At 44.2% G+C, this 54,688-nt stretch carries 65 protein-coding genes and 1 pseudogene; 35 read left to right on the top strand and 31 right to left on the bottom strand.

The genetic code is table 11. The features are described from left to right. Positions 1-188: 188 nt before the first annotated feature. The 5 genes from ACTRXG_RS12035 to ACTRXG_RS12055 all read right to left on the bottom strand — a co-directional run bounded on the left by ACTRXG_RS12035 (position 189) and on the right by ACTRXG_RS12055 (position 2,256). Complete coding sequence (locus ACTRXG_RS12035) at positions 189-584, bottom strand: hypothetical protein (protein ID WP_474285129.1); 396 nt, start codon at positions 582-584, stop codon at positions 189-191. Continuing rightward, on the bottom strand, positions 559-1,044 hold the full coding sequence (locus ACTRXG_RS12040; protein WP_474285130.1) for a hypothetical protein: 486 nt from the start codon (positions 1,042-1,044) through the stop codon (positions 559-561). Before ACTRXG_RS12040 ends, ACTRXG_RS12035 begins: the two co-directional genes overlap by 26 nt. A 30-nt stretch (positions 1,045-1,074) precedes the next feature. Next, positions 1,075-1,221 (bottom strand): hypothetical protein, encoded by a 147-nt coding sequence (locus ACTRXG_RS12045; RefSeq protein ID WP_474285131.1) that lies wholly within the window; start codon positions 1,219-1,221, stop codon positions 1,075-1,077. Between the two features lie 222 nt (positions 1,222-1,443). Then, positions 1,444-1,575, bottom strand: a complete 132-nt coding sequence (locus ACTRXG_RS12050; RefSeq protein ID WP_474285133.1) for a helix-turn-helix domain-containing protein — start codon at positions 1,573-1,575, stop codon at positions 1,444-1,446. A 405-nt stretch (positions 1,576-1,980) separates the two neighbouring features. Further along, the gene (locus tag ACTRXG_RS12055; protein WP_474285135.1) at positions 1,981-2,256 is read right to left on the bottom strand and encodes a hypothetical protein; all 276 of its coding nucleotides are present in this window, start codon (positions 2,254-2,256) and stop codon (positions 1,981-1,983) included. 306 nt (positions 2,257-2,562) lie between these two features. On the opposite strand from ACTRXG_RS12055, the gene ACTRXG_RS12060 reads away from it, so the two are divergent. Beyond that, complete coding sequence (locus tag ACTRXG_RS12060; protein ID WP_474285257.1) at positions 2,563-2,661, top strand: DUF6007 family protein; 99 nt, start codon at positions 2,563-2,565, stop codon at positions 2,659-2,661. A gap of 126 nt (positions 2,662-2,787) precedes the next feature. Further along, positions 2,788-3,210, top strand: a complete 423-nt coding sequence (gene fosM, locus ACTRXG_RS12065; RefSeq protein ID WP_474285259.1) for a FosM family fosfomycin resistance protein — start codon at positions 2,788-2,790, stop codon at positions 3,208-3,210. A 90-nt stretch (positions 3,211-3,300) separates the two neighbouring features. Here fosM and ACTRXG_RS12070 read toward each other — a convergent pair whose 3' ends face one another. Further along, positions 3,301-3,864 carry a hypothetical protein gene (locus ACTRXG_RS12070; protein ID WP_474285137.1) on the bottom strand — a complete coding sequence of 188 codons (564 nt, stop codon included), beginning with the start codon at positions 3,862-3,864 and terminating at the stop codon, positions 3,301-3,303. A gap of 436 nt (positions 3,865-4,300) precedes the next feature. On the opposite strand from ACTRXG_RS12070, the gene ACTRXG_RS12075 reads away from it, so the two are divergent. Beyond that, positions 4,301-4,495, top strand: coding sequence for a hypothetical protein (locus ACTRXG_RS12075; protein ID WP_474285139.1), 195 nt, complete (start codon positions 4,301-4,303; stop codon positions 4,493-4,495). A 51-nt stretch (positions 4,496-4,546) separates the two neighbouring features. Here ACTRXG_RS12075 and ACTRXG_RS12080 read toward each other — a convergent pair whose 3' ends face one another. Continuing rightward, a complete protein-coding gene (locus ACTRXG_RS12080) occupies positions 4,547-5,371 on the bottom strand; it encodes a DUF6920 family protein (RefSeq protein WP_474285141.1) in 825 nt (274 codons plus the stop codon). A gap of 260 nt (positions 5,372-5,631) precedes the next feature. Here ACTRXG_RS12080 and ACTRXG_RS12085 point away from each other — a divergent pair, with 260 nt between their 5' ends. From ACTRXG_RS12085 to ACTRXG_RS12095, 3 genes are all read left to right on the top strand, one after another. Continuing rightward, positions 5,632-5,883: a hypothetical protein gene (locus ACTRXG_RS12085; protein ID WP_474285142.1), complete on the top strand. Its 252-nt coding sequence runs from the start codon at positions 5,632-5,634 to the stop codon at positions 5,881-5,883. Between the two features lie 71 nt (positions 5,884-5,954). Further along, complete coding sequence (locus ACTRXG_RS12090; RefSeq protein ID WP_474285143.1) at positions 5,955-6,509, top strand: TetR/AcrR family transcriptional regulator; 555 nt, start codon at positions 5,955-5,957, stop codon at positions 6,507-6,509. A gap of 94 nt (positions 6,510-6,603) precedes the next feature. After that, positions 6,604-7,728 (top strand): MFS transporter, encoded by a 1,125-nt coding sequence (locus ACTRXG_RS12095; RefSeq protein WP_474285145.1) that lies wholly within the window; start codon positions 6,604-6,606, stop codon positions 7,726-7,728. 17 nt (positions 7,729-7,745) lie between these two features. Here the strand turns inward: ACTRXG_RS12095 and ACTRXG_RS12100 are convergent, their stop codons facing one another. Then, positions 7,746-8,303: a hypothetical protein gene (locus ACTRXG_RS12100; protein WP_474285147.1), complete on the bottom strand. Its 558-nt coding sequence runs from the start codon at positions 8,301-8,303 to the stop codon at positions 7,746-7,748. Beyond that, positions 8,300-8,893, bottom strand: coding sequence for a TetR/AcrR family transcriptional regulator (locus ACTRXG_RS12105; RefSeq protein WP_474285148.1), 594 nt, complete (start codon positions 8,891-8,893; stop codon positions 8,300-8,302). Before ACTRXG_RS12105 ends, ACTRXG_RS12100 begins: the two co-directional genes overlap by 4 nt. A 182-nt stretch (positions 8,894-9,075) precedes the next feature. Here ACTRXG_RS12105 and ACTRXG_RS12110 point away from each other — a divergent pair, with 182 nt between their 5' ends. The 3 genes from ACTRXG_RS12110 to ACTRXG_RS12120 all read left to right on the top strand — a co-directional run bounded on the left by ACTRXG_RS12110 (position 9,076) and on the right by ACTRXG_RS12120 (position 12,008). Further along, entirely contained in the window at positions 9,076-9,636 is a 561-nt protein-coding gene (locus ACTRXG_RS12110; protein ID WP_474285150.1) for a sugar O-acetyltransferase, read from the top strand. A gap of 43 nt (positions 9,637-9,679) precedes the next feature. Continuing rightward, positions 9,680-10,267 (top strand): type 1 glutamine amidotransferase family protein, encoded by a 588-nt coding sequence (locus tag ACTRXG_RS12115; protein WP_474285152.1) that lies wholly within the window; start codon positions 9,680-9,682, stop codon positions 10,265-10,267. 208 nt (positions 10,268-10,475) lie between these two features. Continuing rightward, complete coding sequence (locus ACTRXG_RS12120) at positions 10,476-12,008, top strand: BCCT family transporter (RefSeq protein WP_474285153.1); 1,533 nt, start codon at positions 10,476-10,478, stop codon at positions 12,006-12,008. A 95-nt stretch (positions 12,009-12,103) separates the two neighbouring features. Here ACTRXG_RS12120 and ACTRXG_RS12125 read toward each other — a convergent pair whose 3' ends face one another. After that, positions 12,104-12,505 (bottom strand): VOC family protein, encoded by a 402-nt coding sequence (locus ACTRXG_RS12125; RefSeq protein WP_474285155.1) that lies wholly within the window; start codon positions 12,503-12,505, stop codon positions 12,104-12,106. Between the two features lie 29 nt (positions 12,506-12,534). Next, the gene (locus ACTRXG_RS12130) at positions 12,535-13,200 is read right to left on the bottom strand and encodes an HAD family hydrolase (protein ID WP_474285157.1); all 666 of its coding nucleotides are present in this window, start codon (positions 13,198-13,200) and stop codon (positions 12,535-12,537) included. Between the two features lie 143 nt (positions 13,201-13,343). Here ACTRXG_RS12130 and ACTRXG_RS12135 point away from each other — a divergent pair, with 143 nt between their 5' ends. After that, complete coding sequence (locus ACTRXG_RS12135) at positions 13,344-13,832, top strand: hypothetical protein (protein ID WP_474285159.1); 489 nt, start codon at positions 13,344-13,346, stop codon at positions 13,830-13,832. A gap of 43 nt (positions 13,833-13,875) precedes the next feature. Here ACTRXG_RS12135 and ACTRXG_RS12140 read toward each other — a convergent pair whose 3' ends face one another. Beyond that, on the bottom strand, positions 13,876-14,397 hold the full coding sequence (locus tag ACTRXG_RS12140) for a DinB family protein (protein ID WP_474285161.1): 522 nt from the start codon (positions 14,395-14,397) through the stop codon (positions 13,876-13,878). 106 nt (positions 14,398-14,503) lie between these two features. On the opposite strand from ACTRXG_RS12140, the gene ACTRXG_RS12145 reads away from it, so the two are divergent. From ACTRXG_RS12145 to ACTRXG_RS12160, 4 genes are all read left to right on the top strand, one after another. Further along, a complete protein-coding gene (locus ACTRXG_RS12145) occupies positions 14,504-15,397 on the top strand; it encodes a PhzF family phenazine biosynthesis protein (protein ID WP_474285163.1) in 894 nt (297 codons plus the stop codon). 147 nt (positions 15,398-15,544) lie between these two features. Beyond that, entirely contained in the window at positions 15,545-16,003 is a 459-nt protein-coding gene (locus ACTRXG_RS12150; RefSeq protein ID WP_474285165.1) for a pyridoxamine 5'-phosphate oxidase family protein, read from the top strand. 17 nt (positions 16,004-16,020) lie between these two features. Further along, the gene (locus tag ACTRXG_RS12155; protein ID WP_474285167.1) at positions 16,021-16,224 is read left to right on the top strand and encodes a hypothetical protein; all 204 of its coding nucleotides are present in this window, start codon (positions 16,021-16,023) and stop codon (positions 16,222-16,224) included. A 329-nt stretch (positions 16,225-16,553) separates the two neighbouring features. Beyond that, positions 16,554-16,769: a DUF6366 family protein gene (locus tag ACTRXG_RS12160; RefSeq protein ID WP_474285169.1), complete on the top strand. Its 216-nt coding sequence runs from the start codon at positions 16,554-16,556 to the stop codon at positions 16,767-16,769. A 110-nt stretch (positions 16,770-16,879) separates the two neighbouring features. On the opposite strand, the gene ACTRXG_RS12165 is transcribed toward ACTRXG_RS12160, so the two are convergent. After that, positions 16,880-17,431, bottom strand: coding sequence for a DUF2812 domain-containing protein (locus ACTRXG_RS12165; protein WP_474285171.1), 552 nt, complete (start codon positions 17,429-17,431; stop codon positions 16,880-16,882). Further along, entirely contained in the window at positions 17,410-17,766 is a 357-nt protein-coding gene (locus ACTRXG_RS12170) for a PadR family transcriptional regulator (RefSeq protein ID WP_474285173.1), read from the bottom strand. Before ACTRXG_RS12170 ends, ACTRXG_RS12165 begins: the two co-directional genes overlap by 22 nt. A gap of 148 nt (positions 17,767-17,914) precedes the next feature. On the opposite strand from ACTRXG_RS12170, the gene ACTRXG_RS12175 reads away from it, so the two are divergent. Beyond that, complete coding sequence (locus tag ACTRXG_RS12175; protein ID WP_474285175.1) at positions 17,915-18,904, top strand: hypothetical protein; 990 nt, start codon at positions 17,915-17,917, stop codon at positions 18,902-18,904. Between the two features lie 369 nt (positions 18,905-19,273). On the opposite strand, the gene ACTRXG_RS12180 is transcribed toward ACTRXG_RS12175, so the two are convergent. Further along, positions 19,274-19,549 carry a hypothetical protein gene (locus tag ACTRXG_RS12180; protein ID WP_474285177.1) on the bottom strand — a complete coding sequence of 92 codons (276 nt, stop codon included), beginning with the start codon at positions 19,547-19,549 and terminating at the stop codon, positions 19,274-19,276. Positions 19,550-19,769: 220 nt separating this feature from the next. On the opposite strand from ACTRXG_RS12180, the gene msrA reads away from it, so the two are divergent. The 3 genes from msrA to ACTRXG_RS12195 all read left to right on the top strand — a co-directional run bounded on the left by msrA (position 19,770) and on the right by ACTRXG_RS12195 (position 23,434). Beyond that, positions 19,770-20,897, top strand: coding sequence for a peptide-methionine (S)-S-oxide reductase MsrA (gene msrA / locus ACTRXG_RS12185; protein WP_474285179.1), 1,128 nt, complete (start codon positions 19,770-19,772; stop codon positions 20,895-20,897). 308 nt (positions 20,898-21,205) lie between these two features. Continuing rightward, entirely contained in the window at positions 21,206-22,168 is a 963-nt protein-coding gene (locus ACTRXG_RS12190; protein WP_474285181.1) for an arsenic resistance protein, read from the top strand. A gap of 108 nt (positions 22,169-22,276) precedes the next feature. Further along, positions 22,277-23,434 carry a hypothetical protein gene (locus ACTRXG_RS12195; protein WP_474285183.1) on the top strand — a complete coding sequence of 386 codons (1,158 nt, stop codon included), beginning with the start codon at positions 22,277-22,279 and terminating at the stop codon, positions 23,432-23,434. Positions 23,435-23,823: 389 nt separating this feature from the next. Here the strand turns inward: ACTRXG_RS12195 and ACTRXG_RS12200 are convergent, their stop codons facing one another. Continuing rightward, complete coding sequence (locus ACTRXG_RS12200) at positions 23,824-24,741, bottom strand: LysR family transcriptional regulator (protein WP_474285184.1); 918 nt, start codon at positions 24,739-24,741, stop codon at positions 23,824-23,826. A 105-nt stretch (positions 24,742-24,846) separates the two neighbouring features. Between ACTRXG_RS12200 and ACTRXG_RS12205 the strand changes: the two genes are divergently transcribed. Then, complete coding sequence (locus ACTRXG_RS12205) at positions 24,847-25,272, top strand: DMT family transporter (RefSeq protein ID WP_474285186.1); 426 nt, start codon at positions 24,847-24,849, stop codon at positions 25,270-25,272. A 1,269-nt stretch (positions 25,273-26,541) separates the two neighbouring features. Here ACTRXG_RS12205 and ACTRXG_RS12210 read toward each other — a convergent pair. From ACTRXG_RS12210 to ACTRXG_RS12225, 4 genes and pseudogenes are all read right to left on the bottom strand, one after another. Beyond that, positions 26,542-26,841, bottom strand: a complete 300-nt coding sequence (locus ACTRXG_RS12210; RefSeq protein WP_474285188.1) for a hypothetical protein — start codon at positions 26,839-26,841, stop codon at positions 26,542-26,544. Positions 26,842-27,389: 548 nt separating this feature from the next. Then, positions 27,390-28,384 (bottom strand): annotated as a pseudogene (locus ACTRXG_RS12215) (zinc-binding alcohol dehydrogenase family protein). A gap of 443 nt (positions 28,385-28,827) precedes the next feature. Further along, the gene (locus tag ACTRXG_RS12220) at positions 28,828-29,799 is read right to left on the bottom strand and encodes an aldo/keto reductase (protein WP_474285190.1); all 972 of its coding nucleotides are present in this window, start codon (positions 29,797-29,799) and stop codon (positions 28,828-28,830) included. Continuing rightward, positions 29,774-30,238: a MerR family transcriptional regulator gene (locus ACTRXG_RS12225; protein ID WP_474285192.1), complete on the bottom strand. Its 465-nt coding sequence runs from the start codon at positions 30,236-30,238 to the stop codon at positions 29,774-29,776. The genes ACTRXG_RS12220 and ACTRXG_RS12225 overlap by 26 nt, the downstream gene beginning before the upstream one ends. Positions 30,239-30,430: 192 nt before the next feature. Between ACTRXG_RS12225 and ACTRXG_RS12230 the strand changes: the two genes are divergently transcribed. The 14 genes from ACTRXG_RS12230 (at position 30,431) to ACTRXG_RS12295 (ending at position 44,955) form a co-directional block, all read left to right on the top strand. Then, a complete protein-coding gene (locus ACTRXG_RS12230) occupies positions 30,431-31,225 on the top strand; it encodes a CPBP family intramembrane glutamic endopeptidase (RefSeq protein WP_474285193.1) in 795 nt (264 codons plus the stop codon). A 544-nt stretch (positions 31,226-31,769) separates the two neighbouring features. After that, on the top strand, positions 31,770-32,990 hold the full coding sequence (locus tag ACTRXG_RS12235; protein ID WP_474285195.1) for an ROK family transcriptional regulator: 1,221 nt from the start codon (positions 31,770-31,772) through the stop codon (positions 32,988-32,990). 4 nt (positions 32,991-32,994) lie between these two features. Beyond that, complete coding sequence (locus ACTRXG_RS12240; RefSeq protein WP_474285197.1) at positions 32,995-34,008, top strand: DUF4432 family protein; 1,014 nt, start codon at positions 32,995-32,997, stop codon at positions 34,006-34,008. Next, positions 34,005-35,525 carry a sulfatase gene (locus ACTRXG_RS12245; RefSeq protein ID WP_474285199.1) on the top strand — a complete coding sequence of 507 codons (1,521 nt, stop codon included), beginning with the start codon at positions 34,005-34,007 and terminating at the stop codon, positions 35,523-35,525. Before ACTRXG_RS12240 ends, ACTRXG_RS12245 begins: the two co-directional genes overlap by 4 nt. Positions 35,526-35,538: 13 nt before the next feature. After that, a complete protein-coding gene (locus ACTRXG_RS12250; RefSeq protein WP_474285200.1) occupies positions 35,539-36,534 on the top strand; it encodes a Bug family tripartite tricarboxylate transporter substrate binding protein in 996 nt (331 codons plus the stop codon). A 66-nt stretch (positions 36,535-36,600) separates the two neighbouring features. Continuing rightward, positions 36,601-37,050, top strand: a complete 450-nt coding sequence (locus ACTRXG_RS12255; RefSeq protein WP_474285202.1) for a tripartite tricarboxylate transporter TctB family protein — start codon at positions 36,601-36,603, stop codon at positions 37,048-37,050. Between the two features lie 33 nt (positions 37,051-37,083). Further along, positions 37,084-38,565: a tripartite tricarboxylate transporter permease gene (locus tag ACTRXG_RS12260; protein WP_474285203.1), complete on the top strand. Its 1,482-nt coding sequence runs from the start codon at positions 37,084-37,086 to the stop codon at positions 38,563-38,565. Between the two features lie 420 nt (positions 38,566-38,985). Next, on the top strand, positions 38,986-40,722 hold the full coding sequence (locus tag ACTRXG_RS12265; protein WP_474285205.1) for a SulP family inorganic anion transporter: 1,737 nt from the start codon (positions 38,986-38,988) through the stop codon (positions 40,720-40,722). A 288-nt stretch (positions 40,723-41,010) separates the two neighbouring features. Beyond that, positions 41,011-41,388, top strand: coding sequence for a YcxB family protein (locus ACTRXG_RS12270; RefSeq protein ID WP_474285206.1), 378 nt, complete (start codon positions 41,011-41,013; stop codon positions 41,386-41,388). 324 nt (positions 41,389-41,712) lie between these two features. Continuing rightward, complete coding sequence (locus ACTRXG_RS12275; RefSeq protein WP_474285207.1) at positions 41,713-42,465, top strand: helix-turn-helix transcriptional regulator; 753 nt, start codon at positions 41,713-41,715, stop codon at positions 42,463-42,465. A 115-nt stretch (positions 42,466-42,580) separates the two neighbouring features. Then, complete coding sequence (locus tag ACTRXG_RS12280) at positions 42,581-42,850, top strand: hypothetical protein (protein ID WP_474285209.1); 270 nt, start codon at positions 42,581-42,583, stop codon at positions 42,848-42,850. Further along, positions 42,831-43,070: a hypothetical protein gene (locus ACTRXG_RS12285; protein ID WP_474285210.1), complete on the top strand. Its 240-nt coding sequence runs from the start codon at positions 42,831-42,833 to the stop codon at positions 43,068-43,070. Before ACTRXG_RS12280 ends, ACTRXG_RS12285 begins: the two co-directional genes overlap by 20 nt. A 343-nt stretch (positions 43,071-43,413) precedes the next feature. Beyond that, entirely contained in the window at positions 43,414-43,914 is a 501-nt protein-coding gene (locus ACTRXG_RS12290) for a hypothetical protein (protein ID WP_474285211.1), read from the top strand. 360 nt (positions 43,915-44,274) lie between these two features. Then, positions 44,275-44,955 carry a Crp/Fnr family transcriptional regulator gene (locus ACTRXG_RS12295; protein WP_474285213.1) on the top strand — a complete coding sequence of 227 codons (681 nt, stop codon included), beginning with the start codon at positions 44,275-44,277 and terminating at the stop codon, positions 44,953-44,955. 171 nt (positions 44,956-45,126) lie between these two features. Here ACTRXG_RS12295 and ACTRXG_RS12300 read toward each other — a convergent pair whose 3' ends face one another. The 11 genes from ACTRXG_RS12300 to ACTRXG_RS12350 all read right to left on the bottom strand — a co-directional run bounded on the left by ACTRXG_RS12300 (position 45,127) and on the right by ACTRXG_RS12350 (position 53,588). Next, positions 45,127-45,342 carry a glutaredoxin domain-containing protein gene (locus tag ACTRXG_RS12300; RefSeq protein WP_474285215.1) on the bottom strand — a complete coding sequence of 72 codons (216 nt, stop codon included), beginning with the start codon at positions 45,340-45,342 and terminating at the stop codon, positions 45,127-45,129. Between the two features lie 115 nt (positions 45,343-45,457). Continuing rightward, entirely contained in the window at positions 45,458-45,862 is a 405-nt protein-coding gene (locus tag ACTRXG_RS12305; protein WP_474285216.1) for a haloacid dehalogenase type II, read from the bottom strand. Between the two features lie 9 nt (positions 45,863-45,871). Beyond that, entirely contained in the window at positions 45,872-46,126 is a 255-nt protein-coding gene (locus ACTRXG_RS12310) for an HAD-IA family hydrolase (protein ID WP_474285217.1), read from the bottom strand. 62 nt (positions 46,127-46,188) lie between these two features. Further along, on the bottom strand, positions 46,189-46,962 hold the full coding sequence (locus tag ACTRXG_RS12315) for an SDR family NAD(P)-dependent oxidoreductase (RefSeq protein WP_474285219.1): 774 nt from the start codon (positions 46,960-46,962) through the stop codon (positions 46,189-46,191). Positions 46,963-47,145: 183 nt separating this feature from the next. After that, positions 47,146-48,258, bottom strand: a complete 1,113-nt coding sequence (locus tag ACTRXG_RS12320; protein WP_474285221.1) for an oxidoreductase — start codon at positions 48,256-48,258, stop codon at positions 47,146-47,148. Positions 48,259-48,464: 206 nt separating this feature from the next. Beyond that, positions 48,465-48,779 (bottom strand): thioredoxin, encoded by a 315-nt coding sequence (trxA, locus tag ACTRXG_RS12325; RefSeq protein WP_474285223.1) that lies wholly within the window; start codon positions 48,777-48,779, stop codon positions 48,465-48,467. Positions 48,780-48,872: 93 nt separating this feature from the next. Then, complete coding sequence (locus ACTRXG_RS12330) at positions 48,873-49,301, bottom strand: OsmC family protein (protein WP_474285225.1); 429 nt, start codon at positions 49,299-49,301, stop codon at positions 48,873-48,875. Between the two features lie 461 nt (positions 49,302-49,762). Then, entirely contained in the window at positions 49,763-50,089 is a 327-nt protein-coding gene (locus ACTRXG_RS12335; protein ID WP_474279082.1) for a DUF3243 family protein, read from the bottom strand. Positions 50,090-50,588: 499 nt separating this feature from the next. Beyond that, complete coding sequence (locus ACTRXG_RS12340) at positions 50,589-51,518, bottom strand: LCP family glycopolymer transferase (RefSeq protein ID WP_474285226.1); 930 nt, start codon at positions 51,516-51,518, stop codon at positions 50,589-50,591. Between the two features lie 22 nt (positions 51,519-51,540). Beyond that, positions 51,541-52,914, bottom strand: a complete 1,374-nt coding sequence (locus tag ACTRXG_RS12345; protein WP_474285227.1) for a glycosyltransferase family 2 protein — start codon at positions 52,912-52,914, stop codon at positions 51,541-51,543. A gap of 362 nt (positions 52,915-53,276) precedes the next feature. Then, entirely contained in the window at positions 53,277-53,588 is a 312-nt protein-coding gene (locus ACTRXG_RS12350; RefSeq protein ID WP_474285229.1) for a thioredoxin family protein, read from the bottom strand. 204 nt (positions 53,589-53,792) lie between these two features. On the opposite strand from ACTRXG_RS12350, the gene ACTRXG_RS12355 reads away from it, so the two are divergent. Together ACTRXG_RS12355 and ACTRXG_RS12360 are read left to right on the top strand one after the other, a co-directional pair. Beyond that, positions 53,793-54,134 (top strand): hypothetical protein, encoded by a 342-nt coding sequence (locus ACTRXG_RS12355; RefSeq protein WP_474285231.1) that lies wholly within the window; start codon positions 53,793-53,795, stop codon positions 54,132-54,134. Continuing rightward, the gene (locus ACTRXG_RS12360) at positions 54,116-54,343 is read left to right on the top strand and encodes a hypothetical protein (protein ID WP_474285232.1); all 228 of its coding nucleotides are present in this window, start codon (positions 54,116-54,118) and stop codon (positions 54,341-54,343) included. The genes ACTRXG_RS12355 and ACTRXG_RS12360 overlap by 19 nt, the downstream gene beginning before the upstream one ends. The last annotated feature ends 345 nt before the right edge of the window (positions 54,344-54,688 follow it).

Consider the following 54,688-nt stretch of genomic DNA (forward strand, 5'->3'; position numbering starts at 1 on the left):
AAATGGGTTCATCTTATTGGTGAAAACCTGCTCTACCTTAATTGTGGTAAATTGCTCTCTCTAGTTTAGCGTTTACAGTTGCCCTTCGGGTTGGATTTAATAGAATGATGGAAGAACGAAATAATAAAGCAAAGAGCAACTGACTATAATAAGTCGGTTGCTCTTTTTACTAATAAAATGAAAAAATATTATTTGCTACTTTCATTAGAAACAAATTTTTGAACCTTATTTAACTTTCTTTGCCTTTCCTCTCTATAAATTTTTTCATCTAAAATCAATTCAATCGCTAGTCGCAGTTCATTAAATTTTTCAATACATTCTTTTTCACTGAGTTCATGGAGGCCATTACTTAAAATGCCATAAATTATACGATTTTGTACTAAAGCATCGGGTAAATAAGCTTCTAGAGATTTAATTTTTTCTCCTGTTGTTTTTTCTTCAAATTCTTTTTCATTCCAACTTTCTTTTTTATTATTTTCAAAAGTGGAATAAACTAGGTTTTCTAAAATTCTACGCAAGTACACAAATGAACCAATACCTATTTCATGCGAATGTAAATCAATGGCTTTTTTTAAAAAGATCAAAGTCCTCTCCTAGGCTCTTTTTATATTGTTTAATGTGTTTTGTATTTATATCTCTTATAGAGGGGTTTTGTCCTATTTTTTGCAATGTATTTTTACCTAATAAAAATATAAATGAGTAAACATGTAAATCATCACGACTACATGAGAAATTAACGGCTAAAGGGTAGCTGTAAATAAATCTAAATAAAACATTATAATCTGCAGTTGAGATTGGATAAGAAGGCAAGTAATTTTCATTACTTGTAAGGAATGATGATAATTGAGAAAGTGCTCTTCCTCCGCAACTGGCTCGTGAAAATTTAAAAGTGCTAGTTTGTTCACACTGGACACAATAAGTATCAAACTGATGTGTTCTTAAATTATCAAATTTATACATCTCTTTTTCGGGAATGACAGTCTTTTTATAAAGTGGAGATTCAATATATAATTCATTTAAAATATCAACATTATCTGTATTCATATAAACTCCTTTAAGGAATTAAATTAATTACTAGTAAAAAATTTTTCCATATTGATTTTTTTTATCTTCCTTATCTTCTTCTGCTTTCTCCCATTTTGAAGTAAAATCATCGAGCTTTTCTAGCAAAAACTCTTCTCTCTTTTTAGCAGCTAGTTGTTCCTCTTGTATTTTTAACATTTGATTTCTCAATTCCTCATTTTGATCTAAAAGTTCATTGTAGCTATCGAACATTTGTCGTAATAACGGAGGTGGAGAATCACTTTCGGCGGGTTTATCTTCTATGATAATTTCATCTGTTATTTGATCTAAGTATTCTTTAATTTGATCGTTCGTTTCATTGGCGTCTTTAAGTCTTGCGATAGCTTCAAAAATATTTAAGGCTTCCCTTTTGTATCTACGCTATCTGCCCTGGCCGACAGATGGAATGTAAGAATCAAATCGTTTTCTCCATTCATTTAAGGTACTACGTGATCTTCCCATATTATCTGCTATTTGTTGAAGCGTATAATGTTGCTTTTCAAAATCTTGCATGTAAATGCCCCCCTCTCATTGTTGTTTTTCCTCGTACTTTTATTATGACATTAAATAGCGTCTGTTGCTGTATGTCATTATATGTTTTTAAAAGTTTTTAGTACGTTGTCAATCATCGTCGTCATAACGTTGTGAAATTGCGAAACTCTTTGAAACGCTTTTAAATACTGATATAAAAGAAAAATAGCAATTAAATTAAAAAAGAAAGCTCTGAATATAGAGCTTTCTTTGAATATAGAGCTTTCTTTTAATCATCATCTAAGTCTAGAAAATTTGAAGCAAAATTATTAATTCATTCATTTTCTTGATACGTTTCTTGTTTAGATTCGTCTGAAGCCTTTACTGATTGTTCTTGATTTCCATACATTAAACTTGGATTTCTATAAAGCTGTAATGCGAATTTTCCTATGATGTTCTGAAGTTCTTCCGATTTTCTGATAGCTTTTCGTTCTTCCGTAGTTGCTTCTGAAGGAAGTTGAAATACGACTTTTTTTGTTTTCTTTCCAAACGTTCAATCTCTACCTGTTCATATACCATTTTAGCAATGACTTGGCTGAATTTCCTTCCATGTTTTCGATACATGATGGAAAGCTCATTTAAAATGTGTGGTTCTACATCATCCAGCACACGAAATTGAATTTTATCTTGGGGTTTTATTTCTCTTTTTTTATTTTCATCCATTTATCATCACCCAGTTGTTATAGCTTCATCGATACTAATACCTTTTTGTTTGCAGTACATGAGTAGGATCTTAAAATAAGCCCTGGCAATAAACCAAACGCCATCATTTAATGAAGCAAATTCCATTGGAAAATTAGCATCTTCACGGTTCAACTCTATCAAATATGGTTTTAATACTAGAGAGCCACCACCAATATTATAAGCTGCTCTTAGGTTTGGAACGTTTCTCCAAATGTCTTTAATATTTTTATATTCTTCCCGAGCTAAAGTATAAAGTTCTTGGTCTACTAACTCTTTAATGGGAGCATTGTAGTAAATTTATTCATTATTATTTTTGTTGGTATTGGATTATTTTATGTTAATCACACGCTTGTGGAAGCAGGAAAGCGTAGAAAAAGAAAATGAATTGAATAATTGAAGGAGTGCACAGTGAGGATTGGGTAAGCAGCAGTTTTCATCATGCAGATCTTTAAGTATGCAGCGCTTAGTTCTATAAAAAGAATTATCTAAACCAGGGTGGTTTTAACAATGTTGATTAAAGGATTGAATCACTTTTTATTTTCTGTGTCTGATTTAGATGCTTCTATTGATTTTTATCAAAAAGTGTTTGAAGCCAAATTACTCGTTAAAGGCAGAAGCACTGCCTACTTTGATTTAAATGGAATGTGGCTTGCCCTTAATCTGGAAGAACAGATTCCCCGTAACGAAATAGCAGAATCATATACCCACATTGCTTTTTCTATTGAAGAAGCAGATTTTTATAAAGCATATGATAGATTATCCGCATTAAATGTAAATATCCTGCCAGGCCGTTTCAGAGATGAGAAAGATAAAAAGTCGATTTATTTTACAGACCCAGACGGCCATAAATTTGAATTTCATACAGGTACTTTGGAAGAGAGGCTGAATTACTATAAACAAGACAAGAAGCATATGAGGTTTTTTGATTCATGAAGGTAAACAAAAATAAACTAGAAAATTATTAATATGATACCTAAGGCAACGCCGGCATTCACGCTTATGAAAAACAAACAAACGGATCAATTAGCGTTTGGATAATCGAAAATAATTAATGATGCCAATATTTTTTTGCTCCAAAAGCCCTGTTCTTTTCAGTTCCTTGATCGAAAAGCTGGTTTCCATCTGGAATAACCCGGCCGATGCAGCGACTTGTTTGATGGAATACTCAAACCATCCGTCCAGCACATAGTTGTGAAACCCGTTTTGATAGGTATATTCCCTTTGAATCGCAAGATAGATCTTTTTGGATGGGTAGCTGACCAGCTCCAATATTGAAGCCACCGAGTCATCCAGCCATTGGTATAAAGGAGTCTGATAGCCTTCTAAATCCATGATTTTCAGCCATTTTTTTCTCCAGAGTTTACGGGTTGCACGCTTGACTTGTCTTTTGGAATAGCCAGTCTGATCGGCAATAGTGGAAATGTGGCAGGCGAACCATTTATTGTTTACCAGTTCCCGGCGTGTGAGGGCTTCCTGGCAGCAGTAGTACATTGAATGATGAACGGCTGCTTCCCGGCGGCTGAGAGTTTGTTCGATTTTGTTGTATGTTTGTGATAATGAATTGTTGTTATGTTTTATCAAGGGCACGGTATCATTCCTTTTACTGACGGGTGCTTCTTGATGCCGGTTCGTGATGAAGGTCAAAAATTATATACTGGGACTAATTATAGAATATATTGCAATGTTTTTTAAGGGGCTAAGGCTTTTAACCTATACAATGTTTGGCGCTCTAATTATTATATATTTAAAAACGTACTTTTCTTTTTTCGTCATATGGACGGGAATTATAAATGTCTTTAAAAAATAGAAAAAATTTCTAATTATGATGATGCAGATCCAGCCTCCGAGGGTAAATTGTTTTCATCCCTAATGGTTATTTCTTAATCAAAAGACGGGCAAATGCTATAATGAATAAGAATAGAACATAACATCGCTGTTCCGCTGCTGGATTTCCTGGAATTTTCATAATGGATAAAACGAACCTGGCAAGGGTTCATTCTTTTCTATAGTTGGAGGTGTGTAATTGAAACAAACGATGAATACCGGGTCAGTCATTGGAGGAATTTTTCTCACAGCTGTTATTTTTTTCAATATCTATTTAATGATTGTTCAAAACTCTTTCATTTCCAATCTATTATCAGCGGCTGCTATTGTTTTACTTCTCATCATCGTCATCCCGTTTTGTGTGCTTATGGTAAAGCATTTCTTTAAATCGTGAATACAAAAGGGCTGTCTCTGTGTGTATAAAGAGACAGCCCTTTGGTTATGGTTATTCATTAAATTTTATCTCTTTCACCTTTACTTTGTACCACGTGAATCTTTTTTCCTCTAACATCCATGAAACAGTTAATGTTGTAGGAATCTCAATCCCTTCAACAGTGGAATTTTCTACAACCTCTCCGACACATTCCAGAGGCTGTGCATTTTTACTACTGTCCTTGTATCGCAGAGCGCTAATTTTTTCTACACTTCCGTCAGCGCTAAACTCATAAGTGGCGGAACCCGAAACGCCGTTATAATCCATCGTGGCTTCGGCAGAAAACTCATCGATCTGTTTCCATTGAATGTAAGGGCTGAGCGCAGCGGAAGGATACCAGGGCAGCTCAAGCAAATACCTTTGCAGTGTAGATTGATTTATTTTTTCATTATCAGCGATATTCACGATTGGAATAAGCGAAGCTATTTTAATTGTCATGTGCCCTTTGCCATTCGTAAAAAGATCTCTTCCGACTACATTGATGAAGGGAAGCATTTTTATTTCCGCCTTCCAGAGAAACGCTGGTTCATTGACTGTGATGTATTGTTCCGCAATTGATTGGTACCACTTTTTCTGGGAAGGCTTCAATTTCATTAATCCCGTTTGTTTTAATCGTATCGACTGTATTTCATGTTTCCCCACCATGCCGATCTTTGTGAGCCACCTAGCTACAGGGAGGGGGAGAGCGTCGATTCTTTGCTGTGTTACAGGCATAGCTGGATCATTTTCGCTGGCCGCGGGCAGAGAAGCAATTTCTTTATTTGTAAGATAGTTAAAATGCCACTTTCCGAGAATTAACATAATAATGAAAAGCACAATAAAAGGAAGAAACTTCATCAGATGCACCTCCAGATTACGGGACTCATTTCCTGTGCGTATTACTATACCGAAAAGCATACTGATCGTCCGTTATTCGTAGTTGTAATACCAATATTTTCTTATAATACTCTCATTAAAAGACGAAGGCTCCATTTAATAATAAAAACACGAAAAGGAAAAAATTCTTATATTTTACTTTCTGAAAATTTCTTTAACTTACATTTGAAAGGGTAAAGTATAATTGAATTATAAAATACTATTCGAAAAGGGGTAGCGATATGGAATATCGGGAGTTTTTAGAAGAAATTGTCGGTATTATCTGGGGCGGGGATGCTGAAAATATTTCCGAAGGTGAAGAAGATTACAAGAGCGCTTATAATGACAAGGTACTGGATTTAATGAAGGAAGGAAAAACAGAACAGGAAGCGAAAAGCATGGTCATTGCCGAAATTCGTGACGATTACAAAGAATATAATATAGATGAGTTTTTAAATGAAACGGCAGAAAAAATTAGAAAGAAAAAACAATAAAGTAACATTCCGCGGTAGAATATGTTAGTATTTATTATAATGAACGTTCAATAAACAAAAGGAGGGCATCTATGAAAGCTGCATCGAAAAAAGAGGTTATATTGAACACCGCGGAAGATCTCTTTTATCAGCACGGGTTTCATGCTGTCGGGGTCAAAAGTATATTGAATGAAGTCGGAGTGGCGCCGATGACGATGTATTATCATTTTAAGTCTAAAGAAGTGCTGATTATAGAAATATTGAAGCGCAGGGAAATACGGTATTTTGACTTTATGAAAGAGAAAACGGGTGGAGCAAATAGTTTTACTCTGTACGTAGAATCACTTATCCGGGCCCACGTGGACTGGATGAAAACGGACGGCTTTAATGGATGTCTGTTTTTAAGAGCAAAGCAGGAATATGAGGGAGTCAACGAAGAGATTACTGCTATGAGTAAGGACCATAAAACCAATTTATTAAATAAAATTGAGCGTGACATCAAACCTTTTAATAATTCCAAAACGCTAGGAATGAAGCTGTTCATGATACTGGAAGGAATTACGTCCATGGCTCAAATTCTGGAGATGGAAGAAATAGAAAAATCGGCATTCGATTTGGCGGAAAACATGCAGACGGCCCACGAATAAACATGATAAAAGAGCATCGTTATTAATACTGATGGCTCTTCTTTTTTTACCGTTTATTGAATGAACGATCAATAAATAAGAAGGGGCGAATAACATGAATGCGAATAAATTAATCCTTGCCGGCCTACCGATGATTGCGGTGACCTACGGGCTGTCCCGTTTCAGCTACGGACTGATGCTTCCCTATATTAATGAAGCAATCAATATGACCCAATCCACGAGTGGAATCATTTCTTCTATGTCCTATGTGGCGTACTGTATAGCGATAGTAGCAGCGATGATGTTTTCCGGGAAGGTGACTTCGAGGCTGATGCTGGTGGCAGCGGGACTGTTGTCGATCATTGGCCTTGGCGTTATCTCCGTTTCTTTGACTCCGATCGGGCTTGGGGCGGGGATATTTTTAGCAGGGATGAGTACGGGCTTATCGTCCCCGCCATATGCCAGTATTGTAAATACGACGGTAGAAGCCAGGGAGCAGAACCAGGCGAATGCCTGGATCAATTCCGGTACAAGCATTGGAACGGCATTCACCGGTGCCATCGCGATTATGATGGTGGACAGCTGGAGGGAGACGTATATGATCTTTATGGTTATCGCCGTAATCGTGCTGGCTGCCAACTACAAAGTACTCCCTCACGAGCCGGCAATTGAAAAAAACAGATCAGCTGGCTTTGTGAAGCAGGAGTGGAAGCAGTCTGTCCAGCTGATCGTGGCCTCGCTGCTTCTGGGCATCTCTTCTGCGGCATACTGGACCTTTTCGAGAGATTTTATTGTAAATTTGGAGGGCGTACCTGGCTACCTCGGAGACTGGCTCTGGGTAATCATCGGTTTGTCAGGTTTATTGGGCGGTACCGCCGGCATCTTTATTAACCGGTTTGGCATTGGGAACGCCTTCAGGCTTTCAGTAGTAACGCTGTCCACTGCGTCCCTGCTTCTCGGAAGCTGGCCCGGCAGTCCCGTGGTTGGGTTTTTGTCCCCGTTTCTGTTTGGGAGTTCGTATGTTTTCATTACCGGGGTCCTAATTGTGTGGGGCGTTTCAGTATTCCGGACGAATCCCTCCATTGGGCTGGGGCTGCCGTTTTTAATGCTTGCCCTGGGGCAGGCGGCAGGATCCATTTTTTCCGGAATCGTCGCTGGTGCGTTTGGTTATCATACAATGTTTCTCGCCGCTTCTGTAGTAGGTTATGCGACGATCATATTCAAATATCAATCGCAATAAAGATGTTCCCGGGCGTGTTACTCTTGAATTTCTTCTTTATATTTCGCCTCGCGCGGCCATATAAAGTACGTAATGGAGATAACTAAATCGATCACTACGATGAGAGACCATAATTTAATCGTGCCGCTCAATGCTTCAGTTCTGTCTGCGTTATTAACGACAAAAATAACGGCCCACAGCATCCCTGTTCCCAGAGCATAGGCCAATACGTGTTTGACCCAGTCCTTAAAGTATTTCCGGGAGTAGGCATAGCCGTAGAGCCTGGACGGCTTGTTGCCCTGCCTCATAATATAATACCTGAACCGTTCGTCGGCCCAGCGGATCATCTGCTTTCCAAAAACAATGGATACCGCAATATAAATGGCAGCAATGGCATGAGCTGTGGTAGCTATTGCCCCGCCCATAAGATCCACGGAGGCCGCAACCAGCAGCACCAGGTCCAGGACGGGAGTTAAGGCGAGAAAGAATAACCCGAGTCTGGGCATTTGAAACACGTAACGAATAATTAACCCGGCGGCAATAACCAACCAGAAGGCTATTTCGATCCCAATAATCAGCAGCAGTATGAAATTCATCTATGCTCCTCCTTAAGCCAGGAATGGACTTCGTCACGAATCAGTTTAATAATATTATTATTATCTATGCGGTCAGGGGTTAACCATTTATGCAGGGCCAGGCCGTCAACGAGGGCGTGAGCACGCATGGTAGTGAGCTCGACAGGGAGGTCCTCCTGCAGCATTTGTTTTTCGTTTAAGTACTGTAAGGTTTTTTGAATGAGCATTCGTATCTCATCTCCCATGAAATTCGTCCCTGCTGCATGGATTTCGTACTGAAACGCCATCCATACCTCCATATCCGCATAGCGGTCATCATCCAAAGGGAGGACCGCGAGTATCGCATGAATGACCCGTTCCTTTTCGGTGACATTTTCCTGCCCGAAAATCTCCTGAATTCTTTGGGCAACTTTATGATTCACTTTTTTCATGACTGCATCGAGCAGCGAGCTGTGGGTAGGATAGTAGTAGCGGATCTGCCCCGGCGTCATGTCAGCGAGCTCTGCGATATTTCTTACCGTCGCGCCTTTCGCCCCGCTGTTCACAATGGACTGCCATGCATATTCAATAATCTGCTCTTTTTTCTTTTCGTGGTCAATGAGTTTTGGCATAGTACACCCCGGTATTTAGAAAGTAATGTAAGTATACCATCTTTTTAACACAGACGTATTAAAAAGAAAAGAAATTTCTGGAACATTCCGTAAAACAAATATCCCAGATTAAACGAACAGTGGTATAGTGGGCGTATAGAAGTGTTCAAGGCTTAAGAGGCGAAAACAAAAGAGGTGTCCGAATGCAAAGTGAAAAGCAAAAAATGATGAATGGAGAGCTGTTTTTACCGCACGACCCTGAACTTGCAGCGGAGCGGCTGCAGGCGAAGCTGCTGCTTGAAGAGTATAACTCCACCAGTGTCCGGGAGAAAGAAAGAAGTAATCAGCTGCTACAGGAAATCGTAGGAACAATGGGGGAAGAAGCCCGGATTAGTGCGCCGTTCTGGTGTGACTATGGCTATAATATTCATCTTGGCGCCCGTTTTTTCGCCAATTTCAACTGCGTTATGCTCGATGAGGCGCCAATTACGTTCGGTGACGGAGTGATGCTGGGGCCGGGCGTGCACATATATACCGTAAATCATCCGATGGAGGAAGCCTCCCGCGCGACGCTCCAGGAATACGGAACGCCTGTGACGATCGGACATAATGTATGGATCGGGGGAGGAGCCATCATTAATCCCGGCGTTCGCATTGAAGACGGCGCAGTTATCGCTTCGGGAGCAGTTGTTACCAAAGACGTTTCTGCCCGCACGCTTGTGGGCGGAAACCCGGCACGTCTTATTAGGCGTTTGGAGCAATGAATCTTTCCGGCAATTAAGTGAATTAATTTTAGGGGGGTTTACTTTGAAACGAGCATTGTTTCTGCTTTTAGATGAGTATGCTGACTGGGAAGCCGCTTATCTGTCGGCCACATTGAATGAGGGTAAGGAGTGGGCAGTTAGTACAATTTCTCTGCATGACCAGGTTACATCTATCGGAGGCTTTAAAACAGCGGTGGATTATAAAATCAACAACCATCCGGATTTCGATTTGCTCGTATTAATAGGCGGCAACAAATGGGACGTTGAAAGCGACGATATTTTTAATTTAATGGATGAAGCGATCACTAAAAATACTCCGGTCGGTGCCATATGCGGAGCGGTAGATTATTTAGCAAGGAATGGATTTTTAAATCATTTCAGCCATACCGGCAATTCGGCTTACTTCTGGCAGGACTACGAAAACTATCATCCGGATGCAGAGTTTATGGAAGAGCAGGCTGTTAAAGATAAAAACCTGGTAACTGCGAATGGCACAGCCCCTATAGAGTTCACTGAACTGGTTTTGCACATGATTAATTTTGACACAGCGGAAGAAATTGAAAAGACAATGTATATGTACCGCTACGGCTATTACGAATACACTGAAAAATACGGAAGCCCATTTTTATAAATGGAAATTAAGGAAAAAAATACAAAAATGGTAAGTATCCAGATTTGCTAACTTTCAGCGGTTTTTGATTTGTCGATTAGATCTGCAGATATAAGGCGGGTTTACACAGCAATTGCGGCGGGTATCACTTATTTAGCTTTAAACGATAGGTGTCCGGAGCGATCAGTTCCGGATCTCAGCCGCTGTTTAAAAAGGAAGGAGCCCCGCCGTGGATAATCAAAAACCAAGAGTGGGCTTTGTATTTTACGGAGCCCTGGTAATACTGCTTATTATGGCGGTTGTCGGAGTCGCAATTCCACAATCGTTTTTTAACGCAAGCTCTGCAGTAAGATCATTTGTATCGACTCATTTTGGATGGTATTATCTTTTACTTGTGTCAGCATTTGTACTATTATGTGTTTACTTTATTTTCAGCAGGTATGGAAATATCCGTCTTGGGAGGCCGGAGGACCGGCCGGAATACAGCTATCCGACCTGGTTTGCGATGCTGTTCAGCTCGGGGATGGGAGTAGGACTAGTGTTTTGGAGCGGGGCGGAGACAGTATCCCACTATGCAACGAGCGCCCCGGAAGCAGAGGTCGGAACGGACCAGGCCCTTGTCGATTCCATGCGCTACATGTTCCTGCACTGGGGGATACACCCGTGGGCTATCTACGGTGTTACCGGGATCTGTTTTGCCTACTTTAAATTCCGTCGGGGCGCCCGGGGCATGGTAAGCGCCATGCTCAGCCCGATTATGAACGAAAAAGGCATCGGTGGAAAAGTGGTGGATATTATTGCCCTGATTACTACAGTATCGGGGATTGCTACCGTCCTCGGGCTCGGCGTGACCCAGGTTTCCGGCGGTATGTCCTACTTATTTGGCACACCGAATAATTACACGATGCAGCTGATTGTGATTGTCGTTATTACTGCCATGTTTTTAGTATCGGCGTATACCGGCTTAAATAAAGGAATTAAGTCCTTAAGTAATGCAAACATCTATTTAACAATCATTCTGTTTATTTTAATGCTTTTTATCGGTCCAACGTTATTTTCCATGAATTTGTTCACGAATACACTTGGTACGTATATACAGACGCTTCCACAAATGAGCTTTCGGATCGCTCCGACATCTGAAAGTACAAGAGAGTGGATTAATGCGTGGACCATCTTCTACTGGGCCTGGTGGATCTCATGGACGCCTTTTATAGGAATATTTATTGCCCGTGTGTCGAGAGGGCGCACCCTGAAGGAATTCACTATCGGCGTCATTCTGGTGCCGTCAATTGTCAGCTTTATCTGGTTCTCGCTGTTTGGCGGAGCCACATTGAACGTACAAAGCACCGGCATGGCAGATATTGCTTCACTGGCTCCTGAAGAAGCGATTTTTGGCGTGTTTGATCAATACCCGCTCAGCACAGTCATGTCCGTCATTGCACTACTGCTAATTGTTTCATTCTTTATTACTTCAGCAGACTCTGCCACCTTTGTGCTTGGTATGCAGACCTCCAACGGAGCAATGAATCCTTCGGCTGTAGTGAAGTTCATCTGGGGACTCATGCTTTCTGCTACAGCGGCCGTGCTGCTGTATTCCGGAGGGATCGATGCGCTGCAGAACGTCATGATTATATCGGCGCTCCCGTTTTCTCTCGTAATGATACTGATGGTGTACTCGCTGTTTAAAGCACTCCGGGAGGAAAAAGATATTGAAACAAAGGGTAAAAGTAAAAATGCTGATAAACCGGATAAAGCTTCCTGAACTGGTTTGGAGAACTCCTGATAAAATCGGGAGTTCTTTTTTTATGGAAAGCTATTTTACAGGTGAAGTCCGAAATCCTTTATTGTCGGTGAGATTCAGCTTCCTGCTGGAGCCACGAGTTCTACTTTAATACGGTCTGGATCTTCAAAATAGAGGGCGTAGTGATCGTTTCCTCCGGCAAAGGGATGCAGATCTTCATAAAGAATAGGGATATCCGCTGCCCGCAGCTTTTTGGTCATTTGATCCACATGCGATTTCGACCGGGCATGAAAAGCAATATGGTTCAATCCTGTCCGGCGCCGGTGATAAGAAACATCCAGAAAACGAGCCTCCGTCTGAACAAATACGATGTAGGAGAAATCCAATTTAAAGCTGATCCCCTCCGGCCATTGCTGAAAGACGTGATAGCCAAGGTCTTCCAGCAGCCACTGCCAAAAGGCCTTCGATTGTTCGAGGTCAGATACATAAAGCTCAATATGATGAATGTGCCCGTACATAGAAAAATCTCCTTTATTCATTTATTTTTTTATGGTTCATTTCCGGACAAGCTCTCGATTATACGGGGAATCTCCTCTAAGCAATCTGTACTGGCGTGAGCACTGGAAGAAGTGGCCGTCGTTTTGTGAATCGTAAGCATACCCAATTCTTTAGCGGGGAAAATATCCGCTTCGGGATGATCTCCGATAAAAACTGTGTTCACAGCCCGAACTTGAAAATAATCCAGCGCATATTGGAATATTTGCAGCTCGGGTTTGCGCATACCCAGCTGATCTGAGATTATGATGAGTTCCATATATTGTTCAATGGCTAAGGAAGTTATCTTGTGACGCTGGTAAAAATCACGGCCGTTCGTAATAATTCCTAATTTATAATTTTCTTTATGTAAAGCTGCAAGCATATTGTGTAGTCCTGGGAAACCTTCGCTGAATTCTGGGAAGCGTTCATTTAAATGCTGTAATAACTCCCCGATAAGCCCCTCCGGAAAACCATATTTATGCCCGATTTCCTGATAAACGGCAGTTTTAGGCAACAGCTGATTATTCAGCGATATAAAGATATTTTGAAATGTTTCCAAGTCTGCATAACGATGCAATGCAAATTGAGCATGCTGATATTCAGAAAAAACCGTCAGAGTCTTCTGTTTGTCGAGCAGGGTTTGGTCTAAATCAAATAAAACAACTTTAGTGGCCAAAGGAAAGCCTCCAATAAATTCAATTTTTCTGAATAACAGACAAACAATCCTCTCTTTTCCTATTTATTGTAAAAAAGTATCATAGAGAGAAGATAAAGTAAAATGAACATCTGAAAACATCTTTCCCCGGGGGAGGAACATACATGAAGTCTTGGAAAAGTTTTCTGTTGCTTGCGGTATTGCTTTCTGCAGGATGTTCGGCAGAGCAGGAGGACACAAGCGGAGAAATACCTCCTTCTGCTCCGGATGCAATGGTTGTTGCTGGTGATCAGGAATATAATATGCACTTTGTTAAAAGTACATGGAACATCGAACTACCGGAAGAAAAGCAGCAGACAATCCAAACTGATGGTACGGGGCTTCAAGTCGTCGCTGACGATCCTCCAGGAGTAGAAGCCGAAGGCGGAGACTCGGTGGAGATCCGTTTTGAGAACAACTGGAGCCCGGACCAAATCGTTGGATGGTGGCGGCGCGGAGAAGAACGGGGAAAAGGTCAAACGCTTGAAGACAAAACGTCTTTGGAACTACCGGAAAAGGCTGGAACGTATATATATGAAATGGGCACACAATGGTCTGACTCAGATTATCAGGGAGAGGTCACGTACGCGGTTCGAGTAAAAGTTCTCAAATGAAAAGCAATATATCAAACTGAACAAAATAGCAATGGGCTGTTATTCAGGATAACTGGGCGTACCATTGCCGCAATAGGTTGATATTTGCCTGATGGTACCGGCTGTGATCGGCCATGTGCCAGATTCCCCAGCGTGTTGTAGCTTGTTTTTCGTTTTCATGGCCAAATGAAACAATAGCAGTTAAATCCTGATCAGTCAGCTGGGCGCAGGCATCGGCCAGTTCATTGATTACTTGTTCGTAATGAGATAAAAGCTTCTGCAGGGAATAACCCTGCACAAGAGGGAGATGGCCATGTATATCCCGGGCCGGGCCATAGGATTTTTCCAGATATAGTGGAAAATCTTCGCCTTTGATTCGGTATACCCAATGAACATCCACGTATGTAAGGTGATTGATAAGCTGGGCGGTTCTATTGAATCTGCCGGATGGCCCTTTATATTCCAGTTCGTCCTGGGTCATCCCTCTAGTGATGGATATTAACCGTTGGTTATTTTCTTTTACCGTACTGTACAGCATTCCCACTATAGGAGTCATACGTTTTTCGCCGGATAAATCAAAGACCATGAAATCTACCTCCTTAGCCTTGAATTTAAAAAAGCAATATTATCAGTTTCAAGGGACGGTATTTTCTTTATGATGCTATTAATTTTAACAGACGGGGAGGCAGAAAATGAAGAAACTTCGGGTCCACCACTATGATGCTTTCAGTGAAATTCCGCATAAAGGGAATCCAGCAGGCGTTGTTTTTGACGGAGATAACATGACAGAAAAAGAAATGCAGGCGGTGGCGTATCAGGTTGGGTTTAACGAAACGGCCTTTGTATTATCTTCCGAATCAGCAGATATACGTCTGCGCTTTTTTACACCGGGCCACGAAATGAATTTGTGCGGCCACGCTACGATGGCTTCGGTTTATGCATTAAAAAGAAAAGGGATGCTTGGTAATAAAGAACGTATCACGGTGGAGACGAATGCTGGAATTGTAACCGTCACAACACAAACGTCTGCCCATCAACAGCGCACAATGACGATGACCCAGGCGCCGCCAAAGTTGGAAATGTTTCATAGTTCCCGGGCTTCTCTGGCCGCTTCGATAGGATTACAGGAAAATGATATTCAAGCTGATATACCTATCGTATATGGAAATACTGGAACTTGGACGCTGCTGGTGCCGATCGCTAATTTAAAAAGCTTTGAAAAAATGAGACCTGATAATTCAGCATTTCCATCGGTTCTCACAAAAATGCCGAAAGCATCCATTCATCCGTTTTGCCTGGAAACTTATGATAAAGCGGCGGATATGCATGCGAGGCACTTTTCCTCCCCGTACTCGGGAACCGTGGAAGACCCTGTCACAGGAACAGCCTCCGGAGTTATGGGAGCTTATTGGGCGGCGTATATTGATGAGCACTTTCAATCGCCTCTACAGCTTATCGTAGAGCAGGGACAGGAAATGAATAAAGATGGAAGGGTTCACGTGCAGGTCGTAAAACATCAGGATAAGATTGATGTGAGTATTTCCGGCCATGCAGTGTATGTGACCAGCTTCGACGTAACTCTATAAGGGAAGCTTCTTTGACTCCATAAAAACGGGGATATTGAGAAGGGAATGGGGAAGCATGAAAAACGATGATCGTTAAAAATACAAATAAGTAGAGTGGAAGGTACTGTTCTTTTTGGAGAATGGCCTCAGGAAGAAAGGAGCGATCTGATGAAAATATTACGTGATGCTTCTACTCCCAATAATCCGGAAAAACTTCTAGATGATCTTTTGCAACGCCCGTTATTTGCTCATTTATCTACAGTTCATGAAGGTGGGCCCCGAGAGTCTCCCGTATGGTTTTTATGGGAAAAGAGAGAAATCTGGTTGCTGGGAAACGCGCAAACCGACTCGTTTCCTGCAAGGATTGAAAACGATTCCCGGTGCGCGCTTGGCATCGTGGATTTCAACCCTGCTGCCGGTCTCGTTCAGCACGCAGGTCTCCGTGGCCATGGCAATCTTTTTGCCCACGACCGTGAACGGGTTTACCGGTTATTTGATAAATACATGGGGGACCCGGAACATTGGGATTCACGTTTTACAAACATTTTGGACGATCCGGCTTGGGTTATGATTCGTCTACATCCTGAGACCGTGGTTGTACGTGATCAATCATATGAGCGTATTTAACTTAGGGAGGTGCTATTATGCAGCAGTCTCCAGTCTATTTGTTTCGCTGGATGTGGATTTCCTGGCTGCCTATCACTTTCATTGCACTTTTGGGAGTCATACAATTACCAGGGCTTCAATGGGTGGGTGGACTGATTGGTTCTGTTGCAATGGTCTGTCTTTTTCTCTTCTTGGACCGGAGATGGAGCAAAAAGCATCGTCATGAGGAGGAACAGTCCTGACATATTGAAAGGAATAAGGATATAGAGAGTGAGGGAGAGATTCCAATAGATATCTTTGGTGTGATCGCGGTCGTTTTATTTTCAATTTTTCTTGGTTTGCTTCCAGTAGCTTTTTTTGTTTATCCATATTGGCTTCAAAAGCAATCCGCGCGGGCTGTGGAAGTGAAAACGTACGGCATGACGCTCCTCATTTTCGCATTGATGATCCTGTCCGGATATGTGGCGTTTTACGTATAAATGCCTGAGGTTTAAATATATTTCAAGAAAGAAAGATATTCGATATTGAGGGCTTGTCATTTGTTAGAGATACCATTAACGGAGGTGCACAAATGAGCGAAAACAAAGAAGATGAGGAAAGAAAAAGAGAAAGGCTGAGACAGGAAGAACTAAAACGAAATCCCACTGGTAACATGAATGATTCCTTTCACCGGGGAGGAAGCGGCAGTCTTGTAGACCTCGTTACCGGATTAGGCTGGAAGGGAACAGGCATCCTTATTCTTGTAATGATAGCAGGGGTCATAGCCGCTTCATTTTTCTTCGGTTAAAAAACAGTTGCTTACAATTAATTGAACGTTTTGGTAAATACCACTCCTTCTCCTAATTGTTTGAACATGAAAATTACCGTCAGGATTATGATTCCTGACGGCTTAAACAATTAGGCCTCTTTCTTTTGCTGAAGCTGGCGCACTTTGAACTGATAGCCGAAATAAGGTAATGCGGTAAAAATGAGCGGAATTAACGCAAGCATGGTTACAACAGTATCGATAATACTAACCCATGAAGAGGAAGGAAACAGCGACGATAGAACCCAAAGCACCGAAACAAGGAACAGAAAAATTATCAGCGACACCAGCGTGTATCGGCCAAACTGCTGCTTTTGCTGCTGATAGACATCCTGCTTATCCTGCTGCTTCGTATATAAAGGTTTTGTTCCAAATGGGGCACGAAAAATATGTGTGTTTTCTTCGGCAGAGCATACATGCTCCCAGCCGGCATCCTGATACAGCTGAAAATAATCTGAATCGGGACGGAGACGGTAATCCAGTTCGTATTGCATCCGGACAGGCTCTCCACGTATCAGCCGGTAGCCCAAAAAGCCAAACTTCTCTAAATGCCATCCCTTCTCTGCCTGCTGCTCCAGTTTTTGCATATCTTTTTGTTCTGAGAAGGCGAGACCGCCGCTCGTCACATATTTTCGTTTGACCATGGTAAAGGCACTCCTTTCTGTTGTAGCGCTTCTTTTCCGTGTTTTACCATCTGTTCCCGGCGCTGGACCTCCTGCTGAAAGACGTCCATACCTTTCTCTGTAATAATATAGACTTTTCGCTGTTCAGCTTCCTTCCAAAGCTCAATATAACCGGCATGCAGAAGCTTTTGGGTCATCGTGTACACCGACCCGGGTCCAAGATTAACTTTTCCCTCTGTTAAATCAGCAATAGTCTGCATAATGGCATAGCCGTGCTTTGGCTTCATTAGGGCTAAAAGAATATAGTAGTGGGTGTCCGTCAAATCCCCGGAAGCCAGACTGTCTTTACGTCCCAATTAAAGGCCTCCTTCCATATCATTTAATGATAGGTTATAAAATATTATATCATTAAATAATACAAAATCAACTTGAATAATTTGAAATGTTTGGAAATGTTGTATTAATGGGAAAAAAGTTGGTGAAGGAATAAAGGGGGAAAAACTGATGAAGTGTATTGCGAAATGGACGATTTACGCCATTACCGCTGCTGGTATTATCATGACGCCAGCCGGCTCCCTGGCATCCAATGACAATAATGAATCGGAAGAACTGGAGATGAAAGTACATACGACAGTGGCTGCGGAATTGGCGATGACAAATGAGGACCCAGGAAAGAGCGTAGCGATCATGCGGGCTGCCTTGAATACACATGGATATTTAATGGCTGTGGAGAGTATATTTGGTGCGAATACGTGGGAGTTTCTTGCCAAAGATCAAAGCATTGAGAATGAAAATGAACGCGAAAGTTCATCATCGGACGAAAAACAGGACGTGGCGGTAGCTTCAGGGAAAGAAGCCATTGAAACAATTAAGCAGAATGAAGATTTTGGCGAAGACATAAGGTTTGATGATATCGGCGGAGATTTACAGGAGGACGAGCGTGGCTCCTACTATACAGTCCAGCTAACATCCCAAGAACTTTCAGAAGCCGGAGGAACCGGGACCGTGGATAGGTTTAAAGTGTATCAAAATGGAGAGTATACCTCCGTCTACGGAGAGGAGCAAACTACAGGCAGTAATCAGGAACAGTCCGCAGATGAGGATACTGAGCGTTATGTAAATGCCCGCTTTGGCTACCGGATCGATTACCCGGCTGACTGGGATCCGCAGCCGGAAGCGGACAACGGAGACGGAAGGATTTTACAAGTTTTTGACGACAGCCATAACGTTCTTGTGTACGGAAGTCATGAGGATAGTGATAAGGCGGAAGTGACAGAAAGTAGCTCGTACGAAGAAATGGAGCTGGAAGAGGGAGGCACGGGATATTATCAGGTATCCGAAGAGGATAACAGCTTTACTTTTTCCATGCGGGTATTTGAAAATGATAATAGATATGGATTCGAAGCGGAAGTGCCGGAAGAAGAGGGTGCCCCGTCGCAGGAAGAGATTGAAAAAATTGCCAGGACATTTACTGTGTCGGACTCTGAGCAATAGTGAGCAGGTAGTGATAAAGGAAATGAAAGATCATAACTTTCTGTTAGAATGTCATTTTACCGGGCAAAAGGAAAAAGAACATTTACACTATTGAGGAGGCAGTTAAACATGAAAAATAAGTATGTGCGATTTTTGGTATATTTTCTTTTTGGTATGATTGTGGGAGTGGTATTACTCTCGCTGGTAAATTAAGAAGGAAATCCTTATGACTTGAATGACAATTTTGTTGATAAAAAGGAGAAGCATATATGGCTATTTTTTTCGTCCTGGGCAGTATAGCTTCCGCAATATTTCTCTATTACTGGGGCAAAAAAACGAATGAAAATAAGAGTTAAAGGATGGCCGTTAATTAATAAAATCTCCCTTCTTTCATTCCTTTATCATTTCATAAATAGCGATTCCTATCCATCCCAGCCCCGTACCTAACCAGATAAAAAATGTTAAAACAGCATAAGCAACGCCTGTAAAAGGATCATCCGGACCCAGAAAACTATAAATAATAATTCCTATTCCTCCAAATACCAATAAAACAGTCAAAATATGCACAAATCTCTCTGTCTTCGACAATAGATAGCTGAAAAATATGATGGCGCCGATAACAATTAATATCGCAAAAAAGATTCCATACTGCGCTATAAATGTCATGATCTGTCGCCCCCTTATAATTGTGTTAATGGTGTCCTTGCTGTTAATACCTAATTTTACCATTTATTTAAGGGCGCGGTCTTTTACAAAAGTCCGGGTCTTTAAAATTTTGTTTATACCCAGAGGCTCTAAAGTATTGCTGAATACGGATAAGTTGTAATGATGTTAAATCTGCTCTCTTTTCCTTATAATGAAAGGAAAGAAACTAAAGGGGAGCTATATGAATAAAAAACGGTGGTTTTTTAGTATAACGGCAGTTCTTCTTCTGGCCGGCGGCTGGTATTTGTATCAGGCGTTTACGGCCTCGGAATATGAAGAAGTGGTCGCAACGGAACAAACGGAGCTGCAGGGGGATTTAGAAGGAATGGAGCAGGCTACATTTGCCGGGGGATGCTTCTGGTGCATGGAGCCGCCGTTTGAATCCCAGCCCGGCGTCGTCAGCGTGATTTCCGGCTATACGGGCGGCGAGGAAGAAAATCCTACGTATGATGAAGTGTCGAACAAAGAAACGGGTCATCAGGAAGCGGTTCAAATTACGTATGATCCTGAAAAAATCAGCTACGAAGACCTTCTGCAGATTTTCTGGCGCCAAATTGATCCGACGGATGATGAAGGACAGTTCGTGGATAAAGGAGAGCCGTATTTGTCGGCTGTATTTTATCATGACGAGGCCCAGAGGCAGGCAGCGGAAGCGTCATTAATAGAGATGGAGAACTCCGGACGGTTTGATGGAGAGATCGTGACGTCCATTGAAGAATACGATACGTTTTACGAAGCAGAGGCCTACCATCAGGATTATTATAAGAAAAACCCGGGAAGGTACGAATATTACCGCAGCAACTCCGGACGTGATGCCTATTTAGATGAGGTATGGGGAGAGGATAAAGAGTACGAAGTAAGCACAGATTCCCCGTTTGCCGTGGAGGATAAAGAAGCGGCCGTCTCTGAACTGAACAGCATGCAGTATGAGGTGACGCAGGAAGACGGAACAGAGCCTGCTTACGATAATGCCTACCATGATAACGAGGAAGAGGGAATATACGTTGATATCGTCTCCGGGGAGCCGCTGTTCAGCACGCGCGATCAGTATGACTCCGGTACAGGCTGGCCGAGCTTCACGAAGCCTCTGGAACTGGGTAACATTACGTATGAAGAAGACGGCGGCATTTTAGGCACAAGTGTGGAAGTGCGCAGCAAGCATGCAGACTCCCATTTAGGGCATGTGTTTCAGGATGGACCTGAGCCGACAGGCCTTAGATACTGCATGAATTCCGCAGCCATGGATTTTATTCCGGCCGATGAACTGGAAGGCACTGAATACGAAGAGTATGCAGCTGATTTTAAATAGCAGAAAAAATGCGCGTCTCCCAATTTATTTTACGGATTCTATGTTCTAATTAAACAACAAAAAAAGCGGAAGCAGGAAGCAACCTCGTATCTCTTTAACAAGGGATGCGGGGCTTTTTTTAGAGCACAGGTTACCGATTAAAATATTTACCATCTCTTCTAAATACGGTTATTTGAATTGATATTTCGAAGAAAAATTTTTATGAGAAGAACATTCAGGATTCTGACAACGACTGGGAGGTGCCTGTTTGGTATGATAGATTGACGAAACTTATCAGGCTTACCGGGGCCCATGGAAAGGAGGAAGCCATGAATATTATCGAAAAATATCAAACGATCCTAATTATCATGGCGGTAGGCATAGGCCTGGCTCTGGGCCAGGTGAGAGTGATCGGTGCCCACGCGGAGGTACTGATTGTTCCTTTTTTGCTGCTGATGCTGTATGGCTTGTTTTTATCTATTCCGTTAAAGGATCTGCATCGGGCCTTTACGCATCGGGTCTTTCTCGGTGTGAGCCTGGGGATCAATTTTATCTGGACCCCGCTGCTTGCCTGGGGTCTTGGCGCCTTGTTTCTGACTGATCATCCGGCTTTATGGCTCGGATTTATTATGTTGATGGTGACGCCCTGTACTGATTGGTATCTTGTCTTTACATCCATAGCTAAAGGCAATCTCGCATTATCGACGTCGATTCTTCCCCTGAACCTTGTCCTGCAGTTCCTGCTACTGCCCTTATACCTCTTTTTGTTTGCCGGAACGATCGAAACGGTGGCGCTGCCGACGATCATCGAAAGTGTCCTGCTCGTGCTGCTGCTTCCGTTTCTGCTGGCTCAGGGAACCAAGTATCTTTGGCGCCGGCAGCCCGAATTTCTGGCACACAGGCTGCTTCCATTCTTTTCACGGGCCCAGATTTTCTTTCTGACCCTGGCGGTAGCCGCGATGTTTGCCTCTCAGGGGTCGGCGCTCTTAAATAACTTGAGCGTTATTACCATTCTCGTGCTGCCGATTCTCCTGTTTTTTGGTATCAATGTGACGGTCGCCCAAATGACCGGCCGGGCCCTGCGGTTTTCTTACGAAGAAACGGTCAGCCTGACATTAACCACAGTGGCACGAAATTCTCCGGTGGCCCTGGCGATTGCAGTCACCGCTTTTCCTGATCAGCCGCTGGTAGCCCTCGCTCTGGTGATTGGTCCGTTGATCGAGCTGCCGATCCTGGCAGGAGTTGCCCAGGTGCTGCTTGCGTTTCGGAGACGGAACCGCCCACGCTTCTGATGCCAAACATTTTTTTACTATTAATTGTAAAAGGGAGGTTGAAGTAGTACGATAATCATGAAACGCTGGCAATAAGTTACAGTAGATAACTGGAAGAAGGATGAATATATGAAACGAAAACTGCTGATAGGAAAAGAGCTTCTAATGATCGGGCTGACGGTAATACTTGTCGTAGCGGCTCTCATTTTTATACAGCGAGAGCCGGAGATGATTTCACATTCCTCCTCTACGGATGAGTCTTCTCGTTCAACTGCCAATGAAGAGAGCGGTGAAACAGAGGAGACAGAAGCTGAGGGGCCACAGGAAAAAGCAGAAGAAATAAAGCCTGGGCAGGTATATAAGCCCGTAGAACCAGAGAGTGACAGCCTCCCGTTAAAGGATCAACTGGAGCGGGAAGAATTGGAAGCGATGCCTGAATCTGAAGCAGGAACAGGAGAAAGTACAAGGCTGGTTCCGTTTGGAGAAACACTAATCAAAGGCGTCCAGGATCAAACGGATGGACCGTTGAAGGAACATCGGCTAGTTACGTATTATGGTCATCCCGATTCCACCAATATGGGAATACTCGGGGAAATGGAGCCTGAAGCTTTAATGGAAAAATTAAAGGAACAGGCCCAGGCTTATTCCAACGCTGACCCATCTCGCCCAGCTGTTCCCACTATTGAACTCATAGCGACCGCTGCCGATCGGGACCCCGGTTCGGACGGAAACTACGTTCGCATGACTTCACCGGAGCAGATAGACAAGTATGCCAAGCTTGCCAAAGAGAATGATGCTTTATTGATGCTCGATGTCCAGTTGGGTAAGGACTCGGTGTTAAACCAGGTGAAATCCCTGGAAAAGTGGTTGAAGCTTCCTTATGTTCAACTTGCCATTGATACTGAATTCCATGTGGATGAAGGAGAAACGCCGGGGGTGGACCTTGGCCAGGTCGACGGAGCGGAGATTCAAAAAGCCGTGGACTACCTTACGAAAATAGTGGAGAAGAACAACCTTCCGGATAAAATGGTTCTCGTTCACCAGTTTACCGATGCAGCGCTGGCGAACAAGGAAGCCATTCAGCCGACTGATCATGTAGAAGTGGCTTTAAACTTTGATGGATGGGGAGGGTCTGCTGTGAAAATGGCTAAATACAGAGACCTGGTGCGGAATGAACCTGTGCAATACGGTGGTTTTAAAGTGTTTTATGATAAAGATGAACCGGTCATGAGTCCTGAAGAGGTCATCCAGCTGGATCCTGCCCCGGCCGTGGTGAATTACCAGTAAAGGCTCTTCGAACTTAAGGCGAAGGATTTTCATGAGTTTATTTGTTATCATCTTTTCTGCGAATATTTTACCGGAATGAGTATTTATGTTGAAAGGTTTTTCATTCACCGTTTAAACCGCTTCAATAATAAAAGCCCGTCTGAATCTCGTGTTAATCATATAGGAAACAGTTTTGTTTATTGGCTAAGTAAGTGACTGAACAGTAACTGGGCGGCATTTAGACTACAAAAAGATAAGCGCAATAATGGAAAAGCTAAGAAAATCATGAATGCCTGAAGGGATATATGTCTTCAGGCATTTTTTTATTCACACACCCTTTAAAAGAAAAAGGCGTAGATATAAATGGAGGTCTTCCCATCCCGGTTATCTGTCTGCCAGCAAAAACTGGATTATGATTGTCTGGCAAAGGTGTCAAGAAAGGCGCGGAGCGAACGTTGCTCCAGATTATCGTTCCGGTAGATAAACCAGGTCGTTGCTGCCTGGTACGGTGATTCGAGGGTGTGCGTGGCGATGTCCTGGGTTCGATTCCGGCGTTGAAGGTACGATTGGGAAAGAAGGGAGACACCGATGCCAGCTTTCGTGAGTTCGATAATGGTGTCTAAGCTGGCACACTCCATGATTTTCGGAGCAGAGAACTGGTGGTTGTGCATCCATTCGAGCAGCGTTTGTCGATAGATGCATCCTTCTTTTAATACTAACAGCGTCGGGGCGTGCCCGGGTTTTTGGATCATGGGCACCGAAAGCCCCAACGTCGTGATCAGTACTAATGATTCCTGAAGCACCGGCACGCTGGACACGTCTGGGTGATCGATGCTTCCCACTACAAAAGCGCCATCGAGGTCATATGCTAACACCTGTTGGACCAGATCCTTGGTTTCACTAATGGTTAGTGAGACTTGGAGACGGGGATGCTCGGTCATAAGCTGCTGCAGAGCGGCAGGCATGTGTGTGGAGGCAGTTGATTCAATGGACCCAAGACGTAATTTTCCTTCCATAGTTGGCCGTGCAGCCATCTCTTCCAGCAGGTCCTGCTCCAACTGCACAAATTGGCGGGCATAGGTACACAGCTTGTCTCCGTCTGAGGTGAGGTGAACCCCTTTGGCATGCCGATACAGCAATGTTGTCTGCAATTCTTCCTCTAAGCGGCCAATGCGGGCACTGACGTTGGACTGAACGTATCCAAGCGTTTGAGCCGCCCGGGAAAGGCTGCGGCTTTGAGCCACGGAGAGAAAAATCTTCAAATCACGTAGTTCCATGCTACCTTCTCCTATTAGTAAAAATGATGGGCAGATCTCATAAGCATTCATTTTTCATGGTTGGTATTGTTCTTTAGTATAGAATGTAGTACGCGTTTCGGCAAGCGTAGATGAATGAAGAACAGACATTAACATATTAAAGGAGATGACTCAGGGATGGCGTGGTTTTTTTTGATTTTAAGCTTTGCGGGAGGGGCTGCTCTGGCTTTTCAAGCGGGTGTCAATGGAGAAATCGGAGCCAAAATGGGAAGTTTGCCAGCCGCATTGGTCGCCTATGCTGTTGGTACAGTGTTTTTGTTGGCGAGCACATTGGTTCAGGGCCTCCCGCCAGCGTTTCCGTCGCTGCCCTTATGGAAATGGATGGTGGGAGGACTGGGCGCTTTTTATATTGTTTGTATCATTATGGCAGTACCACGGATTGGCGCTTCGACAGCCATAACCGCCGGTATTGCTGGCCAACTCCTGTTAGGGCTGTTTCTTGATCATTTTGGAGCCTTTGGAACTCCGGAGATTCCCATAGATACGTCCCGGCTGATCGCGATCGGACTGATCGGAATCGCTTTGTATCTGTTGTATCAATAAAGCCAGGAAGCTTTTTAGATGGAAAATGGCAGATAGCCGTCATTATGTTAAAGAAGAAAAAAGATTACTTACAAATAATATAAAAAGATGCTTGGAAGAATATACTCCTCCAAGCATCTTTTTAGTTACAACCATACGGTATAAGCAATCCAAAGAAAAGCGATCCAAAGAAAGGGGGAAATAAATAGTAAAAGAGAAAGAATGATTAGATGCCTGATCTGTAATACCAGTGCTAAACATGAAGCGAATAAGCCGAACATCAGAATGAGAATAACAACAAATAATAAACCAAATCCATCCTGGTATAGAGAGAAGATATTATTACTCTGAATAATATTTCGGGGTAAAATGAAAGGGAGAGGTAATAGGAACCCGACTAAAATCATAATCCAATTGGTGATATAAGCAATTTTTTGAAGAATCATGGGTACCTCTAATATTTTGACTTCGGAAATGAAGCTGGTTTGATTTCGTCCATGCCATTGATATTGGAAATCATATTAGGTACTAAAAGAGATTATTTGTTCGTAGGGTAAAGAATAGACATTAAGAGAAAAAAGGTATAAAAAAGGACTCCAGCTTGGGCGAAAAATATAGCCGAAAAGCCGAGATCAGGGATGATAAAACCAGCTGAAAAGCAAATGACGGATAGCATTCCTAGTAGAAGTGTTAGAAAGAAATATCTTCGACTCATTTTGGAAGCATTTTTTATAAAAAAGATAATTCCTATGGCAATAAAAGCAATGATGATGAGGAACAAAACATAGAAATAGAACATCTTATCTCCCACCAGTCCATTAATTTGATCAATCAAATAGCAAAAGAACAGCTAATAGGAGAAAAGGCGAAACGGATAATAAAAGAGAAAAAAACATCAAGAAATAGCTTCGCAGCGTATAGGCTAAAACAAAAACCATTAAACCAACGATGGGTAATAAACTCATCAGATGAAAGAAATTGTAGAAAAGATGCTTGCTCAAAGGTGCTGGCATAAAAACCGGAGGATAGGATAAAAATCCAACAAGAATGACTGTTAGACACATGATATACATGATTCTTCGAGCATTCATCGTTACCTCTTGAGCGTTTGACATTGGAAAAGGGGGATTCATGTTTTGGAGCATAGCAACGTGCGTTTCTGCACCGATTCTTTTCATCCGTTACTTTTTCTACCTCGCCCTAGTACCTAACTTTTTTGGCGTTTAGATGACTTTAAAAATGGATGATCTTCTACTAATAATCCATGTAAACGAGCCTTTGTATCATTACTTAAGATATTAATTTGGCAATAGAAATACTTAACGTCCCAGCAATTGTTAAGGATAGCAACACCACATAAAGTACTTTTTCTATACGATACTCAACATCTTTCAAGCTAGAGGCATAACTCCATAGAAGGACAAGATCAATAACAAGAACAACGAAAAAATGCTTCCAACCGCTCCCCATCAAATCCGGGCTGAATGTAAAAATAATGTTCGACAAAAATACGGGGATGAAGATGAAAAGAATGAAGGCTAACAATGCTCCCGATAGGCGTTCATTCTGTTTTTCCTGCTTATCTATCATACGCTTCCTTACTGAACTGAATTTTTGGCTAAATATAGAGTAGTTACTGGAAAATGATAACAAATAATAGCTGTGGATGCATTACCTTATCGTTATTTCTAACAGTGGTAACATATAAGAAAGCAAAGCCTGTATGATTAGGCTTTGCTTTCTTATGAAAATCTACCGATAATTATCATTGTCGGCCTGGCGAATGACGTTGGCATTAGCGAGTCCCGGTTTCATCTATTAGTGCAGGGGATCGAGCCTTCTGCGGAGCATGTTGATCATCTCCTGGAGGAAGCATACGATCAGGGACAAAATTTTGGTTCATGATTCCAATCATATAGACGAATGGTCGAAAAGAAATTTCTTGTTGAAAACCTTTTCTGTGCGTAAAAAAAGGGAATCAACTTGTTTTCCTGCTGCCTCTTAAAAGAGCTGCCATTCGATTGTGTATAGATCCTTTAATAAAGGTTTTATGTCTTGGGGCAGTGTATATTATTATATGCTACAAATATTAAAAGCACCGTTCTCCTTAAGAAAAGAGAACGGTGCTATATTTACTTTTATTTGAACGGTCCTTCCAGAACGACTTTACCGATTGTACTTCCCTTTTGAATCTGATTGTAAGCTTCTTTCAACGTTTCCACTGAAATAGGGTGAAGGGTTTTGGACACTGTGGAGTGGATTTCTCCAGCGTCCACCCAATCGGCCAGCTCGTTCAACAGGATATGCTGTTGCTCCATATCCGCAGTCTGGAAAAGAGAACGGGTAAACATCAATTCAAAAACGAAGGTGACACTTTTGCTGAAAAGCGCCGTGTCCAGCGGTTTTTCAGTCGGGAGAATAGAACAAATTTTTCCCTGCGGCAAAATAACGTTTGCCATTTCGGCCATATGGTCATCGACATTATTTAAACAGAAGATGTAGTCAACACCATTCAGGCCAAGTTGCTCCAGCTGGGGGCCAAACGGCTCATGATGATTGATGGTTTGGTCTGCACCATGGTTTTTAACCCACTCTACAGTTTCAGAACGAGAGGCAGTGCCGATGACTGTTAGTCCAGCCAGTTTGGCAATTTGTACAGCAATAGAGCCTACCCCGCCTGCGGCTCCGATAATGAGAATGTTTTTCCCGACATTTTCTGTAGCGTCTTTTGAAATGCCCAGACGGTCAAAAAATGCTTCGTACGCAGTAATGCCGGTCAGAGGCAGTGCAGCAGCCTGAGGGAAATCAAGACTTTTTGGTTTTTTTCCCACGAGTCGCTCATCCACCAGATGAAATTCGCCCCGGCGTAAAATACCTCGTCCCCTTCTTTAAATAGCGAACTGTGTTCTCCTGTCGCCATAACAACTCCTGCAACATCACGGCCAACCACTGTAAATGAATCATCATCTTCCTGTTTTCCATCACGTGTCCGAATATCAGTAGGGTTACCGGATATCGCTTTTACTTCTATAAGTAGATCGTGTCCTGTTGGTGTCGGCTTCTCCTGCTCTATCTGTTTAAAGTCAGGCGCCCCTTCTTTAGAGCCCGGCTTATAAAATCCAAATGTTTTCATTGTTTCCGACTTCATTTCAAATCGCCTCTCCTTTAATGCATGTATTAGTGAGAAAACACTATTTTTATACTACACATTAGAGTTAGATCTTACAAAATATTGGATTTTGAAAGTTGTAATCTCTATCTACCGCTTCATGTAAATCAAGTGTGAATTTAGTAAGGGCAAAGGGAAGAAGCGAGAATAAGATTAGCGTAAAGGCGTAACAAAAAGTAAACAATATAGCACTTATCCCAACAGCTAAAAAGGACCCAAATACTTCTGAACGCTTCTCTGCAGGAAAACATGAAAAAGGATTTCCTCTAATAAGGGAGTAAAGGTAATAGTCTGCGAAAGAAAGCTGAAACCATGAAAAAAGAAGCCAGAGAACCATTTCCAGCTTCCACTTTATGAACGACCATTCGATTTTTTGGGGAGAAGCTATTGCTTTTTCTGATGATCGTCTAGCCGTCGAGCAGTGACATCTGTTCTTTCATATACCGCGTGCCGTGAACCACATTCTTGGGGCTGACCTGATCGATACGTTCGAGGTCGTCCTTCGTGAGTAGGATATCAGCCGCGGCCGCATTTTCTTCTAGGTACTTGATGCGCTTCGTACCCGGTATCGGCAGCGCCCCGTTGGCCATCGTCCAGGCAATGGCCAATTGGGATGGTGTACAATTCTTCTCCATCGCGATCTCGTTAATCTTGTCGACAACTTCAATGTTCTTCCGGAAGTTGTCTCCTTGGAACCGCGGCATCCATCTGCGAAGATCGTCGGCGGCCAGATCCTCGAAAGTGCGAAGCTCGCCGGAGATAAAGCCCCTGCTCAGCGGACTGTAGGCTACATGGGTAATCCCAAGCTCTCTTACGGCAGGGAGTATCTCCCCTTCGATGTCACGGCTCCAGAGCGAATACTCACTCTCTAGCACAGAGATCGGATGTACGGCATGAGCGCGGCGAATGGTGGAAGCGGAAGCCTCGGACAGACCGAGCGCCCGAACCTTGCCTGCCTTGACTAAGTCTGCCATCGCTCCGACCGTCTCCTCTATCGGGATTTGCGGATCGACACGGTGTTGGAAGTATAGATCGATGTAATCCGTATTCAAACGGCGAAGGCTATCTTCCAATGCGTTCTTAACGTAATCCGGATGGCCGCTGATACTCTCGTAATTTGGGGTGAACGAGAACTTGGTAGCGATAATGGCTTGCTCGCGGCGTCCTTGAAGAGCGCGGCCGAGCAGCTTTTCGTTATGTCCGTTGCCGTATACGTCCGCGGTATCGAACATCGTGACACCGATGTCCAAAGCGCGATGGATCTTTTGGATCGATTGTTCGTCGTTCGTCTCCCCATAAATGCCTGGAGACATTCCCATAACTCCCAGCCCGATCGAAGAGACGCGGATATTGCTATTGCCTAACATTCTTTGCTTCATTTGTTTCATCTCCCATTCCATGTTTGTTGTCGCTCTGACCCTCCATCTTGATTAACAACTGGCTCTCGGAAGGGGTTTTCCCTTTCGCGATGTCTTCGTATATCGCCAGTTTGTTGTTGACGGCGTCAAGCGCTTCAGCCAATTCGTTCTGGCGGCGAAATAAATCTTCCTTGTACTGATTCAAGGTCGCTTGGCGTTGTGGGATTGTAGAATCACCATCGAGGGCAAGATCCACCATCTCCTTCAGCAACGACAACTTCATCCCTGTCGCCCGGAAACATGTCATCACCCGGATCCAATCTAAGTGGTCCTGTTCGAACAGTCGATGCCCGTTCTTATCTCGCTTAATGTAAGGGAGCAATCCCTCCTTCTCGTAAAAACGAATCGTAGAAGCCGGACAGCCAAGCCGTTCTGAAGCTTCTTTGATCGTGAATGCCATGGGCCAGATCCCTCCTTATCGGTTATTTTCAGACGGAAGCGGCTAGTTCTTCTTCATCTTAAACCTTAAAGTGCACTTTAAAGCAAGCATTATTTTGAAAGACAGCTGTTAGCGTATGAACTACTACAAACATCAGGCTGTTCTCAATGTTACATTTGACAGGAAGAAAGTAAATTTTAATGAGGTGAGAACATGAAGCGATCTAAAAAACCATGGCGGTCTTTTCTATTTTTTCTGTTGGTTGGTGTGGTGGCCGTCTTTTCCTTGCTGCTTATGCAAATAGAACTACTTCCGGGGCAAATGGAGGAGCTCGGTGTTCCCTTAGAACTGCCAATTGAAATCATCGCTATGCTGTCTCTCATTAACCCATTGCTATTTATGATCGCTGGCCTTCTCATTGGTCATTTTTTAGCGGAGCGAACAGGGTTATCTTCTTTTATCTATGACAAAGATCGATATGGCACGCCTTTGATGAGGCGATTAAAAGCTGTCTTTAAGACTTCCGCTCTTTTAGGAATCGTGAGTGGGGTCATCATTGTAACGGCAGATTCCTTACTTCAGCCCTTTCTTCCAAACGACCTGCACGTATTGGGTACGGAGGCGACTTTGGATGTATTTGACCTCACTACACGGCTGTTGTATGGAGGGGTTGCTGAAGAACTTATGCTTCGTTGGGGCTTAATGACTTTAATAGTCTTTAGCACGTGGAAAATCTTTCAACGCAGCAACACTCAGCCAACCTCAGTTATTGTATGGATTGGTATTATCCTTTCTGCTCTGCTCTTTGGATTAGGTCATTATGGAGCGACGGCCGCAGCTGCAGACATGACTCCCATTATTTTTGCTCGAATGATCTTTTTAAATGGGGTTGGCGGGATCATCTACGGTTGGCTTTATTGGCGTAAGGGGCTTGAGGCTGCGATGATTGCGCATATGGCTACTCATCTAACCTTTGTATTTTTCTCGATTGTAACTTCATGGATGTAAAGTGACAGGAGACCGCCCTACGAGTGCTGCACAACTTGAAAGATAGGTATGTAAATTCTCATGGGGGCAGTTTTGAAGCAAATGCTGGTATCCCCCAAAAGGAGGACCAGCTTCACAAAAATAAAACAAATAAAGCATCTTCAAATCATGTGCCAATGATGAAAGGAAAATAGCTTTTCGATGATTTGGCCACGGTCTATGTTTAACATGAGGAAAATTCAAATCTTCAAAAGAATAGGCTTTCGAGATGAAAGCCTGTTAATAACCGCTATTATGTTTATCGAAAGGAGCATCGGCAACGAGAAGAAATTCTCAAAGGCTTTCTAAGATTATTTGGGAATGAACTTCCGATAAGGGCCGTTTATGTTTAGTATGGGATAATACTTCTTTAAAGTATTTAGAGAAAAAGAATTATTTTGTGAAGTGCTAATTCTATACAAAGATTTGTGGTTAATGTAAAAAACACAATTGAATTTTCAGAATAATGTTGACTTTTTCTAGTTTGTTAGTTAAGGTAACTAACATAAAGAAAAAGGTGATAAAAATGAATAAAAGATATCAATCATTACAAGCAACTAACCTTAAAGAACAAAATCGCATTACTATTTTGTCCATGATTCGCGAAAAGGTCATGTCACGTGCTGCAGTTGCGAACACTCTTGGTATGAGTCGCCCAGCTGTTTCATCGATAATCAATGAGCTCATGGAAGAGGGGCTGCTCAAAGAAATTGGGCATGGAGAAACTTCAGAAACTGGCGGAAAACGTCCTATTCTTTTAGATATAAATGAAGAGGCTGGAAGTATACTCTCGGTTCATTATGATGGAAAAGTTTTAAAAATGGCAATTTGTAATCTAAAGACAGAAATCCTGGAGCAGCAACAAACGCCTCTAGCTTCACATTCTGAAGTTAATATAATTATAAACGATATGGTTAACTACTTATCAGCATTTTTGAAAGCGCAATCAAAAGAACACAATATTATCGCCTGTGGGCTTGTGTTAAAAGGAATAGTGAATACTGTTACTTCTACTTTAGAATATTCTGTGGCATTGCCGGAGTGGAATGAGGTACCTATCGGGACAATGTTAGAAAAAAAATTACAAATTCCTGTGTACATTGAAAACGATGCTCGTGCTCAAACTCTGGAGTTACTAAAAAAAGAAAATCATCATTACCAAACGTTCGTTGGTGTCCAAGTGGGTGATGGAATTGGCACAGGGGTCGCTCTTAACAATCAGCTTTATCGCGGGGCATTTGAAGGTGCCGTGAACTTTGCCCATACTACCGTAAGTGACTCAGGTCCCAAGTGTGTTTGTGGGAATTTCGGATGCTGGGAAGCGATGGCCTCGACTCGAGCATTACTAGATAAATACAAAAAAATGGAAAATAAAATAGGAACTAACGTGCAAGATATTATTAACGAATACAATGCTGGAGATGTAGAGGTAAGTAATTTAGTTAATAATTACACTGCCTATTGGATTGGCATTGGGCTGGCGAATATTGCCAGAGTCTTTCAACCAGAAAAAATTGTTATGATAAGCAAACTAAATGCCCTTCAAACTTCATTTCAACAAAAGGTGCTGCAAGTCTTTCAAGAAAAAACAGCCCCCGTTTTTAATCGTTCTCTCATTAGCTTTGAGCAAGGAGAAGAAAATATGCAGCTACGCAGTGCTGCGGAAGTGGTCTGCAGCTATTTCTACTCCGTTGACGCTCATAAAGAGCTATGGAAAGCAGAGACCTTTTTGCCAAGGGAAGTGTGAAATCATGAGAAAAACGGATGTATATAGAATCGGTAGTCTCGCACAATTCGCTGGAATGGATAGAGTGCAGAAAATAGATGGTTGGGAAAAAGGAAATGAAATTATCCATGTACGTAATGGTTCAGGATTGACGTTTGAGGTGCAAATGGATCGCGGCATGGATGTTGGTTTATGTGAAGTGAATGGAGTGCCCGTATCCTGGATTTCTCCTTCTGGGTTTGCTTCTCCTTCTCACTTCAATCCATATGAAAGGGAGTGGGAAAAAACGTTCGGAGGAGGGTTGCTTACGACCTGTGGCTTGCAGTCGGCCGGACGTCCAAGTGATGTAGGTGGTATACATTATGGCCTTCATGGAAACATCAGTCACACGCCAGCGGAGTTGATGGAGAAAAAAGGGTGGTGGGAAGGAGAAGAATACATTCAAATAATTACGGGACGTATGGTGGAAAGCATCCAGTTAGGTGAAACATTTGAATTGCAGCGAAGCTTAAAGACATCTTCCTTAAAAACGGAGATCGAAATTACAGATCGTGTAACAAATTGTTCTTTTCATGATCATTACCATGCTATGATGTATCATTTGAATTTCGGATTTCCGCTATTAAGTGAAACAACAAAAATAGAGCTTCCGCAAGCAGAAATAGAAAATATCAAAGGAGAATTTGATGGTCAGGGATTAAATACGTTTCCTGAGCCACAGGATAATGATGCACCTCTCGTTCAATTGCATCGCATAAAGGATCTGCAAGCTTCCAGGACACATATGTCGAATTATATAGATTCCCTCCAGAAAAAACTTCATACGGATATAACATGGGATGGAATGAGCATGCCAAACCTTACACAATGGACATACCCGCACAAAGGAAAATACGTCATGGCCCTGGAACCAGGAAATATTTCCACCAAAGGGCGGAAAACATTAATTGAAGAAGAAACAATGCCTGTGCTAAAAGCTCAAGAAACGATACAGTATACTATAAAAATTAACTTTAGTTGGGAGGACACCTTGTTATGAAAGTGATTTGTGTCTTAATGGATACACTACGGCGTGATCATTTAGGCTGTTACGGGGCCTCAGAGGTATCTACTCCGTATTTAGATGAATTTGCCGCAGAAAGCTATCAGTTTGAAAATGCTTATCTTGGTTCTTATCCTTGCATGCCCGCCCGGCAGGATTTTTGGACTGGCTACAATAATTTCTTTTGGAGGGGATGGTCACCGTTAGAACATCACCAGTTCGACTTGATTACATTATTAAACCAGTCAAATATTCCAACCATGCTGGTGACAGACCATTACCATTTATGGCAGAACGGCTCGGGTAATTATCATTCCAATTTTAATGGAATGGAATTGATTCGGGGCCAGGAGATGGATAATTGGAAAATGGGTTCAGACATTCCCGTAAGACAGCCGGCAGCAAAAGAAAAATTAAATAAAAACTGGGAGAAATACGCAAAGAACACGGCTTATTTTGAAAAAAAGGAAGACTTTTTTGCCGCTCAGGTTTTTGATAAAAGCATTAAATGGGTGGAAGAAAACCAGTCTCAAGACGATTATTTTCTGATGATTGACTGTTTTGATCCCCATGAACCTTTCGATCCCCCGGCAGAATTTCTCGAAAAATATGCACCGGATTATGATGGGGAAGAAGCGATTTGGCCGCGTTACGGAGCGCCTGATAATTTATCGACGGAAGAATTAAAGCACGTGCACGATTTATATAAAGCTCAAGTATCCTATGTAGATGAATACTTTGGGAAGTTTTATCATAAATTGAAAGCGCTTAATAACATGAAAGACACAATGGTAATAGTCACCAGTGATCATGGATTTCTGTTTGGAGAACACGATTGGTTAGGTAAGCATGCAAGAATTATTTATCAGGATATTGCTCGGGTTCCATTGTTAGTTAAAACACCTAACAATGATAAAGCGGAAAAAGTGACGAATCTCGCCCAAATAGCAGATCTTACGCCAACCATTTTAAATCAATTTCAACTTCCGGTACCTAAAGAAATGCAAGGATATAATCTTCAGCCTATTTTTAATCACGAAAGGGGGGGCGTTCATGATCGGGAAATAATGCTTTTTGGAGTTTTTGGAGGTCCAGCCTATGTAACAGACGGCGAGTACGTATTGGTGAAACATCCTATCAATGGTAACTATCCGCTATATTGGTATACGAAGTCGCATTATCAGAGCTGGGATTTTGGTCAATTTAATTACCCCGAGCAGAGTAGAGAGCGGTTAAATTATTGGGATGGTGACCGGTTCCCTGTTCAGTATGAAAACGCTCAGCCTAACCACGCGGCTCCGATCATGCTCAAAACGGCAGAAGATAAAACCACAGAAGTATTTGTAGACAAAGATGAATTATATCAAATTCAAACCGATCATGCACAAAGAAACAACTTGATCCAAGCGGAACCTTTAGTAGCAGAAGAATTAAAACGAAAGATGATTCAAGAAATGAAGGAGTTGAATGTGCCAGAGGAACAGTTTGAACGATTGGGATTGAATTATAAATAAGGGGATGAGAGAGATGAAAAAAAGTACATTTGGAAAAATTGTAGGTCTTGGCGCAACGAGTGTAATTGTATTGAGTGCATGCGGACAGAGTGGGGGAAGCGAAGACGTAGCCGAAGACTATCCTAATGACGATTTAACCATTACTGTACCTTATGCTGCTGGTGGATTAAACGATATTGTAGCCAGACAAGTAGCGGAGCTTAGTGAAGAGGAATTAGATACCTCTGCTGCAGTGGAAAATTTAACAGGAGGCGGAGGCACTACGGCTACTACTGAATACATGCAGGAAGAAGCCAATTCCACTAATATGCTGTTAGGAAGTAAAAGTATTTTCGTGACTATCCCTCAAGAACAGGACGTGCAATACAGCTATGATGACGTAGAACCAGTGATAGGGATTGATACCGTAGAATTTATTTTGTATACAAATCCTGAAGAAACAGGTATTGAGTCGGTAGAGGATCTAATTGAATATGGTCAGGACAACACGATCAATTATGGTACTGAAGGGCCTGGAAGTGATCCAGACTTAATTCAAGCTGGTCTGTTTGCAATGGCGGATGTTAACGCAGAGGCCGTAGTTTATGGAGGAGGAGGCGAGTCTGTACAAAACGTGGTAAATGGGGAAATCGACGTAGCAGCAGGCCCGCCTGCAGCAGGAAAACAGTACGTAGAGGAAGGTACGCTTGTACCGATTGCGGTAGCAATGGATGAGCCGTTTGAACGGTTTGAGGGGGTAGAAGAAGTTCCGACATTAGAAGAGGAAGGATATGATATTACCTTCCCAGGTTTTAACTTTTTTGCTCTTCCAGCCGATACTGATGAAGCTGTTGTGGATAAAATGAACAATGCTATAGGCGATATGTATGAGACAGATGAATTTCAAGAGACGATAGAAAATACGGAATTAAATCTTGACCCAATGGGTCCCGAGGAAATTGATGAATTAATCGAAGAACAGCAAAGTGTGGCAGAAGATCTGCAGGAACGAATTCAAGAAAACGAATAACAATGGGGAGGCTGTTAAGTATTGACAGCTTCCTTCTACATATCTGCTATGAGGGGGAGAGATAAGATGGTTATAAATAAAGATATAACAAGTGCTGTTTTTTTTATTTTAATATCTGCTGGCCTGTTGCTTTTACTGCCTTTTCAAATTGAAGAGAGCGAAGCTCAAGGATTAAGTGCTCGTACACTTCCTCGTTTTACGTTAATATTGATGCTATTTTTTAGTATCGCTTACTTCGTTAAAAGTTTAGTTGAGCGCCGGCGAAAAGAAGAGAAAGAATCGAAGTTGATGATTTCCTGGGCCAAAGAATTAAAGGTTTTAGGGTTGTTTATCATCATTGGGATCTATATTTGGTCACTACCATACATTGGATATTTAATTGCTTCATCTATCATGAGTATAGGTCTTCTACTTTACTTGAGGGTGCATCAGAAAGCCTATTATGCCGCAGCCATTGCACTGGTGTTTATTATTTATTACGCATTTACGCTGTTGTTAGGTATACAACTACCCTAGAAGAAGACTGTAAAGAGAAAGGGATGAATCAGTATGGTTATGGAAATGGCCCAGGGGGTCCAGTCTCTTTTTTCTTGGGAAGTATTGATATTTTTGAATATTGGTGTACTTCTTGGGATTATTTTTGGAGCTATTCCCGGACTTGGAGTAATGCTTGCCATTGCTATTTTATTACCGGTAACGTTTAGTCTGGATCCGATTCCAGGGATTATTATGCTATTAGGTATTTACTGTGCGGGGACATATGGAGGATCGATATCCGCGATTTTATTAAATGCTCCAGGAACCCCTGCAGCTGCTGCCACTTTAATGGATGGATATCCTCTATTTCAACAAGGGAAAGGTAAAAAAGCATTAATGATGGCCTTAGTTGCTTCAGTTATTTCTGGTTTGATTAGTGCGATAATATTAATTGGGGCTGCACCACAATTGGCAAGGGTGACCATGCTATTTGGAGCCCCGGAATACTTTTCATTAGCTGTCTTTGGTCTATCAATTATTGCCAGCGTAGCTGGGAAAGATATTCTAAAAGGTTTAATTGGAGGTTGCTTAGGACTTTTTATTGCCACAATTGGTCTAGATCCGGCTACAGCTGTGCCGCGTTTTACCTTTGATAACTCACAGTTGATCGGCGGTATCGCTTTAATTCCAGCACTAATTGGACTCTTTGCGTTTTCTGAAGTTCTTAACAAAGTAAATAAAAAAGATGAAGAAGTGATCAATAAAAACATAAATGTCGGAGAAAGTAAATTAACAACTAAAGAAGTGAGAAAAAGTTCAAAAACGATCGTGAAGTCTTCTTTAATAGGTACCATAATTGGTATTATTCCAGGCACTGGAGGCACCTCTGGCGCATTTATTAGCCATAATGAAGCGAAACGAAGTTCGAAAAATCCCGAACGATACGGTGAAGGAGAAATAGATGGAGTAGCCGCAGCTGAAGCAGGTAATAACGGTGTTACAGGTGCCACGTTAATTCCGTTATTGACGCTTGGTATCCCCGGGGATGGAGCTACAGCTGTTTTACTTGGTGCGTTTATGATGAATGGATTGATTCCAGGACCCGCTTTATTTGAAGATCATGGCGTGATTATCTATGCCATTATGTTTGGATTGCTACTGGTTAATGTTTTTATGTTTCTTCAAGCAAGAGTATTCATTAACCAGTTTGCCAAAGTGTCAAAGCTGAATGATAGCTTTTTAGCACCAGTTTTAGTACTAACATGCACAGCAGGAGTTTTTGCAGAATCAAGCAGCATTTTTCAAGTGAACATTGCTTTAGGATTTGGCCTATTAGCTTATTTGTTATTAAAATTTGGGTTCTCACCTGTGCCCGTGCTTTTGGGTATTGTTTTAGGCCCGATTTTAGAAAGTAATTTACTGCGTGCTATGACCATTTCAGGTGGAGACCCAATGATATTTGTAACGCGTCCTATTAGTCTATTTTTCTTATTATTGACTGTAGTTGCCATTATTATAGTCAGTCGTACAAATCAAAAAAATAAAATGGCCTAAAGGGTGGGGGTTGAAGTGATAAAAATATGTACGACCAATATTGATCTACATTATGTTGATACGGATTTATCAGAAATAGCAAAATACTGGAATGTGCACGAAAAAGACATTCAAGAACAGCATTGTTTAGGGCTTTGTTTTTTATGTCAGCATCAGCCGCTAGTATGGAAAAACAATGCAATTTGCACTAAAGATTAATTTTATTTCTATTATATTACAAAAATAAACAATTTTAATAAACTTTTCGATGCCTTCCCCAATCATATGAGGCTTCATCAATCCTAACTTTCGCATATCAATTGGTACTGCCCTTAAATACCAAGCTAAAGGAAAATTCATTAATAGTTTCTATTTCATAAAGCAGAAAATGATAAAAAATTTTAAAATATTTTCAATTCCGTGGAGATAAGAGGTGAGGGAATGAAGTACGCCAAACTAAAAACCTGGCTGAACATTCCGGAACAGTATGGAATTAAGGAGGGGAAAAACGATCTCTTGGCCGGTATTATCTTATGGGTGATGATTGTCCCGCAGGGGATGGCCTATGCGGTGCTTGCCGGACTTCCCCCGGTTATGGGGCTATATGCTTCTCTACTGCCGCTGGTGATCTACGCACTCGTCGGCCGGTCCACCTCTTTTGCCATCGGTCCGGTAGCCCTCGCCTCGATGCTAGTGTTTTCTGGGGTTTCTGTGATGGCGGAGCCGATGAGCAGCACGTATGTCTCGCTTGTTTTGACGCTGACGTTCATGGTGGGCGTCCTTCAGGTACTGCTCGGGTTGGTGAACGCGGCCGTGTTCATTAAATTTATTTCCCCAAATGTGATTAGTGGCTTCACTGCCGCGGTGGCGGTCACGATTGCCTTAAGCCAGCTCGGTGCCCTGCTCGGGATAGAGGGGGGCAACGCCTCCCGCCTCATGCCGTTGATCCGTGACACTGTTGGACAGTTGAGCGCGATCCATGGGCCCACGCTAGTGATGGGAGCAGCTAGCCTGGCAGTGCTCATGGTATCCCGATATTTCCAGGTCCGTGCACCGATTTCCTTATTCGTCGTTGTACTAAGCATTAGCCTGGTAGCGGGTTTCCGTCTGGATGAGGCCGGGATCCGGGTGGTGGGTAACGTGCCGCAGGGAATGCCGGGGCTTGCCCTGCCGTCGCTGGCTTTAGATAATCTGCAGGTACTGCTTCCAACGGCCTTGACGATCGCCCTGATGGCGATGATCGAAACCCTCGCCATCACCCGAGCCTTTGGATCGGGCGACGGCCGTCCGCTCCGCCTGAACCGGGAGCTGAAGGCGATTGGGTTAGCTAACATCGCTGGGGCGTTTGTCTCTTCGTATACGGTGACCGGCAGCTTTTCCCGAAGTGCGGTCAGTGCGCGGACTGGAGCTGTCTCGCAGCTCGCGATGCTCGTGACTGCCGGAGGGGTGCTGGTCACGCTCCTCTGGTTCACGTCGGTGTTTTATTTTCTTCCTTATGCCGTGCTAGCCGCGATTATTGTGGTGTCTGTCACCGGCCTGATCAACACTCGTCCGTTCCGGGAGGCGTGGAAGATTAAACCGGAGGATGGGGGCGCATGGGTGGTCACCTTTGCTGCGACTCTGCTGCTTGGGATTCAGTGGGGGTTGCTAGCCGGGGTGACGTTTTCGCTGTTGCTTCTTCTACGGCATGTGGCGAAGCCCCATATTGTGGAAATCGGTTGGGAAGATACCACGCAGAGTTACCGGGATCTCCAACGATATCCTAGAGCCCGGAAAGAACCTGGACTAATCCTGGTCCGGATCGACACCCGTGTTCACTTTTCGAACATTGAGGTCCTGACGGCGATGGTGGATCAACGAATCCGAGAGCGCGAACCGGGCCCTGATGGTAAGCTAAAGGTGGTGCTGGAGATGTCGGGAGTGAATGATATGGATACGGCTGGCATGGAAGGGATGGAGCGGTTGCTGGAGACGTATGAAGAGCAGGATCATATCCAAGTGTGGCTCGTTGGAGTCAAAGGCCCGGTTCGGGACCTCTTAGCTCGGGCCGGATGGCGGCAGACACACGCAGCGGCGATCTCCTACGCCACGCTCGAGCAGTTGTTGACCGAGGAACGGTCAGAGGGTGGCCCAAAGAGATCCTCCACTGAACAGAAGCCTTGGGACTACATGATTTAAAAAATAAGCAGAAGCGCCTCTGCGTCTGCTTATTTTTAGTTGCTGCTAATAATCGCGATTATGTGAAGAAATTCAAGGGGGATATTCGTTTCTTCCTACCATGAATTAGATATTGGTAAGATGGAGAGAATAAACAGAACAGGGATAAGAGGATCAGGAAGGAGAACAGTTATGAATCATCAGCTCGACATTCGCGGTACCCTCACGGAATACCAATACGAACAGATCATGATGGAGATCCAAAAAAACAGGTTCTTTAGCGCGTTTGTGGGATTCTTCTTCGTAGCCATGAGTGGTTGGACACTTGGAACGAACGGGGTGGATCTTGGGCTGGTGCTGCTGATGGCATTGTTTACGGCTGTGGCCGGCGTAGGTATCACCTATCAATACGCCAGAGCCCGGGCGCGCTCCGAATACCGCGCATCTGCGTATTTACAAGAGCCCCAGAGATGGATTATTCATGAGGCAGGGATCGAACAACAGCTGGCACAGGACCACTTCGTCTGGTGCTGGAAGGAACTGTATGGCTTCCGGGAAGAGCGCACGCATTTTCGGTTGTATACCTCGAAGCGGCATTATGTGCTGGTCCCCAAGCACTTCCTGTTCTCCAGTGATCTGCGCGTATTTCGGCAGCGGCTCCATGCCGCAACGGAAGAATCGTCCTAAGTCATGGATCCGCACGACAGCCATGACATGAGCTTTGGTCCACGTCTACTGGTCATCGTCCTTCCATGATTAACGACAACCGGCCTGTCGGCAGGCTGGCTTGATGAATCAGAAGCAAAGATACACCAACTACCGGGAAAAGAATAGCTAGCGCCAAGCAAAAGTTCTTAAAGAAAATGAGGAATTTTTTAACAAAAGATGATGCCCTTTTGACAGAAATGAGCAAATATTAATAGAAATTGATATCTCATTAATAGAGAAGAAAACCTCCCATGTAGTATGGTAGAAAAAATCCTTGATAGAGAAGGTAAGGGGGCCCTCCTCATGATAACGAAAGCACATCCCCGGTTTCACTTGTTCTATGAGCAGGAACTTGAAAAATTGGAACGGGCGGAGAATGACGAATTGGTGGAGCTGTTTATGGCTCAGAATCGGTTTTTTGATCGTATCTTTCGAAGCCAGAAACGCGAAGCGAAACAGGAACTGGGCACGATCTATCGAATTATTTCGTTGGAACCGGATGCCTATAAACGCCTCCAGATTCTAAAGAAGTATTATTTCTTTTTGGTTGGAGGATTCACGGACCGGCATGCCCAAGCTTTTTCCTATGACCGGCATACGCTGGCGGCATCGGTCGCTTTAATCAATGTGCTGGACGAATGGGAGCGGGACGAGGATTTTTATGAAGGCATGGATGTATTGGTGAACGTGATGCTCGAGCTGGTGTGGAATCAGGACATTCCTTCCTACCACCACCCTCTTATTTCCAAATTTATTTCCCTGGTGGAACAGCACCTGTCAAAAAAACTGCCCATGGCTTATCTCACCGATCAACTGCAGGTGTCCCGGAGTCATTTGTCCCGACTGGTCAATGAAGAACTGGGCATGTCGATTCCCAATTACGTGAATTACAAACGGGTCCAGCACGCCGCGTTGCTGCTGCAAACCACCAACGATTCGGCTAAAACCATTGCGCGGCAGCTCCAATTCTCGAGTCCCAGCTATTTTGGGATGTGCTTTAAGAACATTTACGGATACACGCCGCGACAGTACCGGGCGATGGCGAGCCGGCGCTAATTACCAACATCCATGAAAAGAAGGAGATGCCATGGTTATTTCCCTGCACAAGTATAAAATTCAACGAGCGATTCGCTACCTCTCTGCTCAACTGCATCAGGATGTCCTGCAAGCATTGATGTACCAAGACCGAGTGTATCTGACAACACTGCCGGAGCAGAGACCTCTGGTAGAACCTCATCTCCAGATCCTTCAAGATGAAGGTGCTGCTTATTTCTGGGAAGTGACAGACCACTCCGGGAGGAATGTGGAGGAGGAAACCCTGTATGTCGGAGCGGGGTCCGACGAGTTTCACCGGGAACTGGCTCCGGCCCTTCAGACCGAAGATCACCGACCAAGGAAGCGAATGAAAGGAGGCCGGACGAATGCGGACGCAAAGCGTTAAACAGGCGGTGATCTTCTGCCTGGTTTCGGATGAGGATGAATCACCTCTGTCGACACTCAAGAGACAAGTCATGGAAATGCTGCCGTTTCCCGTCCATGCGAAAGAAATCAGCGCTTCGGTCTGGCAATTGAGTCAAAGCAATACCGTGAAACAAGAAATGTCTTCGTCCGGTTCCTTGGTCATCAAGCTCCACCAGGGGCGTCCCCCGGAGCCCCCTTGACCCATCGGTGAGCGCCAACCACGTGGGGGCACCTTTGAGCGGCCCATCGGGCAAACCGTTAGTCCGCGGGTAGTATCAGGGTTGGCCTTTCTGGGTTGGGAGAAAGGACGCCAGACCATCAAGGTACGAAACAGCAAACATGGCCCAAAGGAGTACATAAGACATGAAAAAGGGATTACTGATGCTCGCGACCACGCCAATCTGACTGGCAGGCGCTTGCAGCGAAGAACCACCATCGGATCCGCCGGATCTTTCTACTAGTCCGGTGATAGCGGACACCACTGACGAAGAAGTCACGGCACTTGCCAGGAACAATAGCTTCCACATGGAGGACTTGGGCAAAGTGGAAGTACTAAAGACCGGCACGGGACAGCAGGAAACCGTGGGCCCTCTCCATATGAATATTGGCCGGGTGAGTGTGATCAAGGTCACCCCGGATGAAGATATACGGAAAGAATATCTGGATGCCTCGCGTCCATCGATGACAGCGGTGGTGGATATGATCAGCATGAATAAAGGAGAAGCAGCTGTGTCGGTTACCCCGGAAGAGATGACGATCACGGAGGCCGACGAACAGATCTCACCAGATGAGAGGTGGAGCACGTGGCCCGGCGGGGACATTTTGGTAGGGGAAACGATGGGTGGAGCGATCTGGTACCCGGTCGAAGAAGTTCCGACCAAACTCACCTACACGGTCCGCCTGGGGATAGGTGCTGAGCGTGAGGAAGCCTTGCCGAAAGAACAGTCCTACGTTTTTGATCTTCAGGAAGCAGAACCAGGAGATGTTACCCCGGAAACCCTGGGAGGGGCGTGGCGGCAAGCGAACCTCCAACGATCGGAATAATAGGAGGGCGGTCTTTGGTTATCATCAAGAGAAAGTATGGCCGTCTAACCGATGAGGATAGGCAAGAACAAGTCTCCGGAAATTTGAGCACGTATCATCGAGATAGGTTCAATAAGTATCATTCAAACGGAGGGGTTATCCTTCCTCATGGAGTGAACGTGATCAATTATACGAAACCGATAAAGCTTTCATGACCATGAGATATAATGAAATCAAAAGGGAATCCCCGAAGTAAGGGGACGTTTGGATTGAAACGACGGTAACGTTGCGATTAGAGGATATGTCTTTTTTTCTAGTGATATTTAATAAGGGAACGGCTATTTCTCGGACGCCATATTGCTATCAAGAAAGGAGAACCCAATGGACAAGCTTTCCCTGATTTCTCAAATCAGTTTATTTGACGAATTAACAAAGGAAGAACTGCGCACGATTGATCAAATGAGTGAAATGCGTCCGATTCAAAAGGGGGCCATTATTTTGTCGCCGGAACGACCGATCCCGGCGCTTTTTTTATTGAAACAGGGCCAGGTTCGTCTGTATCGAATGAATCATGAAGGCAAACAATTTACGGTTGATATTTTAACCAGCGGTAATATCTTTGGGGAAACAAGCTCGATCGCTTTAACAGACGAAAATGTGTATGCCGAAGCCATGATAGATACGTATGTGTGCATCATTAATGTGGAAGAGTTTGAATCGTTCATGGAGCGGCATCCGAAGATCGCTTTGAAGCTGATCAATATTTTATCCAATCGGCTGAAGGAAACGTATTCCATGAGTGAAAAGATCGCGTTATCCGATGTCCGGTACCGGATTTTATTTCTCCTGTTAAAGTTGAGTGAAAAAGAAGGCAAGCGGTACCATGAATGGCAGTCTATTGAGATGAAATTAACGCATGCCGATATTGCGAACATGATTGGCTCGACAAGGGAAACCACAAGCGCGGTCTTAAGCACCTTAAAAAAAGAAGAAGTGATCAAACAGGAAGGCGTTATCTCGGTGAATGCCGACAAAGCATACAAGATTTTAAACGAAATATAAAAAAACAGAGAGGGGGATTGAGATATCTCTCCTCTCTGTTTTTTTATATTTATGATGTTTCGAATGGGCGCTGCTGGACGCCCCTATGCGAAACACTTCCCTTGGTTACTGCTCGTAGAGATAAACACTTACAATAAAAGCGAAAATAGGAAAGAGATAGAAAGGTCAGGTTTAGCTGAAACCAGCCAATGCAGAGGAAAGGTGGAGCTGTTTCTGATGGCAGAGAAGTACTGGGACCTTCACTTCTCCGATGAAGGCAAGTAATTCATCCACGGCCTGATCGTCGGTCAAAAGATTTTTTTCCTCGAAAACAATACGGTGATTTTCCAGTTCTTCTCTCCAATGCTGGCAATCCAGGCAGCCGTCAATGGTATAAAGCGTCATCATTACTTTCTCCTTTCCTCTCACAATATAGGCCGGTAATTCAGATATCCGTAAGGGGCTTTACATGAGGATAACACCACCTATTCACGGAGAAGGAGCGGTGTTTTTTCCTGAAAAATCAGCTTCTAATCAATGGCCTGAGTGTGGTGTAATGGTCATCCGTAGGCAGTTGCAGTTCTTCAATCGGTTGGTCACTGCGGTTGATCCAAGCAGTGGTGAAGCCGAACGCTTTGGCACCACTGATGTCCCAGCCATTGCTGGATAGAAACGTTACTTGATCCCGGGGAACGCGCACGGTGTCTAATATGAACTGATACGCCGCCGGCGAGGGCTTGAATTGCTTAATGTCGTCCACACTGAGGACGTGATCGAGATAGTCGTTTAAGCCCGCCTGTTCCAGCAGGGGCTCCAGCATGTCCCTCGACCCATTGCTGAAGACGATCAGCGTGGCTGATTGTTCTTTTAACGTTTGCAGCACGTGGAGGCTTTCCTCATAAAGGGACAGATGCCTGTAAGCTTTCATGAATATTTCCTAGGTCTCTGCCGACCAGTCAAGGTCATGGGCGGCTAACGAGAAGCGCAGGGCATCCCGTGTGACAGAGGAAAAAGGGACGTATGTCCCCATTACCTGACGAAGGAAGGAGTACTGGATTTGTTTTTGTCTCCAGAGCTGGCCGATGCTTTCTCCCTGTCCGGGGAAATGCTCCTCACAGGTGGCATCGATCGATTGAATATTAAACAGGGTGCCATAGACATCAAAAGCAAAAATGGTGTTCGCAGTCATCATAAAGAACCTTTCGTTGGACCTGTTAGGGAACCGATCATGGTGATGACTAAAGAGGCTGCTCGTTACAGACCAAAGGAGGTCATGCCGCCATCAATATAGATGTTTTGGCCGTTCACATAGCTCGATCCGGGAGCCGCGAAGTACAACACGGACGTTTTTAGTTCATCAAGTCGACCGGTCCGTTGGATCGGGGTGCGCTGCTCGACAGAATGGCGGAAATCGTCATCTTCCAGAGATTCAGCATTAAAATCCGTTTTAAAGAACCACGGGCTGATGGCGTTCACCGTAATGCCGTACGGGGCAAGTTCACCGGATAATTGTTTGGTCAAGTGAATCAGCCCCGCTTTGCTTGGTCCATAGACCGAACTGAAGAACAAACTCACGCCGCCGGCCACGGAAGCCGTATTCACAATGCGGCCGTAATGGGCTTTTTTCATGTGAGGCACGACGGCCTGCGTCATGAGAAACGCTGATTTCAGGTTCGTGTTGAACACGTGGTCCCAGTCTTCTTCGCTGATTTCTTCCACCTTGCCGTAAGCGGCGGTCCCGGCATTGTTCACAAGGATATCAATTCGTCCATATTGTTCTATGATGCGTAAGACGGTATTCGCAACTTGTTCCTTATCCGTGACGTCGCAGACGAGAGGTGTCACTTCTGCGTTGGTCTCGCTCCTGATGTCGTCAGCCGCTTCGTCAATCTTGCTTTGGGTGCGGCCGAGAATGATCACGTGGGCTTCCGCGCCCGCGAGCGTTTCGGCCATGGTTTTTCCGATACCGCTGCCACCACCAGTAACAACGGCTACTTGCTGGGAAAGAGAAAATAAGTTTGTGGACATGTTATCCATCCTTTCATATTAAGTATTCGTCAAGAATATCTATTTCCATAGGAAGGAGGAGAAAACAGGGACGCCTTATACAGGTGCCCTGTCTCTCTCCCTTCCATTCATGGGTTTTTGTGGTTTAGCTTCATTTGCCTGCATAGGGACATCTGCCGCGATGCTCGTCCTCTTTTTTAGAAATCATTCTTTTTCGCTCAATGGCATGTGCAGCTCATGGTTTTTGATTTCCGCCTGGGGAAGCAGGATATTAGCAAAATCAAAGGAGGCCAAAGGTATGCCGCTGGCGACTTTATGAGGAAGGTCAGGGTTAGCCAATGCGCTCGTGCCCAAAGCAATGATGTCGGCGTCACCGTCAGCAACGAACGTATGGGCCTGGTCTACGTCCCCCAGGCCGCCGTTTACAATGACCGGCAGAGCACTAAAGGTTTTGGCGGCCTGCGCAAGCGTCCGGGTGCCCTCACCGAAGGCGGATTGCGTGGCATCGCTGTCGGTGACATGAATATAATCCAATGAGGTAGAGCCGAGTTGTTCGAAGATGATCTGCGCATCGTTTTCGCCTCCGGACCACCGATAAGACGAATCCGAAACCTTAATTTGGGAGATACGGATCCCAACCATAAAATCCTCCCCAACGGCTTGTCGCACCGCCTGGATAATATTGAGAGGAAAACGCAGACGATTCTCGAGCGAGCCGCCGAAGGCGTCCTGGCGGTGGTTCATGTACTCGGTTAAAAATTCATCGAGCAAATAGCCATTGGCACCGTGAATCTCGACGCCGTCAAACCCAGCCTGTTTGGCGCGTAAAGCACTGGCCACAAAGGCGTCCTGCACCTGGGTCATGTCTTTGTCCGTTAACGCGCGGGAGGGGGGGAACGGTCCTTTTCCTCCATAAAACTCCAATTGTTCGCCTTTCGGGGCAATCCCGGACGGGGAAATAAGTTCATCGGTATACATGTTCCCCTGGCTTTGCCCACCGGCGTGCATCAGTTGGGCAATAAAGACAGAGCCATGGGCCTGAACCGCCTGAACGATCGGTTTCCAGGCTTGAACGTGCTGCTCCGTGGCGAGGCCGGGCTGATGGTAATACCCCTGGCTATAATGTTCGTCCGTATAGATTCCTTCAGTGACAATGCCGCTGAACCCTCCACGGGCAAAGCGTTCATAATAGCGCTGCATCGTTTCCGTCGCCTGGCCGTCCGATTGCGCACTGATACGTGTCATAGGAGCAACCATGAACCGATTCTCTAATGTTCTATTTTTCAGTGATGTCTGGGTAAACAATGATGATGTCAACGTAGGACCTCCTATAGATTGGTGAAAAAGCGAATAGTGAAAAAGCTGAAGGGACTGCCATTAAAGCAGTTGTTTCTTTTATCATCTAGAAAGAAACGAGCGAAAGCTTGCTTCAGTTGGAAGATGCTCGAAGGAATCTAATACCCCCCATGCGTTTGTCGATGGACGAAACACACGGGGGTATCTGTCGTTTGTCAGGCATTGATTTAGGTGTGTTTTTGAATATGGTTCATCAATTGGTCTTTGGGTTGAAAGCCGACAATCTGTTCGACGACCTCGCCGTTTTTAAACAGAAGCATGGTTGGGATACTCATGACCCCGTATTCCCCGGCCGTTGCCTGGTTTTCGTCGACGTTGAGTTTGGCGATGGTGACTTGATCCCCGATTTCTTCATTGATCTCCTCCAACACGGGAGCAATCATTTTGCAGGGGCCGCACCAGGGAGCCCAAAAATCGGTTAATACGACGCCCTCGGACGTTTCCTGGTGAAAGTTATCATCGGTCACATGAATAATGGCCATGTCATATCTCTCCTTTGTCAAAAGTGAAGCATAGGAGCCCGGGGGAACGGGTCTCTCTATGTCCTTGTCGTCGTTCATTCTGGTTCGGTTGATTTATGCTTTGGTCCAGGTGGCCTGCATGTCGACATTGGCTGCGACCATGGTGGTGAAGACGGGGCAGCGGGCGTCAACTTTTTCCTGAAGCTCCTGGATGCGTTCCTCCGATTCACTGGTATGCACTTTGGCATTGACCGTAATGGTCTGGAAGTACGGGCGGGCATCCCCTTTACCCATCATGCCATTGGGATCGAGTTCGCCTTGGACATCAAATTCGATGCCCTGCAGGTCAAAATCGATTTCTTTAGCCACAAAGTTGGCAATCGCGTTTTCACATCCGGCTAATGAAGCGAGCAGGGTCCGGAGGGGGTTAGCGCCTTCGTCGGTGCCTCCCATGTTCGCGGGTTCATCAATCACAATTTTGTGGTCTCCGGATGTGCTTTCAGTGTTCATGCCTTTGGATACGGCGCTAATGTGTTCGATCATAATAGAATTCCTCCTTTATGGTATATGTTCTGGTCATTGATGATGCTGTTCGTGCTATTACCGTGGCCCAACGTCTTGAAACGGGGGGTGTAAGATAGATTACATTTTCTCCTGCATTAGTTAAAGTATTGGGATAAGAAATCATTTGTCTGTTCTGCCGTTTTGCTACCTTGGATCATGAATCGGTCTAGTCTTTCCGTTAAGCCCCATGGTTAGAGGTTGAAAAGGAGGCGCGACACGGAGCGGAATCCTTCATCTTCATTATCTTGTTCGTTTTCCTTGTTCATGACTACTGTTTTATTATAGAAAAGGAAGAAGGGAACGGCTGTAAGATGTATTACTTCTCTTGCCGGGTTCCGGCAGAAGAAAGGGAGAGCTATTCATATGGTAACCAAGGATAAAACCGAAACCGAAAACATAAAAAAGCAAATGCCCGCAGGCACTTGCTTCATGGACCAATGCTATTTTTCATCGTTGGTTTGCTGGGCCAGACGAACGAGTAATCGCGCAAACGTGTCTTTTTCCTCGTCGTTTTCAGTTTCCTTCCATAGCTCATGCAATACTTTTTCTTCCCTATTCCGGGGCTCTTCGTGTTTATTTAAATAATCCGAGACGCGCTTTGCGCCCTGGGCGAGGCTTTTTTCGCTAAGATTTAATTTTTCGCCCTTTCGAACCTGATCCCCTAAATAATCCTTAAACGTAGCGAAATGCTCTAAAATCTCGTCCTTGTCTTCCTGGTCCATCGCCTGAATTTCCTGGTCGGCTTTTTTCGGGTCTTCGCTGCTCATCTGGAAGCCTCCTTTAAGATGGGATGTAAAGTCCTTTCCTTTTGCTAACTCGTCGCAAACGTCTTTCTCGTTGTGGTGTCTTCGTGTTTAGGTTCCGTAATGGTCGGATTCAGTTTTTTGTCCGCACGAAGGTTGGTTTTTTAATTTGTACGTTAAGAAATACAATATAGCAGATACTACCACACGCGTGAAGAATCTAGAAGATAACGATATACTTTAAGTATTAGTAAGGCTACAGGTGAAAATATTGCCCGCTGAGATCAAATCAGTTCCCAGGGGGCAATAAATTATTTAAACTCTTGATTCCGTGAAGTGCCTGCCACAGTTTTAGCTGAGGGATGGCTTTGACGATATGGTGGGAAGAAGGAGGCCCCCCACACCACGTCCATATAAACATAGTTCTCTGTGCGTAGAAAATAGACCTTGGGATCTGGAGGGAATAAAAGGCGTTATACGGGAAAGTGATTGGAGAACGCACGTCCAAATGGTCGAAAAAACGTTAGGCGCTATCGCCGGAATGTTCGATTTCTAGATGCCGGTTCAGTTGGTCGGACAACTCCTGCACCTGTTCAGCATCCGGCATGTAGTAATACGTGTCGTCCTTTTCGCCGTCTTCCCCCTCGATTTCATGCTGCTTCACCTCGTCCAAGGCAGGCTGGGAGTTCGATTGAACCGTCCAAACATCTTTTAGTTGGAAATTGGTGCGCACGTGGTCTTCAACGACGGTAAGAATGCTTTTAATTTTCGGGACAGAAGAAATGTCCGTGCCTTTATCCATCATCCCAAGAAGAAGGTCGCGCTGCCGTTCCTGGCGTCCCAGGTCTCCGCGGGGGTCGTCTTTGCGCATGCGTGCATACTTCAGGGCTTCGTCGCCGTTTAATTCCTGCCTGCCTTCGGCGAAATGGGTGCCCTTATACGTGAAGCCAAACGAGTTATCGACCTGGACACCGTCCATGGTGTTCACCATGTCTTCAAAGCCGGCCATGTCCGCCTGGAAAAAGTAGTCGACAGGCACGTCCAACAACTGCTCGACGGTGCGGATCGTTTCATCCTTCCCGCCAAACGCATAGGCGTGGTTGATTTTATCCTTTTCCCCCTCCCCGGCAATGGTCGTGTAGGTGTCCCGGGGGATGCTCACCATCTGGGTGAAGTTCGTGTCCGGATTGACCGTTAACAGCACAAGCGCATCCGTGCGCTGGTTGGGGTCATCCGGACCCCCGGATTCGTCCACGCCCATCAATAAGACGGAAAACGGATCTCCCTCGTCCAAATTAATCGTGTCGAGCCGGTTTTCAGATTCCGCCCGGTCTACGTCTTCCTGGATGGCCGTAAAAGTGGTGGCAACCAGGTTCCAGCCGTAGCTGCCGGCGACAACCAGCATGACACCAAGGCTGGTACCGATGATTAATGCGATTTTTTTCCATTTCATGTCTCGGGCCGCCCCTTTGCATTTAAGATTTCTTTTTGGCATCAGTCGGTTCCGCCTGCAGGTCGTAATGGTTTCCCGTGCGGGAGACTTTTTTCCAGTCTTTGTTGAAAAAATAAGCGATGCTTCCATACATGACAAAATACATCGTGATAAACCGATGCACGAATACGTCAAAGACAATGGTCGCAAGCAGGCGGAGGCGGTCGCCTTTGCTAAACGTAAACCCGTAATGATTAACCTGGCGGAGGGCCAGCATATTATAGATGAAATTAAACACGAATATGTAGCTCATATAGACGACGATAAAGCCTACAAAGACAAATGCCATGTTCAGGAAGGCGTTGGCGACAAAGAAGCCGGCGGTCACGTAAGCAGCTAAAATGCCAACGATTAGAGATTCGATGATATAGAAAAAGGAAACCGCCTTTGTAACGAGCGTCCGGGCAAAAAACGAACGAAAGTGCACGAGGCAGTCCATGTAGGACTTCTGCCACCGGATCCGCTGTTTAAACAGGTCCTTCCATGTTTCGGGGAGCTCGGTATAGCTGATCGCTTCGGTCAGCAGTAACACCTTTTTGTTTTTCTGCCGTCCAATATAGCGGTGGATTTTCAGGGTAATATCGATATCCTCTCCGACGGAGGATCGGTAACCGCCAACATCAAGCAGGGCATCCTTGCGAAAAATACCAAAAGCGCCTGAAATGATTGCGAGCGCCTGAAAACGGGCCAGCGACAGCTTGGTGACGTAGAATGCCTTCAGAAAATCGAGCATTTGGACACGGAGCAGCATGCTGGTGCCCGCGAGGGTGAGCTTCCGTAATGGCGAGGCGGTTTTGGTCTGCAGAACATGCACCATGCCGCCCGCTGCCACCACATCCGAATCGGAAAATTTGTTGTTGATGACGGGCAGTGCCTCCGGGGTGAGAACCGTATCAGCATCCAGCGTCACCACCACCTCTTCGGCGGCGTATTCAATACCGGCGTTCAGGGCGTCCGCTTTCCCTCCGTTCCTTTTTTGAATGACGTAGATGTTCGGATGCAGCGACGAGCGGTAGACCCCTTCCACGGGCTGATGGGGGAGAGAGCCAAGGGCTTGTTTCTCCCAAAGGTGCAGGTCCAGCTCCTCGTTCAACAGCATAAAAGTATCGTCCCGCGAGCCGTCATCGATGTAGAGAACTTCGGCTTGTTCTGCATCCAACGCCTTCATGCTCTGCATAGAGGTACGGATAATGCCGGCCTCATTGTAGGATGGAATAATAATGCTGATGCCTGTCCGGCCGCCGGTGACCACCGGCTGTCGTTCGTCCGTTTCCCGGAACCAGGGGAGGCAGTGGAACAGGTGGAGCACAGGGAAAAATAAACATAAGCAAAAAAAGATGATAAAAAATAATTGCAACTGAATGAACCTCCTTCATTTCTTATTATACGGGGATGGAATGAAGAATAGGGAAGCGGAAATATCATCAAGGCAAAGCTGCTTCTTGTGAAACAAAGAAAAAAGGGACTTTGCCGAAACAAAAAATAGCTAGCTAAATCCCTGTGGCAAAGGGGTTTTGAGAGGTGATTATCACCATCCGCAAAACTCAGAAAGGAAAAAAGTAGGAGGGGATCCCGTTGGAAAAATTAAGCCTATAATGTAGAAACCTATCAGTCGAACGAAAAGCAAAAGACCAATAATAGCCTCCACATTTACGGAACGAAGAAAGGGAACGGGTAGGAAGCGCACGTTTGGCCCTCTTTCATGCATTCCAACTGTCATTAAATATGAGGTTTCAAGTAATGGATAATTTCCGGCGAAGAATGAAGCCCTTCCAGGCGTTCGAGGATATGTCCCTTTCGTATAATCAGTAGAGTAGGCAAGACTGTCACTTCAAAATTTTCGGTAAGATGAGGTGATTCCTGCGCGTGGACCGTAAGAATGGCAACCTGTTCTTGCATTTTATATTGCACTCTGTCGAGAATGTAAGGCAATCGCCGGCACGGCGTACACCACTGAGTCCAAAAGGCAGCTAATATGACCGTAGTTTCAGGGTTCTTGTTCTCATATTGGTGAAACTTCTCGTTTATCATGTGAAGCCCCCGAATAAGAATGTTATGTGAATACTATCATAGAGGAAATATAGTACAAATAAAGATAAAAATGGAAATAGAAAATATTTAAGAGTCTTTATTGATATAAATAATGATAAATTAATAGAAAGTTTGTCATTCTATGTGGGAGTAATCGGTTAAGCATTATAAAAAGAAAGATGAAGCAAAGAAAGGGAGGAGCAAATGGTCGTATCGTTGAAAAGCTATAAAATTCAAAAAGCCGTGCGCATTTTTTCGAAAGAACTGCATCAGGACCTGGGGTGGGCGTTAATGCATCAGGAGAAGGCGTTCGTGTCCATGGATCATCACGAACGCCGCCGAATAGAACCGTATCTTCAACTCCTTCAAGAAGCAGGCGGCGCTTATTTTTGGGAAGTGACCGATCAATTAGGGCTCAGCAAGGAAGAAGAAGTTCTCTATGTAGGCACCGCTACGGAGGGGTTTAACAATCACATCGATAAAATATTACTGTGCAAGCATGCATTGGTAGGGCCTGGGGGGAGTACATGCACACGCAACGTTTGAAACAAGAAGTGATAAGCTGTTTGGGGTCTAGCAAGCATGAATGGGAAATGTCGGCATTAGGGCGTGAAGTGTCTAAGAAAATGTCTTTTCCCGTTCATGCTAAAGAAATCAGTGATGCCGTGGAGCAATTAGAACGAGCAGGCACGGTTCAAAAAATGAAATCGTCATCCGGTTCCCTGGCCGTGAGAGTATTAAGGGAGCACGAATAGTATGTACATTCCAAAAGTAGCTTTTTGTTCGAAAAACACCCTTCAATGTTTGGGTAAAAATCGATGGAAATGATGAAATGATCTATATTGGTTGCAAAAGTATGACATCGATATAAAGAAAGGGGGCGTGGACAAGCTTTCGATGATTGCTCAAATTAGTTTATTCGAAGAATTGACCAAGGAAGAACTACAGGCCATTGATCACCTGAGTGACATACATCGGGTCAATAAAGGGACGGTCATTGTTTCCCCGGAAGGCTCATTCCAACTCTGTTTTTATTAAAACAGGGGCAGGTGCGGGTGTATCGGTTGAATCATCAGGGGAGGCAGTTTACGGTGGATATT

Source organism: Marinococcus sp. LNSP9103-4 (assembly GCF_056034345.1).

Excerpts from the sequence above, each read along its gene's own strand:
- ACTRXG_RS12055 (WP_474285135.1), bottom strand. The coding sequence starts at position 2,256 with ATGGATGAAAATAAAAAAAGAGAAATAAAACCCCAAGATAAAATTCAA.
- ACTRXG_RS12050 (WP_474285133.1), bottom strand. The coding sequence starts at position 1,575 with ATGCAAGATTTTGAAAAGCAACATTATACGCTTCAACAAATAGCAGAT.
- ACTRXG_RS12310 (WP_474285217.1), bottom strand. The coding sequence starts at position 46,126 with ATGATGACTGCGAACACCATTTTTGCTTTTGATGTCTATGGCACCCTG.
- ACTRXG_RS12195 (WP_474285183.1), top strand. The coding sequence starts at position 22,277 with ATGAAACGAAAACTGCTGATAGGAAAAGAGCTTCTAATGATCGGGCTG.
- ACTRXG_RS12235 (WP_474285195.1), top strand. The coding sequence starts at position 31,770 with ATGAATAAAAGATATCAATCATTACAAGCAACTAACCTTAAAGAACAA.
- ACTRXG_RS12245 (WP_474285199.1), top strand. The coding sequence starts at position 34,005 with ATGAAAGTGATTTGTGTCTTAATGGATACACTACGGCGTGATCATTTA.
- ACTRXG_RS12095 (WP_474285145.1), top strand. The coding sequence starts at position 6,604 with ATGAATGCGAATAAATTAATCCTTGCCGGCCTACCGATGATTGCGGTG.
- ACTRXG_RS12270 (WP_474285206.1), top strand. The coding sequence starts at position 41,011 with ATGAGTGGTTGGACACTTGGAACGAACGGGGTGGATCTTGGGCTGGTG.
- ACTRXG_RS12295 (WP_474285213.1), top strand. The coding sequence starts at position 44,275 with ATGGACAAGCTTTCCCTGATTTCTCAAATCAGTTTATTTGACGAATTA.
- ACTRXG_RS12100 (WP_474285147.1), bottom strand. The coding sequence starts at position 8,303 with ATGAATTTCATACTGCTGCTGATTATTGGGATCGAAATAGCCTTCTGG.
- ACTRXG_RS12200 (WP_474285184.1), bottom strand. The coding sequence starts at position 24,741 with ATGAATGCTTATGAGATCTGCCCATCATTTTTACTAATAGGAGAAGGT.
- ACTRXG_RS12110 (WP_474285150.1), top strand. The coding sequence starts at position 9,076 with ATGCAAAGTGAAAAGCAAAAAATGATGAATGGAGAGCTGTTTTTACCG.
- ACTRXG_RS12165 (WP_474285171.1), bottom strand. The coding sequence starts at position 17,431 with ATGGTCAAACGAAAATATGTGACGAGCGGCGGTCTCGCCTTCTCAGAA.
- ACTRXG_RS12250 (WP_474285200.1), top strand. The coding sequence starts at position 35,539 with ATGAAAAAAAGTACATTTGGAAAAATTGTAGGTCTTGGCGCAACGAGT.
- ACTRXG_RS12210 (WP_474285188.1), bottom strand. The coding sequence starts at position 26,841 with ATGATAGATAAGCAGGAAAAACAGAATGAACGCCTATCGGGAGCATTG.
- ACTRXG_RS12105 (WP_474285148.1), bottom strand. The coding sequence starts at position 8,893 with ATGCCAAAACTCATTGACCACGAAAAGAAAAAAGAGCAGATTATTGAA.
- ACTRXG_RS12330 (WP_474285225.1), bottom strand. The coding sequence starts at position 49,301 with ATGATCGAACACATTAGCGCCGTATCCAAAGGCATGAACACTGAAAGC.
- ACTRXG_RS12255 (WP_474285202.1), top strand. The coding sequence starts at position 36,601 with ATGGTTATAAATAAAGATATAACAAGTGCTGTTTTTTTTATTTTAATA.
- ACTRXG_RS12340 (WP_474285226.1), bottom strand. The coding sequence starts at position 51,518 with ATGAAATGGAAAAAAATCGCATTAATCATCGGTACCAGCCTTGGTGTC.
- ACTRXG_RS12335 (WP_474279082.1), bottom strand. The coding sequence starts at position 50,089 with ATGAGCAGCGAAGACCCGAAAAAAGCCGACCAGGAAATTCAGGCGATG.
- ACTRXG_RS12360 (WP_474285232.1), top strand. The coding sequence starts at position 54,116 with ATGCACACGCAACGTTTGAAACAAGAAGTGATAAGCTGTTTGGGGTCT.
- ACTRXG_RS12045 (WP_474285131.1), bottom strand. The coding sequence starts at position 1,221 with ATGTTAAAAATACAAGAGGAACAACTAGCTGCTAAAAAGAGAGAAGAG.
- ACTRXG_RS12080 (WP_474285141.1), bottom strand. The coding sequence starts at position 5,371 with ATGAAGTTTCTTCCTTTTATTGTGCTTTTCATTATTATGTTAATTCTC.
- ACTRXG_RS12225 (WP_474285192.1), bottom strand. The coding sequence starts at position 30,238 with ATGGCATTCACGATCAAAGAAGCTTCAGAACGGCTTGGCTGTCCGGCT.
- ACTRXG_RS12275 (WP_474285207.1), top strand. The coding sequence starts at position 41,713 with ATGATAACGAAAGCACATCCCCGGTTTCACTTGTTCTATGAGCAGGAA.
- ACTRXG_RS12135 (WP_474285159.1), top strand. The coding sequence starts at position 13,344 with ATGAAGTCTTGGAAAAGTTTTCTGTTGCTTGCGGTATTGCTTTCTGCA.
- ACTRXG_RS12305 (WP_474285216.1), bottom strand. The coding sequence starts at position 45,862 with ATGAAAGCTTACAGGCATCTGTCCCTTTATGAGGAAAGCCTCCACGTG.
- ACTRXG_RS12350 (WP_474285229.1), bottom strand. The coding sequence starts at position 53,588 with ATGATAAACGAGAAGTTTCACCAATATGAGAACAAGAACCCTGAAACT.
- ACTRXG_RS12040 (WP_474285130.1), bottom strand. The coding sequence starts at position 1,044 with ATGAATACAGATAATGTTGATATTTTAAATGAATTATATATTGAATCT.
- ACTRXG_RS12155 (WP_474285167.1), top strand. The coding sequence starts at position 16,021 with ATGCAGCAGTCTCCAGTCTATTTGTTTCGCTGGATGTGGATTTCCTGG.
- ACTRXG_RS12145 (WP_474285163.1), top strand. The coding sequence starts at position 14,504 with ATGAAGAAACTTCGGGTCCACCACTATGATGCTTTCAGTGAAATTCCG.
- ACTRXG_RS12175 (WP_474285175.1), top strand. The coding sequence starts at position 17,915 with ATGAAGTGTATTGCGAAATGGACGATTTACGCCATTACCGCTGCTGGT.
- ACTRXG_RS12125 (WP_474285155.1), bottom strand. The coding sequence starts at position 12,505 with ATGTACGGGCACATTCATCATATTGAGCTTTATGTATCTGACCTCGAA.
- ACTRXG_RS12355 (WP_474285231.1), top strand. The coding sequence starts at position 53,793 with ATGGTCGTATCGTTGAAAAGCTATAAAATTCAAAAAGCCGTGCGCATT.
- ACTRXG_RS12160 (WP_474285169.1), top strand. The coding sequence starts at position 16,554 with ATGAGCGAAAACAAAGAAGATGAGGAAAGAAAAAGAGAAAGGCTGAGA.
- ACTRXG_RS12300 (WP_474285215.1), bottom strand. The coding sequence starts at position 45,342 with ATGATGACGCTTTATACCATTGACGGCTGCCTGGATTGCCAGCATTGG.
- ACTRXG_RS12205 (WP_474285186.1), top strand. The coding sequence starts at position 24,847 with ATGGCGTGGTTTTTTTTGATTTTAAGCTTTGCGGGAGGGGCTGCTCTG.
- msrA (WP_474285179.1), top strand. The coding sequence starts at position 19,770 with ATGAATAAAAAACGGTGGTTTTTTAGTATAACGGCAGTTCTTCTTCTG.
- ACTRXG_RS12190 (WP_474285181.1), top strand. The coding sequence starts at position 21,206 with ATGAATATTATCGAAAAATATCAAACGATCCTAATTATCATGGCGGTA.
- ACTRXG_RS12220 (WP_474285190.1), bottom strand. The coding sequence starts at position 29,799 with ATGAAGCAAAGAATGTTAGGCAATAGCAATATCCGCGTCTCTTCGATC.
- ACTRXG_RS12265 (WP_474285205.1), top strand. The coding sequence starts at position 38,986 with ATGAAGTACGCCAAACTAAAAACCTGGCTGAACATTCCGGAACAGTAT.
- ACTRXG_RS12240 (WP_474285197.1), top strand. The coding sequence starts at position 32,995 with ATGAGAAAAACGGATGTATATAGAATCGGTAGTCTCGCACAATTCGCT.
- trxA (WP_474285223.1), bottom strand. The coding sequence starts at position 48,779 with ATGGCCATTATTCATGTGACCGATGATAACTTTCACCAGGAAACGTCC.
- ACTRXG_RS12315 (WP_474285219.1), bottom strand. The coding sequence starts at position 46,962 with ATGTCCACAAACTTATTTTCTCTTTCCCAGCAAGTAGCCGTTGTTACT.
- ACTRXG_RS12260 (WP_474285203.1), top strand. The coding sequence starts at position 37,084 with ATGGTTATGGAAATGGCCCAGGGGGTCCAGTCTCTTTTTTCTTGGGAA.
- ACTRXG_RS12140 (WP_474285161.1), bottom strand. The coding sequence starts at position 14,397 with ATGGTCTTTGATTTATCCGGCGAAAAACGTATGACTCCTATAGTGGGA.
- ACTRXG_RS12150 (WP_474285165.1), top strand. The coding sequence starts at position 15,545 with ATGAAAATATTACGTGATGCTTCTACTCCCAATAATCCGGAAAAACTT.
- ACTRXG_RS12180 (WP_474285177.1), bottom strand. The coding sequence starts at position 19,549 with ATGACATTTATAGCGCAGTATGGAATCTTTTTTGCGATATTAATTGTT.
- ACTRXG_RS12230 (WP_474285193.1), top strand. The coding sequence starts at position 30,431 with ATGAAGCGATCTAAAAAACCATGGCGGTCTTTTCTATTTTTTCTGTTG.
- ACTRXG_RS12090 (WP_474285143.1), top strand. The coding sequence starts at position 5,955 with ATGAAAGCTGCATCGAAAAAAGAGGTTATATTGAACACCGCGGAAGAT.
- ACTRXG_RS12085 (WP_474285142.1), top strand. The coding sequence starts at position 5,632 with ATGGAATATCGGGAGTTTTTAGAAGAAATTGTCGGTATTATCTGGGGC.
- ACTRXG_RS12285 (WP_474285210.1), top strand. The coding sequence starts at position 42,831 with ATGCGGACGCAAAGCGTTAAACAGGCGGTGATCTTCTGCCTGGTTTCG.